Origin of the sequence: Promicromonospora sp. AC04 (assembly GCF_003058225.1) — a bacterium.
Classification (GTDB): Bacteria; Actinomycetota; Actinomycetes; order Actinomycetales; family Cellulomonadaceae; genus Promicromonospora.
On the sequence record NZ_QBUG01000003.1, the window covers coordinates 113,612 to 170,186 of the forward strand.

At 71.0% G+C, this 56,575-nt stretch carries 51 protein-coding genes and 1 riboswitch (2 of these 52 cut by a window edge); of the genes, 17 read left to right on the top strand and 34 right to left on the bottom strand.

The genetic code is table 11. The features are described from left to right. Positions 1–140 carry the 5' end (the start) of a class I SAM-dependent methyltransferase gene (locus tag C8K30_RS09645; RefSeq protein WP_108492693.1) on the bottom strand. It extends 730 nt beyond the left edge of the window, so the window shows 140 of its 870 coding nt (coding positions 1–140); its start codon is at positions 138–140; the stop codon falls past the left edge of the window. 170 nt (positions 141–310) lie between these two features. On the opposite strand from C8K30_RS09645, the gene C8K30_RS09650 reads away from it, so the two are divergent. The 4 genes from C8K30_RS09650 (at position 311) to C8K30_RS09665 (ending at position 3,904) form a co-directional block, all read left to right on the top strand. Continuing rightward, the gene (locus C8K30_RS09650; protein WP_233257087.1) at positions 311–1,366 is read left to right on the top strand and encodes an AraC family transcriptional regulator; all 1,056 of its coding nucleotides are present in this window, start codon (positions 311–313) and stop codon (positions 1,364–1,366) included. Positions 1,367–1,456: 90 nt separating this feature from the next. Beyond that, positions 1,457–2,254 carry an amino acid ABC transporter substrate-binding protein gene (locus C8K30_RS09655; RefSeq protein WP_108492695.1) on the top strand — a complete coding sequence of 266 codons (798 nt, stop codon included), beginning with the start codon at positions 1,457–1,459 and terminating at the stop codon, positions 2,252–2,254. Between the two features lie 44 nt (positions 2,255–2,298). After that, positions 2,299–2,958 (top strand): amino acid ABC transporter permease, encoded by a 660-nt coding sequence (locus C8K30_RS09660; protein ID WP_108492696.1) that lies wholly within the window; start codon positions 2,299–2,301, stop codon positions 2,956–2,958. Continuing rightward, positions 2,945–3,904: an amino acid ABC transporter ATP-binding protein gene (locus tag C8K30_RS09665; protein ID WP_108492697.1), complete on the top strand. Its 960-nt coding sequence runs from the start codon at positions 2,945–2,947 to the stop codon at positions 3,902–3,904. The genes C8K30_RS09660 and C8K30_RS09665 overlap by 14 nt, the downstream gene beginning before the upstream one ends. A 165-nt stretch (positions 3,905–4,069) precedes the next feature. Here the strand turns inward: C8K30_RS09665 and C8K30_RS09670 are convergent, their stop codons facing one another. Then, a complete protein-coding gene (locus tag C8K30_RS09670) occupies positions 4,070–5,260 on the bottom strand; it encodes an MFS transporter (RefSeq protein ID WP_108492698.1) in 1,191 nt (396 codons plus the stop codon). Positions 5,261–5,341: 81 nt separating this feature from the next. On the opposite strand from C8K30_RS09670, the gene C8K30_RS09675 reads away from it, so the two are divergent. Next, positions 5,342–5,656, top strand: coding sequence for a helix-turn-helix transcriptional regulator (locus C8K30_RS09675; RefSeq protein WP_108492699.1), 315 nt, complete (start codon positions 5,342–5,344; stop codon positions 5,654–5,656). Positions 5,657–5,671: 15 nt separating this feature from the next. On the opposite strand, the gene C8K30_RS09680 is transcribed toward C8K30_RS09675, so the two are convergent. The 6 genes from C8K30_RS09680 to C8K30_RS09705 all read right to left on the bottom strand — a co-directional run bounded on the left by C8K30_RS09680 (position 5,672) and on the right by C8K30_RS09705 (position 12,476). After that, positions 5,672–6,490, bottom strand: a complete 819-nt coding sequence (locus C8K30_RS09680) for an ABC transporter ATP-binding protein (protein ID WP_146197404.1) — start codon at positions 6,488–6,490, stop codon at positions 5,672–5,674. Continuing rightward, complete coding sequence (locus C8K30_RS09685; RefSeq protein ID WP_108492701.1) at positions 6,487–7,605, bottom strand: ABC transporter substrate-binding protein; 1,119 nt, start codon at positions 7,603–7,605, stop codon at positions 6,487–6,489. The genes C8K30_RS09680 and C8K30_RS09685 overlap by 4 nt, the downstream gene beginning before the upstream one ends. After that, positions 7,602–8,432 (bottom strand): ABC transporter permease, encoded by an 831-nt coding sequence (locus tag C8K30_RS09690; protein ID WP_233257088.1) that lies wholly within the window; start codon positions 8,430–8,432, stop codon positions 7,602–7,604. Before C8K30_RS09690 ends, C8K30_RS09685 begins: the two co-directional genes overlap by 4 nt. Continuing rightward, the gene (locus C8K30_RS09695; protein ID WP_108492703.1) at positions 8,429–8,722 is read right to left on the bottom strand and encodes a thiamine-binding protein; all 294 of its coding nucleotides are present in this window, start codon (positions 8,720–8,722) and stop codon (positions 8,429–8,431) included. The genes C8K30_RS09690 and C8K30_RS09695 overlap by 4 nt, the downstream gene beginning before the upstream one ends. A 94-nt stretch (positions 8,723–8,816) precedes the next feature. Further along, positions 8,817–8,939: riboswitch (TPP riboswitch) on the bottom strand. A 129-nt stretch (positions 8,940–9,068) separates the two neighbouring features. Further along, positions 9,069–10,049 carry a Gfo/Idh/MocA family protein gene (locus C8K30_RS09700; protein WP_108492704.1) on the bottom strand — a complete coding sequence of 327 codons (981 nt, stop codon included), beginning with the start codon at positions 10,047–10,049 and terminating at the stop codon, positions 9,069–9,071. Positions 10,050–10,169: 120 nt separating this feature from the next. Next, entirely contained in the window at positions 10,170–12,476 is a 2,307-nt protein-coding gene (locus tag C8K30_RS09705) for an immune inhibitor A domain-containing protein (protein WP_108492705.1), read from the bottom strand. Between the two features lie 254 nt (positions 12,477–12,730). On the opposite strand from C8K30_RS09705, the gene C8K30_RS09710 reads away from it, so the two are divergent. Next, positions 12,731–13,987: an MFS transporter gene (locus C8K30_RS09710; protein ID WP_108492706.1), complete on the top strand. Its 1,257-nt coding sequence runs from the start codon at positions 12,731–12,733 to the stop codon at positions 13,985–13,987. On the opposite strand, the gene C8K30_RS09715 is transcribed toward C8K30_RS09710, so the two are convergent. Next, entirely contained in the window at positions 13,956–14,516 is a 561-nt protein-coding gene (locus C8K30_RS09715; protein WP_108492707.1) for a septum formation family protein, read from the bottom strand. The two genes, C8K30_RS09710 and C8K30_RS09715, sit on opposite strands and share 32 nt — an antisense overlap. A gap of 286 nt (positions 14,517–14,802) precedes the next feature. Here C8K30_RS09715 and C8K30_RS09720 point away from each other — a divergent pair, with 286 nt between their 5' ends. Beyond that, positions 14,803–16,146, top strand: coding sequence for an endonuclease/exonuclease/phosphatase family protein (locus C8K30_RS09720; protein WP_108492708.1), 1,344 nt, complete (start codon positions 14,803–14,805; stop codon positions 16,144–16,146). A gap of 82 nt (positions 16,147–16,228) precedes the next feature. On the opposite strand, the gene C8K30_RS09725 is transcribed toward C8K30_RS09720, so the two are convergent. Genes C8K30_RS09725 through C8K30_RS09740 form a run of 4 tightly spaced genes read right to left on the bottom strand, consistent with a single transcriptional unit; the run spans position 16,229 to position 20,441 of the window. Continuing rightward, positions 16,229–16,993 (bottom strand): ABC transporter ATP-binding protein, encoded by a 765-nt coding sequence (locus tag C8K30_RS09725; RefSeq protein ID WP_108492709.1) that lies wholly within the window; start codon positions 16,991–16,993, stop codon positions 16,229–16,231. Beyond that, the gene (locus tag C8K30_RS09730) at positions 16,990–17,997 is read right to left on the bottom strand and encodes an ABC transporter ATP-binding protein (RefSeq protein WP_369939645.1); all 1,008 of its coding nucleotides are present in this window, start codon (positions 17,995–17,997) and stop codon (positions 16,990–16,992) included. The genes C8K30_RS09725 and C8K30_RS09730 overlap by 4 nt, the downstream gene beginning before the upstream one ends. Further along, entirely contained in the window at positions 17,987–18,976 is a 990-nt protein-coding gene (locus tag C8K30_RS09735; protein WP_108492710.1) for a branched-chain amino acid ABC transporter permease, read from the bottom strand. Before C8K30_RS09735 ends, C8K30_RS09730 begins: the two co-directional genes overlap by 11 nt. Before the next feature lie 13 nt (positions 18,977–18,989). Next, positions 18,990–20,441 (bottom strand): branched-chain amino acid ABC transporter permease, encoded by a 1,452-nt coding sequence (locus C8K30_RS09740; protein ID WP_108492711.1) that lies wholly within the window; start codon positions 20,439–20,441, stop codon positions 18,990–18,992. 255 nt (positions 20,442–20,696) lie between these two features. Between C8K30_RS09740 and C8K30_RS09745 the strand changes: the two genes are divergently transcribed. Beyond that, entirely contained in the window at positions 20,697–23,024 is a 2,328-nt protein-coding gene (locus C8K30_RS09745; protein ID WP_108492712.1) for a S9 family peptidase, read from the top strand. Between the two features lie 18 nt (positions 23,025–23,042). On the opposite strand, the gene C8K30_RS09750 is transcribed toward C8K30_RS09745, so the two are convergent. The 3 genes from C8K30_RS09750 to C8K30_RS09760 form a co-directional block, all read right to left on the bottom strand. After that, positions 23,043–24,341: a glycoside hydrolase family 3 N-terminal domain-containing protein gene (locus C8K30_RS09750; RefSeq protein WP_233257089.1), complete on the bottom strand. Its 1,299-nt coding sequence runs from the start codon at positions 24,339–24,341 to the stop codon at positions 23,043–23,045. A gap of 86 nt (positions 24,342–24,427) precedes the next feature. Continuing rightward, entirely contained in the window at positions 24,428–25,534 is a 1,107-nt protein-coding gene (locus tag C8K30_RS09755; RefSeq protein WP_108493049.1) for a low specificity L-threonine aldolase, read from the bottom strand. 177 nt (positions 25,535–25,711) lie between these two features. Further along, positions 25,712–25,915, bottom strand: coding sequence for a cold-shock protein (locus tag C8K30_RS09760; protein ID WP_036971009.1), 204 nt, complete (start codon positions 25,913–25,915; stop codon positions 25,712–25,714). A gap of 338 nt (positions 25,916–26,253) precedes the next feature. Here C8K30_RS09760 and C8K30_RS09765 point away from each other — a divergent pair, with 338 nt between their 5' ends. Together C8K30_RS09765 and C8K30_RS09770 are read left to right on the top strand one after the other, a co-directional pair. Next, a complete protein-coding gene (locus C8K30_RS09765; RefSeq protein WP_108492714.1) occupies positions 26,254–27,528 on the top strand; it encodes an ABC transporter substrate-binding protein in 1,275 nt (424 codons plus the stop codon). A 164-nt stretch (positions 27,529–27,692) separates the two neighbouring features. Further along, on the top strand, positions 27,693–28,424 hold the full coding sequence (locus C8K30_RS09770; RefSeq protein ID WP_108492715.1) for a hypothetical protein: 732 nt from the start codon (positions 27,693–27,695) through the stop codon (positions 28,422–28,424). A 116-nt stretch (positions 28,425–28,540) separates the two neighbouring features. On the opposite strand, the gene C8K30_RS09775 is transcribed toward C8K30_RS09770, so the two are convergent. Next, positions 28,541–32,605, bottom strand: coding sequence for a bifunctional RecB family nuclease/DEAD/DEAH box helicase (locus C8K30_RS09775; protein ID WP_108492716.1), 4,065 nt, complete (start codon positions 32,603–32,605; stop codon positions 28,541–28,543). A 254-nt stretch (positions 32,606–32,859) separates the two neighbouring features. Continuing rightward, complete coding sequence (locus C8K30_RS09780) at positions 32,860–33,123, bottom strand: hypothetical protein (protein WP_108492717.1); 264 nt, start codon at positions 33,121–33,123, stop codon at positions 32,860–32,862. Here C8K30_RS09780 and C8K30_RS31665 point away from each other — a divergent pair. Beyond that, on the top strand, positions 33,107–33,949 hold the full coding sequence (locus C8K30_RS31665; RefSeq protein WP_146197405.1) for an excalibur calcium-binding domain-containing protein: 843 nt from the start codon (positions 33,107–33,109) through the stop codon (positions 33,947–33,949). The genes C8K30_RS09780 and C8K30_RS31665 overlap by 17 nt on opposite strands. Before the next feature lie 154 nt (positions 33,950–34,103). Here C8K30_RS31665 and C8K30_RS09790 read toward each other — a convergent pair whose 3' ends face one another. The 14 genes from C8K30_RS09790 to C8K30_RS09855 form a co-directional block, all read right to left on the bottom strand. Further along, the gene (locus tag C8K30_RS09790; RefSeq protein ID WP_108492719.1) at positions 34,104–35,459 is read right to left on the bottom strand and encodes a hypothetical protein; all 1,356 of its coding nucleotides are present in this window, start codon (positions 35,457–35,459) and stop codon (positions 34,104–34,106) included. 2 nt (positions 35,460–35,461) lie between these two features. Next, positions 35,462–36,079 carry a SigE family RNA polymerase sigma factor gene (locus C8K30_RS09795; RefSeq protein ID WP_369939819.1) on the bottom strand — a complete coding sequence of 206 codons (618 nt, stop codon included), beginning with the start codon at positions 36,077–36,079 and terminating at the stop codon, positions 35,462–35,464. A gap of 357 nt (positions 36,080–36,436) precedes the next feature. Next, positions 36,437–37,696, bottom strand: a complete 1,260-nt coding sequence (locus C8K30_RS09800) for a hypothetical protein (RefSeq protein ID WP_108492720.1) — start codon at positions 37,694–37,696, stop codon at positions 36,437–36,439. After that, on the bottom strand, positions 37,693–38,268 hold the full coding sequence (locus C8K30_RS09805) for a SigE family RNA polymerase sigma factor (protein WP_108492721.1): 576 nt from the start codon (positions 38,266–38,268) through the stop codon (positions 37,693–37,695). The genes C8K30_RS09800 and C8K30_RS09805 overlap by 4 nt, the downstream gene beginning before the upstream one ends. Positions 38,269–38,683: 415 nt before the next feature. Further along, positions 38,684–39,499: an amino acid ABC transporter ATP-binding protein gene (locus C8K30_RS09810; protein WP_369939652.1), complete on the bottom strand. Its 816-nt coding sequence runs from the start codon at positions 39,497–39,499 to the stop codon at positions 38,684–38,686. Next, positions 39,496–40,485, bottom strand: a complete 990-nt coding sequence (locus C8K30_RS09815; protein ID WP_108492722.1) for an amino acid ABC transporter permease — start codon at positions 40,483–40,485, stop codon at positions 39,496–39,498. Before C8K30_RS09815 ends, C8K30_RS09810 begins: the two co-directional genes overlap by 4 nt. Further along, on the bottom strand, positions 40,485–41,411 hold the full coding sequence (locus tag C8K30_RS09820; RefSeq protein ID WP_108492723.1) for an ABC transporter substrate-binding protein: 927 nt from the start codon (positions 41,409–41,411) through the stop codon (positions 40,485–40,487). Before C8K30_RS09820 ends, C8K30_RS09815 begins: the two co-directional genes overlap by 1 nt. Before the next feature lie 135 nt (positions 41,412–41,546). Continuing rightward, complete coding sequence (locus tag C8K30_RS09825) at positions 41,547–41,726, bottom strand: methionine/alanine import family NSS transporter small subunit (RefSeq protein ID WP_108492724.1); 180 nt, start codon at positions 41,724–41,726, stop codon at positions 41,547–41,549. Beyond that, on the bottom strand, positions 41,723–43,285 hold the full coding sequence (locus C8K30_RS09830; RefSeq protein WP_108492725.1) for a sodium-dependent transporter: 1,563 nt from the start codon (positions 43,283–43,285) through the stop codon (positions 41,723–41,725). Before C8K30_RS09830 ends, C8K30_RS09825 begins: the two co-directional genes overlap by 4 nt. 83 nt (positions 43,286–43,368) lie before the next feature. After that, positions 43,369–44,625 (bottom strand): D-arabinono-1,4-lactone oxidase, encoded by a 1,257-nt coding sequence (locus C8K30_RS09835; protein ID WP_108492726.1) that lies wholly within the window; start codon positions 44,623–44,625, stop codon positions 43,369–43,371. Between the two features lie 64 nt (positions 44,626–44,689). Continuing rightward, positions 44,690–45,037 (bottom strand): STAS domain-containing protein, encoded by a 348-nt coding sequence (locus C8K30_RS09840; protein ID WP_108492727.1) that lies wholly within the window; start codon positions 45,035–45,037, stop codon positions 44,690–44,692. Between the two features lie 296 nt (positions 45,038–45,333). Further along, complete coding sequence (locus C8K30_RS09845; RefSeq protein ID WP_108492728.1) at positions 45,334–45,801, bottom strand: aminoacyl-tRNA deacylase; 468 nt, start codon at positions 45,799–45,801, stop codon at positions 45,334–45,336. 85 nt (positions 45,802–45,886) lie between these two features. Then, positions 45,887–46,210: a DUF2087 domain-containing protein gene (locus C8K30_RS09850; RefSeq protein ID WP_108492729.1), complete on the bottom strand. Its 324-nt coding sequence runs from the start codon at positions 46,208–46,210 to the stop codon at positions 45,887–45,889. A gap of 3 nt (positions 46,211–46,213) precedes the next feature. Next, positions 46,214–48,118, bottom strand: a complete 1,905-nt coding sequence (locus C8K30_RS09855; RefSeq protein WP_108492730.1) for a M15 family metallopeptidase — start codon at positions 48,116–48,118, stop codon at positions 46,214–46,216. A gap of 317 nt (positions 48,119–48,435) precedes the next feature. On the opposite strand from C8K30_RS09855, the gene C8K30_RS09860 reads away from it, so the two are divergent. The 3 genes from C8K30_RS09860 (at position 48,436) to C8K30_RS09870 (ending at position 50,444) form a co-directional block, all read left to right on the top strand. Further along, positions 48,436–48,714, top strand: coding sequence for a hypothetical protein (locus C8K30_RS09860; protein WP_108492731.1), 279 nt, complete (start codon positions 48,436–48,438; stop codon positions 48,712–48,714). A 189-nt stretch (positions 48,715–48,903) separates the two neighbouring features. Beyond that, entirely contained in the window at positions 48,904–49,509 is a 606-nt protein-coding gene (locus C8K30_RS09865) for a hypothetical protein (protein WP_108492732.1), read from the top strand. A 254-nt stretch (positions 49,510–49,763) separates the two neighbouring features. Then, a complete protein-coding gene (locus tag C8K30_RS09870) occupies positions 49,764–50,444 on the top strand; it encodes an HNH endonuclease family protein (protein WP_108492733.1) in 681 nt (226 codons plus the stop codon). A gap of 80 nt (positions 50,445–50,524) precedes the next feature. On the opposite strand, the gene C8K30_RS09875 is transcribed toward C8K30_RS09870, so the two are convergent. Both C8K30_RS09875 and C8K30_RS09880 read right to left on the bottom strand, forming a co-directional pair. After that, positions 50,525–51,169: a hypothetical protein gene (locus C8K30_RS09875; RefSeq protein WP_108492734.1), complete on the bottom strand. Its 645-nt coding sequence runs from the start codon at positions 51,167–51,169 to the stop codon at positions 50,525–50,527. After that, positions 51,166–51,630, bottom strand: coding sequence for a hypothetical protein (locus C8K30_RS09880; protein WP_108492735.1), 465 nt, complete (start codon positions 51,628–51,630; stop codon positions 51,166–51,168). The genes C8K30_RS09875 and C8K30_RS09880 overlap by 4 nt, the downstream gene beginning before the upstream one ends. Positions 51,631–51,909: 279 nt before the next feature. Between C8K30_RS09880 and C8K30_RS09885 the strand changes: the two genes are divergently transcribed. From C8K30_RS09885 to hrpA, 3 genes are all read left to right on the top strand, one after another. Beyond that, positions 51,910–53,484, top strand: a complete 1,575-nt coding sequence (locus C8K30_RS09885; protein WP_199230428.1) for a glycoside hydrolase family 76 protein — start codon at positions 51,910–51,912, stop codon at positions 53,482–53,484. Between the two features lie 158 nt (positions 53,485–53,642). Beyond that, complete coding sequence (locus C8K30_RS09890; protein WP_108492736.1) at positions 53,643–54,344, top strand: hypothetical protein; 702 nt, start codon at positions 53,643–53,645, stop codon at positions 54,342–54,344. A 71-nt stretch (positions 54,345–54,415) separates the two neighbouring features. Continuing rightward, positions 54,416–56,575 carry the start of an ATP-dependent RNA helicase HrpA gene (gene hrpA / locus C8K30_RS09895; protein WP_108492737.1) on the top strand. Its footprint extends 2,544 nt past the window's final position, so only the first 2,160 of its 4,704 coding nucleotides appear in the window; it begins with the start codon at positions 54,416–54,418; its stop codon lies beyond the right edge, outside the window.

Genomic DNA, 56,575 nt, shown 5'->3' on the forward strand with positions numbered 1-56,575 from the left:
TGCAGGGGCCGAACGCCGGAGAAGCGCGAGAACACGTCGTAGAACGGAAGCAGCCAGGGCTTGCCCATGCCCGGTAGGAACTCGCGTTCGCGTTCCTCCGGGGTGCGGTGATCGAGGATCCGCACGGTAGTGCTGTTCATCCGAGTGCCTTCCGTCAGTTGCTGCGCCGGTGGTCACGCCGGGCCTGCTGCGCAGGTCCCGCTGCCCTCCAGCATTGGACATCCTGTGGTCCGGTAACAGGATGGAACTCGGGGACGATCGCACGATCCTTGGTCGGCACCCGCGGCGGAACATCGGTAGCGTCGGGCGCGTGACGACGGAAAGGCAGGCGCGGGCGCCGCGATCCCCGGGCCGGGCCCGCTACCGGCTGCGCACGGTGCGCCCGGACGGCACGCCCGTCTACCGGTACCCGCTGCGCCTTGGCATGCCGCCGATCCAGGTCACCCGGATCGACTTCGAGGTGGACCACCCGCACCTGCCGCCGGACCACCGGCACGCGCACGACTTCCTCGTGCTCGTCTACATCGAGCGGGGCGGGGGCGCGGTAGCCCTCGACGGCCGGACGACGCCGCTGCGCGACGGCGACCTGCACGCCATCCCGCCGGGACAGGCGATCGGAGCCGCGACGCTCGCCGACCTCCAGCACTGCCGGGCGTGGAGCGTGGCCTTCACGCCCGACGCCGTCCCCTCGCTCGCCTCGGTCTCGCCCCTCGCCTGGGCGCACCACCCGCTCCTGGCGCTGTTCGCCACCGACTTCGCCACGGACGCAGCCGCCGACCAAGCCACGGACACCGCCAGCACCAGCACCAGCACCAGCACCAGCACCAGCAAACACACCGCCGGCTCCGCCCTCCCGACCCTGCCCGCCATCGCGAGCGCCAACGTCCCCGAGGCCGAGCGCCCCCGCTGGTCGGCATGGTTGACGGAGCTGACGGAGGAGCTGGCGGAGCCCGGCCGGGTAGGGGCGCGCGATGCGGCGTCCGCCCTGCTGACGCGGATCCTGATCGCGGCGGCGCGGCTGGCGCCGTCGGCCCCCGCGCCGCCCGACCCGCTCGTGACCCGCGTCTTCGACGAGATCGAGGCGACGTTCGGCGACCCGGTCTCGGCGGCCGACGTCGCTCAGGCGCTGGGCTACACGCCCGGCTATCTGACCACGGTGGTCCGCGAGCGCACGGGCCGCACTCTGCTCGAGTGGATCACCGAACGCCGCATGACCGAGGTGCGCCGGATGCTCCGCGACACCGACCTGCCGCTCGCCGTCGTCGCCGCGCGCACGGGCCTGCGGGACGCCACCTACCTGGTGCGGCGGTTCAAGGACCGGTACGGGATCACGCCGGACCGCTGGCGCCGGAACGAACGGGCCTGAGCGAGCGGGGTGAGTTTGGTGTTGCCATCGGCTACTTTTGGGGCACGCATCGGCAAGGCCGATATGTGTCACTCATCGAACGGAGCCTCCATGTCTCGCAACCGCGCCCTCATCACGGTCACCGCGGCCTCGGCCGCCCTCCTGGCCCTGACCGGCTGCGGCAGCTCCGGCGAGCCCGGCGGCCCGGGCGAGGAGCTCGGGCTGGTGTCCGGGGACACGCTCACGGTCGCCACCGAGGGCACCTACCGCCCGTTCAGCTACCACGACGAGTCGGACGAGCTGGTGGGGTACGACGTCGAGGTCGCCGAGGCCGTCGCCGAGAACCTCGGCGTGGAGATCGAGTTCCAGGAGACCCAGTGGGACGCGATCTTCGCGGGCCTCGACGCGGGTCGCTTCGACACCATCGCGAACCAGGTGACGATCACCCCGGAGCGCGAGGCCGACTACGTCTTCTCGACGCCGTACACCGTGTCGACCGGCGTGCTCGTGGTGGCTGCGGACAACAACGACATCGCCAGCTTCGCCGACCTCGACGGCAAGACCAGCGCCCAGTCGCTCACCAGCAACTGGAACGACCTCGCCAAGGAGAACGGCGCGACGGTCGAGGCCGTCGAGGGCTGGGCGCAGGCCGTGGCACTGCTGGAGCAGGGCCGCGTGGACGCCACGATCAACGACAGCCTGACCTACCTCGACTACGCGAACACCGAGGACGCCTCGGGCATCAAGGTCGCCGCGGAGACCGAGGAGGAGTCGCAGTCGGCATTCGTCGTGACGCCGGAGCGCGAGGCCCTCGCCGAGGCGATCGACGGCGCCCTGGAGGACCTGCGCGCCGACGGTACGCTCGCCGAGCTGGGCGAGAAGTACTTCGGCGAGGACGTCTCCGAGTGAGCGTCCGCGCGACACTTCTCCGCTGACCGCGGGGAGAGGGATACATGGACTGGCAGCTCGTCGCCGACTCGTTCTGGCCGCTCCTGCGCGGCGGCCTCACCGGCACCATCCCGCTCGCTCTTGTGTCGTTCGCGTTCGGGCTGGTGCTCGCGCTCGTCGTGGCGCTGCTGCGGCTGTCGCCGAACCCGGCGCTGTCGTGGATCGGCCGCGCGTACGTGTCGGCCATCCGCGGCACGCCGCTCCTGGTGCAGCTGTTCATCATCTTCTACGGCATGCCGAAGCTGGGGATCGTCTTCGAGCCGTGGCCCGCCGCCATCACCGCGTTCTCCCTGAACGTGGGCGGCTACGCGGCCGAGGTGATCCGCGCGGCGATCCTGTCCGTGCCCAAGGGGCAGTGGGAGGCGGGCTGGACGGTGGGCATGTCGCCGGCCCGGACGCTGGGCCGGATCATCCTGCCGCAGGCCGCGCGCGTGTCGGTGCCGCCGCTGTCGAACACGTTCATCTCGCTGGTCAAGGACACGTCGCTGGCCACGGTCATCCTGGTGACCGAGATGTTCCGCAAAGCGCAAGAGATCGCCGCGTTCTCCAACGAGTTCCTGCTGATCTACACCGAGGCGGCCCTGATCTACTGGATGTTCTGCACCGTGCTCGCCACCGGCCAGAACGCGATCGAGAAGAGGCTGGACCGCTATGTCGCGCACTGAGGACGTCTCGAACGGGGATCTCCCGAACGAGGACGCCCGGACCGCGGACCTGTTGATCGCCCGCGGCATCCAGAAGTCGTTCGGCGACAACCATGTGCTGCGCGGGGTGGACCTGAACGTGCGGCGCGGCGAGGTGATCGCCTTGATCGGCCCGTCGGGCAGCGGCAAGACGACGATGCTGCGCTCGCTCAACGGCCTGGAGACGCCGGACGCCGGGGTGCTGGAGCTCGACGGCGGGCCCGTGGTCGACTTCGCGGCACAGGCCGGTGTCGGGCACGAGGCGGGGAGCGACGCTGAGGTTGGCGCCGAGTCCGAGAACGGCGCCGGGTCCGAGGACGCCGCCGGGTCCGAGGACGCCGCCAGGACGACGGGCGCCCGGGGCTGGTCCCGCCGTCGGGCCGCCGCGCGCCTGGCCAAGGCGAACCGCGCCGCCCTGCGCGACCGGTCAGCGATGGTGTTCCAGCACCACAACCTGTTCCCGCACCGCACGGTGCTGGAGAACGTGATCGAGGGCCCGACCCAGGTCCAGCGGGTCCCGCGCGCGACGGCGATCGGCCGCGCCGAGGAGCTGCTGGCCCGCGTCGGCCTCGCCGACAAGCGCGATGCCTATCCGCACGAGCTGTCCGGCGGCCAGCAGCAGCGCGTCGGGATCGTGCGCGCGCTCGCGCTCCAGCCGGACCTGCTGCTGTTCGACGAGCCGACGTCGGCCCTCGACCCCGAGCTGGTGGGCGAGGTGCTGACCGTGATGAAGGAGCTCGCGGACGAGGGCTGGACCATGGTGGTGGTGACCCACGAGCTGCAGTTCGCGCGCCAGGTCGCGAACGAGGTGCTGTTCCTCGACGGCGGCGTGGTGGTCGAGCGCGGCGCCCCCGCGCAGCTGTTCAGCAACCCGGCCGAGGACCGCACCCGCCGCTTCCTCGACCGGATCCTGCACCCGCTCGACTAGCTGCGGCTTGTATCCCGCGCCGGGACCTGTCAGCCGGCGGCTGCAGACTTTGTCGTACCCCGATCTGCCGAGTGCAGACCTTGTTGCGGGTACGGGGTCACTATCCGCAACAAGGTCTGCACTCACTGATGACCGGAGGTAAAGAAGTCTGCAGTCGGATACCGGCTAGGCAGGCACCGCCAGCCGGTGCCGCACCACGTAGCCCAGGGCGAAGGCGCCCAGGGCGGCCGCCGTGGCGGCCGCACCGAGCAGGTCGAGCCAGCCGGCCCCGAACGGCAGCACGCTGGCGCCCAGGACCGGCGCGAGCGCGATGCCGACGTACATCGCCGTGGAGTACCAGGACAGGGCCACGCCCGCGGTGGCGGGGTCGACGTCGACCAGGCGGTGCTGGACGGGTACGAGGGCCGCCATGTTGACCACACCCCAGACCCCGAACACGATGGCGGTCGCGACGTACGAACCGCCCACCGCGAACAGCGCGACGAGGGCGAGCGTGTCCACGGCCAGGGCGACGACGGCGGTGGTCCGCGCGCCGAACCGGTCGGTGAGGTGGCCGCCGAGCCAGTTGCCGATCACCCCGCCGACGCCGTAGACCCCGAGCAGCACCGCGAGAGCGGTCCCGCTGCCGTCGGTCGCCTCGTGGGTCACCGCCGAGCTGAAGACGTAGACCACGTTGAACGCGACGGTGAGCAGCAGGGCCGCGAGCAGGGCCAGCCCGATCCGGCCGTCGCGCAGCACGGCGAAGCGTGCCGAGAGGCTGGGCACCGCGCCCGCCGGCATGCCCCGGGTGAGGAGGGCGATGGCGACGCCGAGCAAGGCGGCGAGCACCGCGATGGTCCCGAGGGCGAGCCGCCAGCTGCCGAGGGAGGCGAACGCGGTGCCGAGCGGGGAGCCGACGGCCATGGCCAGCGTGAACCCGAGGCCGACCACCGAGAGCGCCCGTCCGCGCTGCTCGGGAGGAACGATCGTGGGGGCCACGGCCATGGCGGCCGGCATGAGCGCCGCTCCGCCGACGGCGGCGAGGGCGCGGCCGATGTTGAACATCGTGATGTCGCTGGCGAGCGCCGCGACGGCGATCCCGACTGCGGTCAGCCCAAGCCCGGTCCCCATCAGGGCGGCGCGCGAGGTCCGGGCGAAGACGACGGAGACGACCGGGGAGAGGACGGCGACGATGATCGCGTACCAGGTGATCGCGTAGCTGACGGTGCTCGGCGTGACGCCGAGGCTGTCGGCGATCTGCGGGAGCACACCGGCGATGACGAACGCGTTGGTGGCGACGACGAACAGCGCCGCGGCGATCAGCGAGATCCTGAGGTAGGCGCCGCGCAGCGAGTAGGATTGTTCGATGAACGTCATACCGTTCAGCGTACTTAACCGTTCGATAGTTGTCGAACGGTTTCACGAACTCGTTCCGATCCCATTCAGCCGAGGTGAGCCATGGCCGACGACGACCCCTTCCCGATCCCGGACATGGCCGAGGTCGAGCTCGTCGACGTGCTCCGGGCCCTCGGTGACCCCGCACGCCTCCAGATCGTGCGCAAGGTGGCCGACGGCGAGCCGTGGCCCAAGACCGACGACACCTGGGGCCTGAACATCTCGAAGTCGACCCTGTCGCACCACTTCCGCACCCTGCGGGAGTCGGGGCTCACGCGCACGATCGTGCACGGGCGCACGCACGACATCCAGCTGCGGCGTGCGGAGCTCGACAAGAAGTTCCCCGGCCTGATCGACGCGATCCTGCGCGAGGGCTGACCCCGGCACTTCCCGTCAGTACTCGAGGGCTGCCAGCACCTCGTCCCGGGTCGGGTCCGCGGTGTCCAGCACCACCCGGCCCGGCCGGGCGCTGAGCACGACCACGCGGTCGGCCAGGGCGAGCGCTTCGTCGACGTCGTGCGTCACGAGCACCACGGCCCGCTGCCCGACGGCGGGGCCCGCGCTCGCTGCCGGCTCGCCCGGGAGGTCGCCCGCGGGCCCGACCCCGACGAGCCCCACCCCCGCCAGCCACTCGTTCATCCGCCGCCGCGTGATCGGGTCCAGCGCGCCGAACGGCTCGTCGAGCAGCAGCACGGGACGCCCGGCCAGGCAGGTCCGGAGCAGCGCGAGCCGCTGCCGCATGCCCCCCGACAGCTCGTGCGGCCAGGCGCGCTCGAAGCCCGACAGCCCGAACGTCTCGAACAGCTCGGCGGCGCGCGCCTCGGCGTCGGGCCGCGGGATCCGCGCGATCCGGGCGCCGAGCAGGGCGTTGGACCACGCCCGGCGCCACGGCAGCAGCCCGTCCCGCTGTGGCATCCACGCGGTGACGGGCCCGCCGCCCCCACCCCACGAAGCCGTTGCTCCGCTGCGGGACTTCGCGGGGACCCCGAGCGCGGCTCCGCCGTCGGGCAGCGTGGGCAGGGCGAGCGTGCCGGAGACCGCCGCGCCCGGCGGCAGCAAACCGCCGAGCGCGCGCAGCAGCGTCGACTTGCCGCACCCCGACGGCCCGACGACGGCGACGAACTCGCCGTCGGCCACCGCGAGGTCCACCCCGTCCAGCGCCGCGACGTCGCCGAACCGGACGCCCAGCCCACGCGCCTCGAGGACGCTCACGGCCGGCTCTCGCCCGGCTCGACCGAGCCCGCTCCGTCCGAGCCCGTCCCGTCCGAGGCCTGCTCCTCCGAGCCCTTCGCGTCCGAGTCCGGCAGGTACTCGTCGGTCCAGGCGGCGTCCGTGTCGAAGCCGGGCTCGGTCAGACCCTCCTCCTCGAGGAACGCGACGAACTCGTCCCACACCTCGGCCCGCTGCGTGCCCCAGTCACCCGACGCGTACTGCGGGCCCAGCCACCGCGCGCTCGCCGAGACCAGCTCCGGGTCGAGCTCGGGCGCGGCCGCCAGCAGCACCTGCGCCGCACGGTCGGGGTCGGCCGCGGCCTCCTCGTACCCGCGCGACAGTGCCGCCAGGAACCCGCGCGCGACGTCGGGGTCCTCGTCGAGCAGCTTCTGGGACGTCGCGACGAGCGGCGTGTACCAGTCGGGGATGCAGTCGAAGTGGTCGCGGAAGGCGATCGTGTCGACGTCGAGCCCGTCGACCTCGCCCAGCCGGATCGTGTCCCACGCGTCGAACACCCACGCGGTGTCGAACTGGTCCTCCGTGAGGCCGATGCGGAAGTCGTCGCTGACCAGGGGCGTGAACTCGACCTTCGCGGGGTCGCCGCCGTCGCACTCGACGAGCTTGCTGATCAGGGCCTTCTCGAGGTCGGACTCGTACGAGCCGTACCGCTTGCCCTCGAGGTCCTTGGGGCGGGTGATCCCGTCCTCGGACAGGCTGATCAGGGACGACGTGTTGTGCTCGATGACCGTGGCCACGGAGACGACGTCGGCCCCCGCGGCCCGCGCCGGGACCAGGCCCTCCGCGACGGAGTAGGCGAAGTCGGCCTGGCCGGCCGCGACGAGCTGCAGACCGGAGGTCTCGCCGGGCTCGACGATCTCGACGTCGAGCCCCTCCTCCTCGAACCAGCCCTCCGACTGGGCGAGGTAGAGGCCGGAGTGGTTGGTGTTGGGCGTCCAGTCGAGCACGACGGTCACCTCGCGCAGGCCGCCGTCGGACGCCGCCTCGGACGGGCCGGCCGCGCACCCGGCGAGGGCCAGGGGCACGATCGCGGCGAGGGCCAGGGCGGCTGCGCGGGACGAGCCGACACCGGAAGGGACGATGCAGGAGAGCTTCATGACTTTCCTTTCTGCCACGGCGTCGCGACGCGGGTCAGCGTCGCGACGAGGGCGAAGAACAGGCCGGACAGGAGGGCGATCAGGACGACGCCCACGAAGATCTGGTCCACGGCGTACGCCTTGCGGGACCGCTGCACGAACACACCGAGCCCGGACTGCCCGGCGAGGTACTCGGCCACCACGGCCGCGCCCACCGCGTACGTCGCGGCGACCCGGAGCCCCGCGAGCGCCCCCGGGATCGACGCCGGCAGCCGCACCAGCAGGAACTGGTCCAGGCGCGTGCCGCCCAGGCCGGCCACCATGTCGGAGTGCTCGGCGTCGACCGCGCGCATGGCGCCCACCGCCGAGACGAGCACGGGGAAGAAGACGGTGAGCGAGACCAGGATCACCTTGGGCAGCAGGCCGAAGCCGGCCCACAGGATCATCAGCGGCGCGAGCACCACCACGGGGACCGTCTGCGTGAGCACGACCAGGGGATACACGGCGTCGCCGGTCACGCGAGAGGCCGTGACCAGGATGCTCAGCACCAGGCCGGCGACCGTGCCGAGCGCGAGCCCGGCCACGGCCTCCGTGAGCGTCGTCGCCACGTGCGGACCGAGCAGGGGCGCCACTTCGACGGCGGTCCGCGCCACCTGCGACGGCGCGGGCAGCACGAACTCGGGCACGCCCGCCAGGCGCACCCACGCCTCCCAGACCGCGAGCAGCACGACGACGGTGGCGAGCGGGGCCACGATGCGCCCCGCCCGCCCCCGTCCGACGACGGGCCGCGATCCGGCCGCGGGCAACCGTCGGACGGCGGCCCGCCCGCGGCGAACGACCTGGCTCACGCCCGGAACTTGGTGACGAGGTCCGCGATGGTGGGGCCGGCGTCGTCGGCGCCCTGGCTGACCTTGATGTTGGACTGGACGCCGTCGGCGCCCGCGGCGAGCGTCGCCTCGTGGACGGCGCGCAGCAGCGCCCACACCTCGTCGGGGCTGCCCTGGACGAACGTCCCCATGGCGCCCACCTCGTAGGTGAGCCCGGACGCCTGGATGACGGCGATGGCGGCGTCGACGTACGCGTACTTGGCGTCGGGCGTGCCGCTGGGGCGGGGAGAGACCTGGATCTCGGCGAGCATGTGCGACCTCCGTGCACGGGCAGGCCAGAGGTCGCCGATCCTGACTTCAGGGCGCGCGGCCACGTCCCCCTCGGGGACGGCCTCGACCGAACGCCCGTGCCGTCAGGCACGTCCTTCCGCTGGCATTACCCAGTTCAAGTGATCGGGTCGACGGCGTCGGGCAAGAGCCCAGGCCATCCTCTCAGCCCGGCTACCCCGAGCTCCCCGCGTTGGCGCACACACCGTACATCCCCTCGCCGCCCCAACGGAACGCCGAAGACCCGTCGAGATCTGGTGCTGACGTCGAGATCTGGTGGCGCACGACCAGATCTCGACACCAGCACCAGATCTCACCGGGTCTTGGGGGTCACTCTCCCGGGTACTTGAGGCCGATCTGCTCGCGGATCGTGTCCAGGGTGGCCATGATTGCTACCGTCTCCGCGCGCGGGAGGAGCGGGCTGTCCAGCTCGCCGGCCGCGACCAGGCGCTCCGCCTCGGCGGCCTGGAACTGCATGCCGCGGCCCGTCACCTCGGCGGTGAAGGTCTCGGTCTCGGTCCCCGCGGCGTCGTAGACGTGGACCGTCGTCGGGCTGTACCAGACGGCGTCGATCTCGATGCGGCCCTCAGTGCCGAGGATCGAGGCCCGGTTGGGGCCCCTCGTGTCCGACGCCGAGATGGTCGTGGCGACCCGTGCGCCGTCGTACCCGAAGATCGTGGCGATCGTGGCGTCCGCGCCCGTCTCCTTGAACGTCGCGTGCGACTGCACGGTGAGCGGCTCGCCGAACAGGTCCCACGCGAACGAGACCGGGTAGATGCCCAGGTCGAGCAGGGAGCCGCCGCCCAGGGCCAGGTCGTTGATGCGGTGCGCGGGGTCGTCGGGCAGGTCCTGGGTGTGGTCCACCAGCAGGGTCCGCACCTCGCCGAGCGCGCCCGAGGCGATGATCTCCCGCACGCGCGCCATGTGCGGCAGGTACCGGGTCCACATGGCCTCGAGGGCCACGAGCCCCTTGGCCTCGGCCAGGTCCGTGACCTCGCGAGCCTCGGCAGCGTTGACCGTGAACGGCTTCTCGATCAGCACGTGCTTGCCGGCCTCAAGCGCGAGCTTCGCGGCCTCGGCGTGCATCGGGTGGGGCGTGGCGACGTAGACGATGTCGACCTCGGGGTCGTTCACGAGGTTCTCGTAGGAGCCGTGCGCCGTCCGGATCCCGAAGCGCTGCGCGAACTCCTGCGCCTTCTCCAGGGATCGGGACCCCACCGCCTGCACGGTGAAGCCGTTGTCGTTCAGGTCAGATGTGAAGGCCGCGGCGATCCCGCCGGCCGCGAGGATGCCCCAGCGCAGGTGTGTCATGCGTTCGAGCGTAGTAGCGCCCCCGCCGAAGTAGAACCGTGGCGAGACAGAGCTGTGGCGCAGCCCCTGGTCAGAGGCTGCGCCACAGTTCCGTCTACTTCCGCACGATGGCGGGAGAGATCAGTTGACCTGGATGGTCATGTGACCCGTCCGGGCGTCCTGCGTGAGCACCTTGATGACGGTGCCGGTGCCGCCGACCTTCACCGAGTTACCCCGGTTCGCATCGTCGTAGTAGGCCAGCGGGTTGGTGTCGTCGAACGTCGACACGGGCTGCTTGCTGCCCGCGAGCAGCCTGGTCAGCGTTGTCGCCGAGGTCTCGCGGTGCAGCGAGATCCGATCGGTCTTCTGCAGGCCGAAGGTGGCGTCGTAGGACTGGATCCGGTTGCGGGCGATCGTGCCGTCCGACCACTTCAGGGTCTTGGGGTGGGCGTCGATCGGCAGCGCCTGGCCGCCACCCGGGTGCTGCGACACGTTGTTGTCGCCGAACCGGCTGTTCACGTACCAGATCAGCAGGCCGTCCTGGTACGGGAAGTGCTCCACCCTGTTGCTGTTGGTGAAGCCCCAGCCGAAGTTGTACGGGCCCTCCTTGAGGGTCGCGTCGTACCCGCCGTACACGCGGTTCTCCGCCACGTAGTAGTGGGTGTACGTGACCTCGTAGGTGCCGTCGGCGGCAACCGTCTGGAAGCCGTCGGCGGTCCAGTCGGCCGAGTCCTCGAAGTCCTCGGTCAGGGCGGTGCCCACGGCGACGTCGTCGACCAGGAAGCCCTTCTCGTTGGTGCCGCCGTCGCTCGAGTAGCGGAAGCGGACCGACGCCGTCTCACCGGCGTACGCCGCGAGGTCGGCCGTCAGGTCGACCCAAGCGCCATCAGAACTGCCGGTGATGCCGGCACCCGGGTTGGTGCCGTTCGGGTCGTCGTTCGTGGAGAGGTTGGTGGGCACGGCGGTCCAGGTCGCGCCGTCGTCCGTGGAGACCTCCACGAACGCGTAGTCGTAGTCTGCCTCGATGTCGTACCAGGTCTTGGCAGTCAGAGAACTGGCGGCCGGCACGGTGAACGACGGCGACGTGATCGTGTTGTTCAAGTCGTTGCCGGTGTTGGAGTAGACGAACTGGCCGTCGAACGGCGTTACCTCCACATCGACGTTCGCGACGCCGTCCGGCAGCGTCACGATCGCCGCCTGCTCACGCGTGGTGGCGTGGTACGACGGGCCGAGCTTGATGCGCTCGGTGTCGCCCGGCTCCACGACCTGGTAGTCGAGCCAGCCCAGGAAGAGCTTCTCGGTCGCGCCCATGTGGTTCGGCGTGGTGCCGATAGTCCCGTCGCCGTGGCCCATCCACGAGCCGGAGCTCATGAGGTTCCAGAACCCGGTACCGTTCTCGCCACCAGCGGTGTCGTAGTAGTCCGGCAGGCCGAGGTCGTGGCCGAACTCGTGCGCGAACACGCCGAGGCCGCCGTTCTCGGGCTCGGTGGTGTAGTCGCGGATCCAGATGTCGGAGTCACCGATCTTGATGCCGCCGAGCTTCTCGAAGTCGGCCGGGCCGTCCGAGCCGAGGCCGCCCTGGTTGACCGCCCAGCGGTGCGACCAGATCGCCGACTCGGGTGCGCCGGCCTCCTCGCCCTCGCCGGCGTGGATCGCCTGGAAGTGGTCGATGTAGCCGTCCGGCTCGGCGGTGATGCCGTCGCCGTCCATGTCGTAGCGGTCCCAGACGTCGAACGACTGGAGGTACGCGTCGATCTCCTCGGCGGTCTTGCCCGCGGCGACCTGCTGCTCGTACCAGGCGTCCGCGCTGTCCTGGACGAACCGCGTCATGTCCGTACCGGACTCCGTGGTTCCGTAGGAGGCCGTGCTGTACGGCACGGTGACCCAGTCGGACACGTCGCCCTGCAGGTCGAACCGGCCCGACGACATCTCGTCGTAGATGCCGGCGAACGACTCGCCGTCCTGGTCCTCCAGGCCGGTGAAGAACATCTCCTTGTAGTGCTCGCTCGAGAAGTCGGGCTCCCAGTACGTGGAGTTGTCGCTCCGCACCGGCTCCGGGATCTGATTGTGCGTCGGGCCCGCGGCGGCGTCCGGGAAGCGCTCGTCGGCCTGGTCGCCGAACTCCACCAGGATGCTGAACAGCTGCGCCGTCTCCTCGACGCCGTACTCCACGTACTCGCGCGGAGAGATCTCCACGACCTTGGACGCGTGCTCGCCCGAACCGCGGGTCTCGACCTTCGCCTCACCCGTGGCGACCATGTCCACGGCGAGCTGCCGCTTCTCGGTCTGCTTCTCTGCGAGGGCGTCGGGGCGGTTGTCCTCCTTGGCAGGTGCCGCCTGCTGCGGCACCTCCTCGGCAGGGGGTGCTGCCGAGGCGGTGATCGGTACGACGGCGGCAGAGAGCAGCAGAGCAGCTCCCGCACCGACAGCACAGATGCGTGGGTTCATTTTTCCTCCGTGAAGAGTGCGGCGTCCGGGACGAGGAGGTGATTCGGGTCGCCGGACCTGCGGGACACCTTTGTCCGAGTAGGAGGAAACCAGGGAATTATTACGACAATGTTGCCTACGACACATTTTGGTTCACGACGTATGCCGGAAATGCATGCATCGAATCGGTCCGACGCCGCGTACGTTTGTCGCTGTCCGCCGGGCCAGTTCGTCGTCCGGGTAAGCCCACGCCCGCCGACCAGCCGGAGAGCAGCATGACCGCGAGCAGACCTGCCGCAGCGGAGAACTTCGCCGCGGCCCCCGTGAACCAGCGACGCGCGACCCTCGCGCTCATCGCGCTCTCCGTGAGCGCCTTCACGTTTGTCACCGCGGAGAACCTGCCGGGCGGCCTGCTCACCCTCATCGCCCCGGACCTGGGCCGCAGCACCTCCGAGATCGGGTTCCTGGTCACGGCCTACGCCGCCGTCGTCGTCCTCGCGTCGCTGCCGCTCTCGCGCCTCACGCGCCGGTTCCCGCGCCGCTACGTCCTGGGGGCGACCACCGCCGTCTGCGCGATCGGCTCGCTGTGGTCGGCCTTCGCCGTCGGGTACGCGGACCTCATGGCCGCGCGCATGTTCACCGCGCTGGGGCAGGCCCTGTTCTGGTCGGCCGTCACGCCGGCGGCCGCGAGCCTGTTCGCGCCGGCGGTGCGGGGCAAGATGATCGCGCGCCTGACCATCGGCAACTCGCTCGGGCCCGTGCTCGGCGTCCCGCTCGGCACCTGGGTGGGCCAGCAGACGAGCTGGCGCACCGCGTTCCTGCTGTTCTCCGCGGTCAGCCTGGCCGTGTGCCTCTTGATGGTGGCCGCGATGCCGGACGTCACCCCGGAGCAGGGTGGCACCGCCCGCGGCACGGACCCCAGCATGCGGCGGTTCGTGGTGCTGATGGTGGTGACGGTTCTGCTCGTGACCGGCGGATTCATGATGATCACGTTCGTCACGCAGTTCCTGCTGGAGACGGCGGGGTTTCCCGACGAGTACCTCAGCGTGCTGCTGCTCGCGCAGGGTGTGGTGGGCGTCGTCGCGACGATAGTGATCGGGCAGGTGCTCGACAAGCAGCCGTGGCGCGCGGTGCTCGTCTCCCTGGGCCTGCTGACCGGGGCGCTCGTGCTGCTCTGGGGGCTGGGACACGTCCCGGCGGTCGCCCTGGTCGGGCTGGCCCTGTTCGGCGTCGGGTTCAGCGCGATCCCGCCGGCGCTGTCGTTCCTGACCATGCAGGTCGCCCCGGGCGCCACCGAGTCGGCGGCCGCGATATCGAGCTCCATCTTCAATATCGGGATCGCCGGCGGGGCGGCGCTCGGGGCGTGGGTGGTCGCCGCGGACGGCGTCGGCACGGTGCCCCTGTTCGGGGCGGTGTTCGTGCTGGCCGCGCTGGCAGTCCTCGCAACGGACCTGCTGGTCGCCGCGCGGCGAGCTACCGCGCGGCGAGGACCTGCACGAGCTACTCCGCGACGCCCTGCAGGCTGCCCGTGACCGGCTCCTCCGCGCTGATGATGCACTGCAGCGTGCGGTCGTTGAGCTGGTCCCAGGTCTCCTGCGTCGGGTAGAAGCCGGTGTAGCCGTACACCGACTCGTCGTAGGAGAGGCCCACGAACTTCTCGAACTCGGCGTAGCACCACTCGTCGAACTTCGTCGACATGGCCTCATCACCCGGGTACGCCGGGTCGTCCATGATCAGCTCGGCGTAGACCTCGCCTGTGTGCTCCTCGGCGCAGGGCACCACGGGCACCGACTCGACCTCGAAGTCCTCGCCCTCAGCGGACTCGCCGTAGCCGTCGAGTGCCACCAGGTCGATGCAGTCGCCCTTCAGGATCTCGAAGGCGTCGGCCTCGGCGGAGGCGGTGATCTCGCCACCCGGCTCGTCACGCGGGGCCTCGCCGCTGGACATGATCTCGTCGAGGATCGCACCGCAGCCGGTGAGCATGGTCAGCGAGACGGTCACGGCGGCCGCGGCGGCCAGCAGCCGGGCCGGACGACCGGCGGAGCGGAGAGTGCTGTTCATCAAATCTTCCTTTGGTTCGGCACGACGGCGAATGCCGTCGTCGCGGCCACCTCGACCGCCCGGGAAAACTACCGTCTCGAACGTCCGTGCTGGTCACCGTCGTGCAACGATCCGATCACGACCCCGCACCGGGCCTGGACAGGCCTCGGTGCAAGGCTGTTCATACGCTGTTCACCCACGCGAACCAGCGTCGCCCTACCGTGGCTGACGCGGACAGGCCGCGCACGACACCAACCCGCGGCACCCGCGCAGACCCAAGGCACGACCCCCCGAAGAAGGAGCAGTCATGCGAGCCAGTACCCCCTCGCGCCTGACAGGCGCTGCCGCGGCAGCGGCCCTGCTGGCCGGGGCCTTCCTCGCCTCGGCCGGCACGGCGGCGGCCGGCACGGCGCCCGCGGGCGCGACGTCCGCAGGCACCGTGCCCGCGGGCACGGCACAGGCAGACACGCCGTCGGCAGGCACGGACCGGTCCGACGGCGGACACCGGACCCTCCGCGCCGCGACCTACAACCTGTCGCTCAACCGCGCGGTGGAGGGCGAGCTGGTCTCCGACCTGTCCACGGGCGACGACGCCCAGGCCGCGACCGTCGCCGAGGTGATCCAGCACGCCAACCCGGACATCGTGCTGCTCAACGAGTTCGACTACTCCGGCGACGCCGACCCGTACGCCGCCGCGGACCTGTTCCGCGAGAACTACCTCGAGGTGCCGCAGGGCACGGGGCAGCCGGTCGAGTACCCGTACGCCTTCGTGGCGCCGTCGAACACGGGGATCCCGAGCGGGTTCGACCTGAACAACAACGGGACCGCCGGGGGTGGCGACGACGCCCTGGGCTTCGGCCTGTTCCCGGGGCAGTACGGCATGGTCGTGCTGTCGAAGTACCCGATCCAGCGCGACAAGGTCCGCACGTTCCAGGACTTCAAGTGGCAGGACATGCCGGGCGCGCTCCTGCCGGACGACCCGGCCACCGACGCCCCCGCCGACTGGTACTCGGCCGAGGAGCTCGCGGTCCTGCCGCTGTCGAGCAAGTCCCACTGGGACGTGCCGGTGCGCGTCGGCCGCGAGACGATCCACGTGCTGGCTGCGCACCCGACCCCGCCGTCGTTCGACGGCGCCGAGGACCGCAACGGGCTGCGCAACCACGACGAGATCCGGTTCTGGGCGGACTACGTGCGCGGCGGCTGGCACTCCTGGTACCAGTACGACGACGAGGGCCGCCGTGGCGGCCTGCGCCCCGGCTCCTCGTTCGTGATCGTGGGCGACTACAACGCCGACCCGGTCGACGGCGACTCGGCCACGGGCAGCGACAGGGTCGTGGCGATCGACCAGCTCCTGGACAACCCCCGGATCGCCGACCCCCGCCCGACGTCGGCGGGCGCACCCGAGGCGGCGGCACTCCAGGCCGGCGCGAACCTGACCCACGAGGGCGACCCCGCCTTCGACACCGCGGACTTCGCCGACACGACGCCGGGCAACCTCCGCGTCGACTACGTGCTCCCGTCGCGCGACCTGCGCGTTCGCGACGCCGGCGTCTTCTGGCCGGCCGCGGCCGACCCGCTGTCCCGGCTCACGGGCGTGTACCCGTTCCCGAGCAGCGACCACCGCCTGACCTGGACCGACCTGAAGTTCTGACCACCGGGCACGAGGAACGGGACGGGGGATGGTGCGGCCGGCCGCACCATCCCCCGTCCCGTTCCGGGGACGAGCAAGACGATCAGGAAGCCTTGTCGACGTCCTCCGCCAACGTGCCGAGGTACAGCGAGATCACCTTCGGATCCGACTGCAGCTCCTTGCCCGTCCCGGTGTACGCGTCCTTGCCCTGGTCGAGCACGTAGCCGCGGTCGCAGATCTGCAGGCAGCGCCGGGCGTTCTGCTCCACCATGACCACCGACACGCCCGCCTTGTTGATCATCCGGGTACGCAGGAACGTCTCGTCCTGACGCACCGGCGACAGCCCGGCGGACGGCTCGTCGAGGAGCAGCACCGACGGGTTCATCATCAGCGCGCGGGCCATGGCGACCATCTGGCGCTCACCGCCCGACATGGCGCCCGCACGCTGCGCGCGCCGCTCCCCGAGGGTGGGGAACAGGTCGGCGATGAACTCGAACCGCTCGTCGAACGACTTGGGCCGCAGGTACACGCCCATCCGCATGTTCTCCTCGACGGTGAGCGAGGGGAACACGTTGTTGTTCTGCGGCACGAACCCGACACCCTGGGACACGAGGCTGTTCGCCTTGTGGTTGGTGATGTCCTCGCCGCCCATGGTGACGCTGCCCGAGCGGACGTGCACCAGGCCGAACAGGGCCTTGAGCAGCGTCGACTTGCCGGCGCCGTTGGGGCCGATGATGCCGACGAGCTCGCCCTTGGCGACCTCGAGGTTGCACCCGTTCAGGATGTTCACGCCGGGCACGTACCCGGCCACGATGTCGGTCGCCTTGAGCAGGATCTCCCGCTCGGCGGTCTTGGCGGTGTCGGTCATCGCTTCTCCTCCTCGGCCTCGAGCCGGGCCAGCACCGCGGGGTCGAGCAGGGAGTCGTCCCCGAGGTCGGTGTCGTGGTGGGCACCCAGGTAGGCGTCGATCACCGCCTGGTCCTGCATCACGGACTTGGGCGGGCCCTCGGCCACGATCTTGCCCTCGGCCATCACCACCACCCAGTCGGAGATGTGCCGCACCGCGTGCATGTCGTGCTCCACGAACAGGACGGTCATGCCGTCGTCGCGCAGCGCCTGGATGTGGTGCAGCAGGGACTGCACCAGGGCGGGGTTCACGCCGGCCATGGGCTCGTCGAGCATGATCATGGTCGGGTCCGTCATCAGGGCCCGCGCCATCTCCAGGAGCTTGCGCTGGCCGCCGGACAGGGAGCCGGCGAAGTCGTCCTTCTTGGTGTCGAGCTTGAACCGCCCGAGGAGTTCCAGGGCCTTCTCGGTGTTCCGCTTCTCCGTGCCCGCCCAGAGCGGCCGCACCAGGGAGCCGAACAGGTTCTCGCCCGGGTTGTCCATCGCGGCGAGCAGCATGTTCTGCATGACCGTGAGGCGCGAGAGCGCCTTGGTGAGCTGGAACGTGCGGACCATGCCGTTGCGCGCGACCTTGGCGGCGCCCATGCCGTGCAGGGACTTGCCCTCGAACGACCACGAACCCTGGTTGGGCTTGTCGAACCCGGTGAGCAGGTTGAAGAACGTCGTCTTCCCCGCACCGTTCGGCCCGATGAGGGCCGTGATGACGCCGCGCTGGACCTCCAGGTGCCCGACGTCGACGGCGGTCATGCCGCCGAAGTGGCGCTGCACGCCGTCGACCAGCATGATCGGGTCCGGCTTGCTGACGCCGACCGTCGGCTCGACCTTGGCCAGGACGTGCTCGGCCGCCTTGGCGGCAGCGGAGTCGCTGCGCTCGACGGCGTCGAGCGCCTCCACGGTGCTCGCGGGCTCGGTCACCTCGGTCACCTCGTTCTCCGTCGTCTCGACGGGCTTCGTCTCATCGGACATCGAAGGCGAGCTCCTTCTTGTTCCCCAGTATTCCCTGTGGGCGGAAGATGACGAGGAGCATCAGCGCGACGCCCACGAGCAGACCACCGATCTGCTCCACCATCGTGCTGGACACGACGCCGTCCAGCCCCTCCCGCATACCCGCGCGGACCAGCATGTAGACCGCGTAGAAGAGCATGGACCCCAGCACCGGACCGAACAGGGTGGCGGCACCACCGAGCAGCAGCACGGTCCACACGAAGAACGTGAGCGAGCGGCCCATCGAGTCGGGGGCGATCGATCGGGGCAGCACGTAGAGCATGCCCGCGAGCGAACCGCACATGCCGCCGAGCACCAGCGCCTGCATCTTGTAGGAGAAGACGTTCTTGCCGAGGGCGCGGACGGCGTCCTCGTCCTCCCGGATGCCCTTGAGCACGCGGCCCCACGGGCTGCGCGTGAGGAGCCAGACGAACAGCACCGCGATGAGCACCACGCCCCACGCGAACAGGCGGGTCCACCACGAGTCGGAGCCCGTGAACACGTACTCGAGCGGTCCGAACGAACCGCGCTCCGGCGCCGCCGGCAGGAACGACAGCTCCTGGAACGTCGCCTTGAAGGAGCCACCCGTGAGTCCCGCCGCGCCGCCGGTCCATTCCTGGAACACCGTGGCGCGGCCGAGCATTCGGATGATCTCCGCGGCCGAGATGGTCACGATCGCGAGGTAGTCACCCCGCAGCTGCAGCGTGGGCAGGCCGAGGATGAACGCGAAGAGCGCACCGGTGGCCATCGAGATGACCAGGGCCAGCCAGAACGGTGCGCCGGACATCGTGGCGATGCCGAAGCCGTAGGCGCCCAGCAGCATGAAGCCTGCCTGCCCCATGTTGAGGAGGCCGGTGAACCCGAAGTGCAGGTTGAGGCCGATCGCGGCCAGCGCGATGGCGGCCGTCGTCGGAGCGATGAGCTCGGCGAGCGCCTGGGTGAGGATGCGGCTCAGTTCCATGATGGTTCTCCTTTCAGCCGATCCGCTCGGCGCGGCCGAGCAGGCCCTGGGGCCGCAGCAGCAGCACGAGGATGAGGATCACGAGGGCCGATGCGTACCGGAGGTCGCTCGGCATCCCGGGGATGAGGGTGGACATCTCGACGACGAGGCCGATCACGAGGGAGCCGAGCAGGGCGCCGAACGCGGTGCCCAGGCCACCGAGGGTGACGGCCGCGAACATCAGCAGCAGCAGGAGCATGCCGAGCGACCAGTTGAACGAGCCGAACGAGATCGCCAGCAGCATGCCCGCCAGGCCCGCGAACCCCGCGGACATGATCCAGACGATGCGGATGATGCGGTCGGGGTTGATTCCCGTGGCCGACGCGAGCGCCGGGTTGTCCGACACGGCGCGCGTGGCGCGCCCGATCCGGGTGCGGGTGAGGAACCACGCGATGAAGAGGATCACCACGACGGCCACCACCATCGAGAGCCACGACACCGTGCTCAGCGTGATGCCTGCGATCTCCAAGGGCTTCGGATTCTCCGGCAGGACGCGGAGCGACCGGCCGCCGATGACCATCTGGATGGCGTACTGCAGCGCGAGCGCCAGACCGATGGTCACGATCATCATCTGCGTGACGGGGGTGCCGCGCCTGCGCAGCGGAGCCCAGATGCCGACGTCCTGCAGCCAGCCGGTCGCCGCGCAGACGATGATCACCAGGATCACCGTGAGCCAGACCGGCAGGTTCAGCCAGTTGATGCCGATGAAGCCGAACATCGCCCCGAGCGTCACCTGCTCACCGTGCGAGAAGCTCGACAGCCCGGTCGTGCCGTAGATGAGGCTGATGCCCACCGAGGCGAGCGCGAGCAGCAGGCCGAAGCGGATGCCGGAGCCGAACTGCTGCCAGATCTGAGCGAAGGACGGTCCCCCTCGGGTGGTGGTGTCAGCACCGCCGAGACCCTCGCCGACGGGCGCGGTCCCGTCCGACGCGGCGTCGGTCGGCTCACTGCCCTCGGTCTCGCCGTCGGCGGGCGCCGAGGTGGCGCCGTCGGTGGGTTCGGCGTCCTCGGGGGGCGTGGTACCCAGGTTGAACGCGGCGCGGGCGGCGATGCCCCTCTGCGCGGTCACCTGGCGCTCGGTGGCATCGGGGAAGAGCCCGTCGGGGACGGTCGCCTCGTCGAGGGTCAGCGTGTAGGCGCCGACCTGCGGCACTTCCACGGACGCCGGGCCCTGATCGGTGGTGGTCACATCTACTTCGAACCCCGCGCCAGCTATGGTCACGCCGACGTCCGGGACGGGGTTGTTGTCCTCGTCCAGGACTATCGCCACGACACAGGCGGTCGAGGCGTCGGGGGTGCACTCGGCGTCGGGCGCAGAGGCAGCCATGGCTGGCGCCGCGGCGATCACGGCTGGGAAGGCCACAGCCGCGAGCGTGGCCAGCAGCCTCCGCGCGGCCGTCGCGAGGTTCGGTCGGTCGGCTGTCATCTGCCGGGTCCTCCGTCGGTTCTGGTGTGTAGTGCTCCGAGGTCTCGGTGCCGCGCGACGCCAGGATGATTCAGTCCTGCTTAACCAGGCCTGCATCAAACTGATGGCATCGGCGTGCCGAGAGTGTAGCCGGGCCATGTGTCAGTGATTACACGCACTGGTCACACTCGAGTCACGGAACACAGGTTCGGTGCGGGTTCGCGGCGTATGTCGCCAAAGCCCCCTCCAACCGGACGGCAGGATTAGGCTGGCGCGGTGTCCGACGACGCCCTGACCTCCCCCACGCCCGCACCGGAAACCGATCGACCGGCCGGCTCCGTACGTGTCGCGCCCGCGCCCCAGGCGCCCGTTACCGCGCGCCGCCCTGTCGAGCGCACCTTCCACGGCGACACCTTCATCGACGACTACGAGTGGCTCCGCGCGAAGGAGGACCCCGAGGTCGTCGCGCACCTGGAGGCGCAGAACGCCTGGACCCTGGCCCGCCAGGAGCACCTCGCGCCGCTGCGGCAGACCCTGTTCGACGAGATCAAGGGGCGCACCCTCGAGACCGACCTCTCGGTCCCCGCTCGCGACGGCGCCTGGTGGTACTACGCCCGCACGGTCGAGGGCCAGCAGTACCCGATCCACGCGCGCTACCCCGTCTCCGGTCCGGACGACTGGACGCCCCGCGTCCTCGAACCCGGCGAGCCGGTGCCGGGCGAGCAGGTGCTGCTGGACCAGAACGCTCAGGCCGAGGGCCACGACTTCTTCGCGCTGGGCTCGCTCGACGTGTCCGACGACGGCGCCCGCCTGCTCTACGCGACCGACACCGCGGGCGACGAGCGCTACACGCTGCGCGTCCGCGACCTGGCCACGGGTGAGGACCTCGCGGACGAGGTACGGGACACCGCGCCCGGTGCCATGTTCGCACCCGACGGCGAGCACATCTTCTACCTGACGGTCGACGACGCCTGGCGGCCGTGGCGCGTCTGGCGGCACCGGCTCGGCACGCCCGGGTCCGACGACGCGCTGGTGTTCGAGGAGCCCGACGAGCGGTACTGGGTCGGCGTCGGCCTGTCCCGGTCGAAGAAGTACCTGCAGATCGAGCTCGGCTCCAAGGTGACCAGCGAGTCGTGGCTGCTGGAGTCCGACGACCCGACCGGCGAGTTCCGCGTCGTGTGGCCCCGCCGCGAGGGTGTCGAGTACTCGGTGGAGCACGCGGTGCTGCCGGACTCGCTGGGTGCGGCCGGCGACACCCTCCTGATCCTGCACAACAAGGACGCCCTGAACTTCGAGCTCGTCGCGTCCCCCGTACCGGCGCGCGGCGAGACGGTCGCCCCGGAGGCGGCAGCCGTCGTCGTGCCGCACGACCCGGAGGTGCGGCTGGAGGGCGTGAGCGCGAGCGAGCGCTACCTGGTGCTCTACTACCGCCGCGGGGCGATCTCCCGCTCGGCTGTCCTGCCCCTCTCGCCGCGCGCCGGATGGGACTTCCAGGAGATCTCGTTCGGCCAGCCGCTGGAGTCCGTCGGCGCGGGGGTGGGCGTGTGGGAGCAGCCCAACCTCAAGGTGGGCTACACGTCGTTCGTCACCCCGTCGTCGCTCTACCTGTACGACGTCGCCTCGGGCGAGCGCACCCTGCTCAAGCAGCAGCCGGTGCTGGGCGGGTACGACGCCGGCGACTACGACCAGCGCCGGGAGTGGGCGGTCGCGGAGGACGGGACGCGCGTGCCGATCTCCCTGGTCTGGCGCAAGGACAAGGTGCGGTTCGGGGACTCGTCGGACTCGTCGGGCTCGGCCGGCGGGGCAGGCTCGACGGACTCGTCGGGCTCGGCCGGCGGGGCAGGCTCGACGGACGAGCCGGGCTCGTCCGGAGACGCGCCCTCGGGGCCCGCTCCCCTCCTCCTGTACGGGTACGGCGCGTACGAGACCTCGATCGACCCCTACTTCTCGGTGCCGCGCCTGAGCCTGCTGGACCGCGGGGTCGTCTTCGCCATCGCGCACGTGCGCGGCGGCGGCGAGATGGGCCGCGCCTGGTACGACAACGGCAAGCTGGGCGCCAAGCGCAACACGTTCACCGACTTCGTGGCCTGCGGCCGGCACCTCGTCGCCGCGGGCTGGACGGCACCGGACCGCATGGTGGCCGACGGCGGCAGCGCCGGCGGGCTGCTCGTCGGCGCGGCCACCAACCTGGCGCCCGAGCTGTTCGTGGGCGTGCTGGCCGGGGTGCCGTTCGTGGACGCGCTGACGTCCATGCTCGACCCGACGCTCCCCCTGACCGTCACCGAGTGGGACGAGTGGGGCGACCCCCTGCACGACCCCGAGGTGTACGCGTACATGCGCTCCTACACGCCGTACGAGAACGTGGCCGACGACGCCACGCACTACCCGCGCGTGCTCGCCACCACGAGCTTCAACGACACCCGCGTGCTGTACGTGGAGCCGGCGAAGTGGGTGGCCCGGCTACAGGCCGCGGGCGCGCCCGCGATGCTGAAGATCGAGATGTCGGCCGGGCACGGCGGCGTCTCCGGGCGCTACTCCGCGTGGGAGCAGATCGCGTTCGAGCACGCGTGGACCCTGGACGTGCTGGGCGTGGCCGACAACTGATCCGCGGCCTCCGCGACGTCAGAGGTCGGCCTTGGCGGCGGCCACGCGGGCCGCCGCCGCGTCCACCTTCGCGGCGAATCCCGGATCGCTCCGCGCCGTCCTGATCAGCGCGTTCACCATGGCCGGGGCGACTGTCGGCCGCGCGGACGCGAGCACCACGTCCACCCCGGCATCGACGGCGCGGACAGCCCGCGCGCCGGCGGGCACGCTCTCGACCTGCACCGCAGCGGACAGGTCGTCGGAGATGATCACGCCGTCGAACCCGAGCTCACGGACCAGGCCCACCGCCGTGGGGCTGAACACGGCCGGCGCGTCCGGGTCGATCTTCGTGTAGATCGCGGACGACATCATGACCAGGCCGGAGCCCGCCTCGATGCCGGAGTCGAACACCGCAACGGACGGGTCGTCGGGGCCGGTGACCGTGTCGGTCACCCCGGCCGTGGTGTCCGTGTTCGCGGTGACCCGCCCCAGGCCGGGGAAGTGCTTGATCGACGTCTGCACTCCCGCGTCGCGCTGGCCCTGCGCGAACGCGTTGCCGTGCGTGATCACCGACTCCGTCGTGTACCCGTAGTTGCGCCCGAACGCACCGATCGGCGCGTTGGACGACGCCGTCCCGGGCGGCACGAGGTCCAGCACCGGCGCGAGGTTGAGGTTCACGCCGGCGGCGGCGAGCTGGGCGCCCCAGGTGCGGGACCTGGCCCGCAGGTCGGGCGCCGACATCTTCGCCTGGTCGAGCGCGCTCGGCATGTCGCTGAACCCGGGCCCGCGCAGCACCTGCACCTCGCCGCCCTCCTGGTCGGTCGCCACGAACAGGGGTTCCCTGCCCTGCGCCGCGGCGGAGACAGCAGCGTCCACCAGGTTCTTCACCGGCTGCCGGCCCGCCCTGGTGCGGCCGTGCAGGAACACGCCGCCGATCCGCTGGTTCCGCACCATGTTGAACGTCGGCTGGAACGGTCCGGCCACGGGCAGGCCCACCATCACGATCTGGCCCACCTTCTCCTCCAGCGTCCAGCCGGCCACGAGCGACAGGTCCGGGGTTCCGGGCGTCGGCTCGGGCGTCGGCTCCGGCGTGGGCGCAGCGGTGGGGCTCGCGGTGGGCTCCCCCGGCGACGCGCCACCCGACGGCGCACCCGGGCCGGACGGCGCAGCGCTCGGCGACGGCGAGCTGGGCCGCCCGCTCGGCTGGGTGTTCGACTGAACGGGTCCGGGCAGGGCGGTCGGCGCGGGCTCCGCCGTCGGACCGGCGCAGCCCGCGGCCAGGACCGTCACCGCGACAGCTGCCGCGGTGAGGAGCCCGAGCGGGCGAAAGCGGTTCATGGCCATCAGTCTCACCCCAGCGCGGGGCACACGTGCAATCGGGGCGCCGGCCGGAACGGATCCCTTAGCAGATCCCGGGGTCCGGGTCAGAGAGCCTCGGCGAGCGCCTGGACGAACCCGTCGACGTCCGCCTCCGTGGTGTCCCAGGCGCACATCCAGCGGACCTCGACGCGGTCGGCCGTCTCGCCCGGGGCCCAGTCGTAGAACCGTGCGTGGGTGCGCGCGCGATCGGCCGCCGCGCGGGGCAGCGTCGCGAACACGACGTTCGCCTCGGTCGGGCTCGTGACCCGGACTCCCGACGGCCGGTCGAGCAGCCCCGCCGCTTCGATCCCGGCCCGCAGGCGCGCGCCCATCGTGTTGGAGTGTGCGGCGTTGCGCAGCCACAGCGGCGCGCCGTCGCCGCTGCCGGACGTCGGTGTACCGGGCGCGCCGAGCAGGGCCAGGAGCTGCGCCGACACGAACCGCGTCTTCGACGCGAGCTGCATGGTGGCCTTACGGAGGTACGGCACGGCCTCGCTCAGGCTTGGTGCCGCGCCGGCCGCGCCGTCGGACAGCACCACCACCGCCTCGCCCAGCATGCCGCCGTTCTTCGCCGCGCCGAAGGACAGGATGTCCACACCGACGTCGGTGGTGATCTCGCGCAGGCCGACGTCAAGCGTGGCCGCCGCGTTCGCGAGGCGCGACCCGTCCACGTGCACGCGCAGGCCCGCCGCGTGGGCGGTGTCCGCGAGCAGCTTCAGGTCGGCCACGGAGTAGACCGTGCCGAGCTCGGTCACCTGCGTGAGGCTCAGGACCGCAGGCTGCGCGCGGTGCACGTCGCCGATGTCGCCGGCGAAGCGGTCGACGGACTCGGGCCCGATCCGGCCCGCCACGCTCGGGACGGCGAGGATCTTGAGGCCGCCCACGCGCTCGGGCGCGCCGTTCTCGTCCGTGTGGATGTGCGCGACGTCGCTGGCGATCACCCCACCCCAGCGCGGGGCCGCGGCCATGAGGCTGATGACGTTCGCACCCGTGCCGTTCAGCACGGGGAAGATGCGCGCGTGCTCGCCGAACACCTCGGTGGTGCGTTCCTGCAGGCGGGCGGACACGGGGTCGTCGCCGTACGAGACGGCGGCGCCGTCGTTCGCCGCGACGATCGCGGCCATGACCTCGGGGTGGACGGGGGCGTAGTTGTCGGAGGCGAAGTGCTGCACCAGCCCATTGTCCCGCTCGGCCCTCATCGGATGAACCACGGAGGCGAACCGGCGGCCCACCCCTCGGGATCCGGGCAGAACGAAGGCCCGGTCACCTCGAAAGGTGACCGGGCCGACGTCGTACAACCGGGCAGGCTCAGACGTTCTCAGGCGAGCCTGCAGTGTCGGCTGTCAAGATCAGATCGGGCGGATGTTCTCCGCCTGGAGGCCCTTGGGGCCCTGCTTCACGTCGAACTCGACGCGCTGGTTCTCCTCCAGCGAGCGGTAGCCGCTCGACTGGATCGCGCTGAAGTGGGCGAACACGTCCTGCCCACCGTCCTCGGGTGCGATGAACCCGAAGCCCTTCTCGGCGTTGAACCACTTGACGGTTCCGAATGCCATGTACTGCTCCTTGCAAGATGCGACGACCCCGGCCTTCGGGATCGCAGTAATCACGGTGTCGTCGTCATCTCTTGGAAGAACGATCGAGGCACTGCAACACGGCAAGCGTACCTGCCCCGGTCCAGGAAAGCCCGACCAAATCTTCGTGACGTGTGTCAGACAGGTGCCCGGATGAACTTTTCTTGGGTCTAGAGTGAGCAGGGTCACGTCCTCGTAACAATATGGGCCTGGATGGCGGATCGATACACGAGCGTCACATGGGGTGACTACGTTCAGCGACCACGACGGGGCAAAGTGCCGCCGTCAGATCCACTCCCGCTTGAAGGGGAACAGCAGAAATGATCCGACGTTCCACGGCTTCGCGCGGTCTCGCGCTGGCGGCAGTCCTCAGCGTGGGCCTGGCAGCCTGCTCCACCTCGGGAGATGGCGGAGAAGGTGGCGGCTCCGCCGAGCCGCTCACCATCGGCACCATCCTCCCCGTTACCGGTTCCCTCGCCTACCTCGGCCCGCCCGAGTTCGCCGGCGTCGGACTTGCGGTCGACGAGATCAATGCTGCCGGGGGTGTGCTCGGCAACGAAGTGGCGCTCGAGACCGGTGACTCCGGCGACTCGACCGACATGAGCGTCTCGACGAACACCGCCACCGACCTCATCAGCAACGGCGTTGACGTCGCGATCGGTGCCGCGTCCTCGTCCGTGTCCCAGAACGTGGTGGACCAGTTCACCGAGGCCGGGGTTCTCCAGATCTCGCCCGCGAACACCTCCACCGAGCTGTCGGGCGTGAGCGACCTGTTCGCGCGCACCGCCCCGCCGGACACCGTGCAGGGTGCGGCGCTCGGCTCGCTCATCCTCGACGGCGGGCACCAGAAGGTCGCCTTCCTCGTGCAGAACGAGACCTATGGCACCGGCCTGCGCGACGTCGTGCAGTCGACGATCGAGGCAGCGGGTGCCGAGGTCGTCTACGGCGGGACCGACGACGGTGACGAGTTCGCCCCGGGCGAGACCAACTTCTCGTCCATCGTGACCGACGTGCTGGCGGCCAAGCCGGACGCGATCGCCATCATCGCGTTCGAGGAGACGACGGCGGCCGTGTCCGAGCTCGTCTCGCAGGGCTGGGACTTCAACGGGACCACGTACTTCTGCGACGGCAACACCGCCGACTACTCGGAGGACTTCGACCCGGGCACCCTCGAGGGTGTCATCGGCACCATCCCCGGCGCCGACCCGGAGCAGACCTTCAAGGACGACGCGAACGCCTGGTACGAGGAGAACGAGGGCGAGGCGCTGACCGACTACGCCTACGCCGCCGAGTCGTACGACGCCGTGATCCTCGCCGCGCTCGCCGCGGTGAAGGCCGAGTCGACCACCGGTACCGACATCGCCGCGGAGCTCCGCGCGGTTTCCGGCTCGAACGGTGGCACCGAGGTGTCCAGCTTCGAGGAGGGCGTCGCGGCGCTCGAGGCCGGTGAGGAGATCCACTACACGGGTGTCTCGGGCATCGGTCCGATCAACGAGGACAACGACCCGTCGTCCGCGTTCGTCGGCGTGTACGAGTACGACGGCGACAACAAGAACATCTGGACCCGCGTGATCGAGGGTTCGGTCGAGGGCTGACGCTCCCGACAGACACGACGAAGGCCCGGTCACCTCACGAGGCGGCCGGGCCTTCGTCATGTCTCGTTCGCATCCGCGGGGGACGATGAGTGGGAACCCAGGGCGACGGCGCTCCGTTGACCCGGGTGGACCGTCAGGACCGAACCTCACGAAGGACTGAGATCATGGGCTTCCTCGACCGACTGCTCGGCCGCGAGCCGCGCGAGCAGACCCCCGGTATGTATCAGGGCGGCCGCACGCCACAGCCGCAGTACCAGCAGGCGCCGGGCCGGACCCCCGACTACGGCACGGCACCCGTCTACGGGTCCGCCGCGAGCACGGGCCGCAGCGAGGACGAGGTGGCGATCGAGCGCTACCGCTACCTGCTGCGCACCGCGCCGCCGGACCGGGTCGAGGAGGCGCACGCGGAGGCGTTCGCCCAGCTCACGCCCGAGCAGCGGAGCCAGGTCCTGGCCCAGCTGAGCGAGACCGTGCCGGCCAACGAGCGCGCGACGTCGGACGACCCGCGCGACCTGGCCCGCATGGCCACCCGGGCCGAGATGCGCAACCCCGGCACCCTCGAGCGGAACTTCGGCCAGAGCCGTGGTCCGGGCTTCGGCTCGATGCTCGGCGCGAGCATGCTCGGCACGATCGGTGGCATGGTCATCGGCTCGGCCGTCGCGGACATGATGTTCGGCAGCTCCTTCGGGGACCCGGCGCAGGACTTCGCCGGCGAGGAGGGCGGCGGCGAGTCCGGCGGCGGCGAGGAAGCGGGCGCGGAGGCCGGTGCCGAGCCGACCGAGGCTTCCGGCGCCGACGGCGGAGACGCCGGGGCGGATGCCGGAGGCGGCTTCTTCGGTGGCGACTTCGGGGGCGGCGACTTCGGCGGGGGCGACTTCGGGGGCGGCGACTTCTAGCCCCTCCGCGAACAGCACCGTGGCGCGGCTGTCGCCGGTCGAGCGGGTATCGCCCAGGTCTCGACCGGCGACAGCCGCGCCATCCTTCGCACCGGCACCCGGCAGGAGCCGGTGCGTCAGGTGCCGATGAGACGCAGGAATCCGCCGAGCTCCATGAGGTGCCGCACACCGTCGGCCTCCAGGTCACCGGGCAGGTAGTCGGTGAGCCGGGGTGACGAGATCACGACGGCCCGCCACTGCGCGCGCGACACCGCCACGTTGATCCGGTTGCGCGACAGCAGGAATCCCATGCCCCGGGAGACGTTCTCGGGCGACGAGGCGGCGAGCGTCAGGATCGCCACCGGCGCCTCCCGGCCCTGGAACATGTCGACGGTGCCGACGGGCACCCCACCGAGGCCGGCCGCGCGCAGCGCCTGGCGCACCAGGTGGACCTGCGCGTTGTAGGCGGCGACCACCACCACGTCGTCGGGCCCCAGGGGGCGGGACGGGCGGCCACTGCCTGGCTCCCACCCCCGCCCGATCATGTTCTGCACCTGTCGCACCACCTCGTCCGCCTCCTCGGGGGACGACGTCGAGCGCCCCTCGTGGGCGACCGGGACGTGCACCACGCCGGGTGTCACGCCGTCGAGCCACCGCGCCGTCGTGACCGGGTGGGCCGAGAGCCGGCCGGCGTACGAGAGCTGGGACACGGCGGCGCAGACCTCGGGGTGCATCCGCCACGACTCGGGCAGCAGGTAGCCGAGCCCGTCGGGCAGCACGGAGCTGCCGGCCGCGAGCCACGCGAGCGCCGATTCGTCCACCGGTTCGGGGTGCCTTCCCTGGCTGACCTGCGGAAGCTGTTGCGGGTCACCGAGCAGGAGGAGCCGCTGGGCGGCCCGGCCGACGGCGATCGTGTCGGCGAGCGAGAACTGCCCGGCCTCGTCGATGACCAGCAGGTCGAGACCTTCGTCGGGCCAGCGCTCGTGCGCGAAGTCCCACGCGGTACCGCCCACCACGCAGCCCCCGGTGCTGCTGGCGGCGAACTGCGCGAGCTTCTCGCTGTTCACCTCCTGCCACGGCTGGGCGGTGTTCTTCTCGATACCCTTCGCCCGCTGCTTCTTCGCGACCAGCTCGACGGGCACACCCGCCTTGTCGACGACGGCGCTCAGCATGTTCTCGACCGCCGAGTGCGACTGAGCCACCACGCCTACCCGCCAGCCGGCGCTCACGAGCCTGGCGACGACGTGCGACCCGACGTGCGTCTTGCCGGTGCCGGGCGGGCCCTGCACCGCGAGGTAGGAATGGTCGAGCCGCTCGACGGCGGCATGTACCGCTGCCTCGAGATCGAGCCCGCCGCTGACTCCAGGGTTGTCCGCTGCGCCGTCCCCACCGCTGTCTCCTGAGCTGTCTCCTGCGCTGTCTCCTGCGCTGTCCTCAACGCTGTCCTCAACGCTGTCCTCAACGCTGTGACCACCATTGTCTCCAGCGGTGTGCCCGCCACTGTCTCCAGCGCGATGTCCGATGCCGAGCTCCGGCAGCTCCCCGCCGTCGACCAGTCGTGGCGGCCTGCGGCGCAGCAGGTCGACGGCGGCGCCGTCGGGCACCGTCCGGTCCGCGTCCCACAGGGCGAGGGCGGCGCGGGCGGCATCCTCGACCGCGCGTTCCTGTGCGTCGTGCGCGGGGCCGCGCTGCGGTGCGAGCGCGACGGGCGCCTGGTCGTGGGGTTCCGCTCCCCCGGAGAGCCGCTCCCGCAGAACCACGACGTCGCGACCCCGCGAAGCGCCGTCCGTGTCACCGTCGGACTCCTCAATGACGTTCAGGATCACGCCACCGGAGTGTTCGCCGCGCACGGCCCGCACCTCGAGCTCGCCCACGACCGGCGGCACCGGCTGGTCGTACAGCACATGCACCGCGTCTCCGACGCCGAGGTCGGACCCGTCGATCCGCGACCCGTCGAGCATGCGACCCACCAGCTCGACCTCCCGCGAGGGAAGCCGGTCGCGCCCCACGACGCCCCACTCCCGCAGCACTCTCGAACGTTCCACGTGGAACGTCGACCTCCGACCGGGCCACTCGTCCAGCGGCAGCTCCAGGCGCGCGAAGTGCTCCTGCCAGAAGGGCTTCTCCTCCCGCTGGTAGTACCCGACGGCGGCGCCCAGCAGCGCGAGCGCCTGCACCTCGAGCGACCGCTCCCCCCGGTTCTCCCCGACCCGCGAGGAGATCTCGGCGGCCAGCGCCAACCGCCGCTCCCGCCCCGCCCGCCGAGCCAAAGCCCGAGGACTCTCCTCACCCCCCTCGAACCCAACCTCGCCGTCCCCCACCCCGCCGTTCCCAGCCTCGCCGTCCCCCACCCCGCCGTTCCCAGCCTCGCCGTCCCCCGCCCCACCGCTCCCCACCCCGCCGTTCTCCGCCTCGCCGCTCCCCGCCGCACCACTCCCCGCGGCCGCCCCAGCCACCCTGCCCGACCCAGCAGCAACAGCAGCAACAGCAGCAACCGACCCGACAGACGAACGCGCAAACCGCAACCAGTCCAGCAGCCGCAACGTAGACCGGCAGTCGTACTCGTTGTAGTCCAGGATCCGCTGCTTGAGCTCCGCCGCCCGCTCCTCCCCGTCGGCCGCGAGCTTCGCGTACTCCGCGTACTCCGTGACCGACGCCGTCGCGCTGGTGACACCCTCACGCGCCGGGTCGTCCTGCATGTAGAGCGGTTCGAGCTTCTTGATCGACTTCGACCGGTTGGAGATGCGCAGGCACGACCGGACCACCGCGTAGAGGTCGACCAGCACCCCGTCGCGCAGCAGCTGGTCCACCTCGTCCTCGTAGACGCCGTGCCGCGCCGCGATGGAGAGCAGGTGGGTCTTCTCGTAGGCGGCGTAGTGGTAGACGTGCAGGTCGGGATACGTCTTCAGGCGTGCGTTGAGGTAGTCCACGAACCGGACGAGCGCATCGCGCTCGCTCGCCAGGTCGTCGGCCCAGAGCCCGTGGAAGGGCGGTGTCCCGTCGCCCGGGCCGGGGCGCTCGACCCAGCCGAAGAGGTAGTCGAGGCCCATGGCGGGCGCCTGGTCGTCACCGGGCAGCCGCGCCTCCTCCCACAGGGGGTCACCCTCGAAGTCGAAGAACACGTCACCGGGGCTCGGCTGCGGGAGCCGGTCGATGGCCTCGGTCGCGACGAGCTGCCAGCGCAGCCGCGCGTCGGGGCCGTCCGGGTCGACGCCGTCGGGCAGGTGGTCGAGCGCGACCGAGCCGTCGCCGTCGTCAAGCCCGAGCTGGAGGCGCGCCTGGGCGCGCAGCCCGTCGAAGCGGCCGGCGGCCATGCCGACGGGCGGCTCCTCGGCGGCCGCCAGCCCGTCGATCGTCATGATGCCCGACGCCGAGAGCTTCGCCCGCTGCGCCCCGTACACCCCGCCGACCAGCAGTACGTCGCGGCTCAGCTTGGCCGCGTCGGCGCAGTCCGGGCAGTCCCGCAGCCGGCCGCAGGCCAGGTACCGCTCGTCGCTCCAGCTCACCGGGGCGTCGTCCGCGACGTGGGTGGCCAGGACCTCGGTGAGGCGCTGACGCCGCTTGCGGAAGACGGGCAGCAGGTCGGCGAGCCGGTGCGACGTGGTCTCCCCCGTGCCGAGCACGAGGTGCACCTCGTCGGTCGGGTCGATCCGCGCCGCCATCAGCTGGTCCGCGTACGCGGCGAGCTGGAGCAGGGCGCGGACCTTGGTGCGGCGCGCCAGCTTGGAGTCGTGCACGGCATACCGCGGCACGACGCCGTCCGGGCCGCCGAGGTGCGCCATCTCGCCGAGCGGGTCGCGCACCAGGAAGTCGGCCCGGCCGTGGAACCGGCCGTCGAAGAACGAGGCCTGGTAGACGACGTCGGCCCCCTGCTCCAGGGCGGCGAGCGTGCGGGAGTGCGCGTCGGTCAGCTCGTCGCGAGACATCCGGCGCGCGGGCGCGACCTCGAGCACGCCGCCGGGGCGTCCGCCGTCGGCCGGGCCGTAGGCACGGAGGTGACCGTCGAGGACGCGGTGTTCGTGGTCCTCGCCCAGGGCCGCGGTGCGCGCGAGCATCTCGTCCTCCTCTCGCGCGCGGCGAGGGCTGCGGCCGAGGAGCTCGTCGAGGCGGCGCAACAGGCGGAACTCGCACTCGCCCGCGATCACGAGGTCGCTGGCCGAGTGCACGAGTGTGCTGGCGTCTTCACGCTCCAGGAGGAACATGTCCCCAGGTCTACCAGTGACCTCCGACACGAGCGCGCTACTGTCGCCCTTTTAGGCGGTAGATATGTCCGGTTCGACTCCGGGTTCTGGCGCCAACCCGCCTGGATGGCCGATAGTGGGGCCGACCGTATCGAAGGAGCAACCATGCCCGTGCGCTTCAACCCGCCTCCGGGTTGGCAGGTGCCCCCGGGATTCCGACCCGACTCCGCCTGGGCTCCCGACCCGTCGTGGCCGCCGGCCCCGCCCGGTTGGGACTACTGGGTCGACCGACCGGACACTCCCCAGCCCGACGCCGGACCCCACGGCGTCGCACCCCCCGCACCCTCAGCACCCCCCGCACCGCCGGCTCCCGTCACACCGCCGGCGCCCGCCGACAGGACGGACGCGGGAGCGGACACGCGGACCGTCGCGATCCAGGTGATCGACGGTCCGGGCGTCCGCCCGGCCCCCGCGCCACCGGGCCCGCCCGGCATATCGCCTGCCGACGCGATGGGCTCGACCATGACCATGGCGCCCATCAGCGCTCCCCCGGCTCCGGGCGCGCCCCGGCCCGGCTCCGGCCCGCAGCCCGTCTACCCGCCGCCGGTGATGGCACCTCCGCCCCCGCCCCCGGGCACGGCGGCCAAGGGCCCGACCACCGGCGTGCTCGCCGCCCTCAAGGGGCTCGGTGGCCGGAAGGCGACGGCGCCCGGCGGCCCGCCGCCGCTGGCGACCGGTCCCGGAGCCCCCGGTCCCGGTCCGCTGAGCATCGACGACGCGAACCGCTCCCGCCCCGGCGGGCCGATGCCTGCCGGACCGATGCAGGTCGCACCCTTGGCTGCGGGGCCGCGCCCCGGCGCGCCCGCGCGCCAGGGTTCGCGTGCGCCAGGTGCCGGGCTCATGATCGCCATCGCCGTGGCCGGCCTCGCACTCGGCGTGATCGTGGGTGTGGTGATCACGGCCGGCCAGCAGGCCGACGCGAACCAGGCGATCACCGACGCCCAGAACATCCAGTCGCAGATCGACGAGCAGCGTGCCGAGATCGAGGCCGACCGCGCTCAGATCGACAAGCAGCGCGACGAGGTGGCCAAGCGCGAACAGGCCCTGGCCGACCGCGAGGCTCAGGTCCAGGAGCAGGAGACCGCGCTCGAGCAGCAGCAGGAGCAGCAAGAGCAGGAGCAGCAGGAAGAGCAGGAGGACGACGGCAACGGGAACGGGAACGGCGGGAACCCTGGCACCGTCTTCTACTGGAACTGCGACGCAGTGCGCGCCGCCGGCGCTGCCCCGCTCCCCAACACGGAGCCGGGCTACCTGCCGCACCTCGACGGGAACGGCAACGGCATCGCCTGCGAGGACGGCGAGTAGCCCGAATCGCTCGGCGCGTCCCTCGCCCTGTTCGGCGTAGGAGGCGTCGTCACAAGATAGAACGGGCCGAGGCAGATCCCCAGACTCTGCCTCGGCCCGCTCGTGTGTTCCCGGTCCACGCCATCTCCCCAGACGAGACGTGGACCGGGAAGTCTCACAACCCCAGGAGATCCTCCAGGAGTTCACCGAGGCCGAGGGGATCCTCGTTGTCCTCGGGAGCTTCGGTCGGCTCCTTGCTCGGAGCCGGGTCGGGCGACACCTCGCCGCCGGGCAGGACGTCGCCCGTCGATGCGAGCTGCAGCGCCTCGCTCATGTCGATCAGACAGAGCCGCCAGACGTTGGAGTCCACGCCGTTCGGCGCCCGCCAGAACGCCTTGCCGGTGAGCTGCGGCGGCGCCGTCCAGCTCGTTCCGGTGCGCTGCGCGACGCAGGTCTCCATCGCGGGGACCTCGTTCGCCGCCGCGTCCTCGGCCAGCATCGAAGCGAGCTCCGCGACCATCGGCGCGGGCGTCGCGGCCTGCGGCGTGTCCACGGCGTTGCCCGCGACGTCATGGATGACCGCACACTCGGGCGAGGTGCTGCGGCACCAGGAGGCGCTCCACGTGCCCTGCTTCGAGTAGACGAACCCGCGCGGCTCCGCCGTCGAGCGGTCCACCTGCAGGACCCGCATCCACACGCTGCCGTCGCCGAGCACGTCGAACGGCGTGACCTTGAGCGACGCGCCCGCTTCGGGCGCACCCGCCACGCCGGCACCGTCGGTGCCGGTCCCCGGTGACGCGGACGCCCCCTGCGCGTCCGCGGCACCATTGGTCTGCGGGTCGTCGAAGACCAGGAACTGGTCCCCCTCCGTCGCCCCGGAGGAGAATCCGAACACGAGTGCCGGGCCGCCGTCGGACGGCAGGACCATCGCGTCGGACGTGACGCCTCGCCAGAGCAGGGTTCCTCCGAGGTTCCCTGCGCGGAGGTTCTGGAGGGCGGTGTCCCCGCCCGCCAGGACCTCCAGGTCTGTGGCGCTGTGCCGGCCGTCGATCTTCGCCAGGGTCACCACCGCGAGATAGCGGTCGCCACCCCCTGCATCGAGACCGAGGTCGAGCACAGCCGTGTCCCCGTCGACGCGGTAGGCCGCGGGCTTCGCCACGGTGCTCACGCCGGGCGCGAGGTTCGCGACCTGCGCCTCCGGGTCCGGCGTCGGGATCGCGGTGGGCGACGGCGGCGCGGGCTCGACCGGGACGGTGTCCAGCGGCTGCGCCGACTCGATGGGCGCGACCTCAACCGGAGAGCTGCTCCAGAGTCCCGGGATACCGGGCAGCGCGCCCGCCGCTCCGGCGCCGACCGTGGCGAGCGCCAGCGTGGATGCCAGCGTGACGCTCGCACGCCGCGTGGCGTGCTTGCGGCGGCTCGACCGCAGGACGCTGTCCAGGTCCAGCGTCGATGGCGGTACCGCCGCGTGCGCCGACTCACGGACCCGGGCGACGAACTCGTCGTCGGGGGCGCCTTGGGAGAGGTTCATGTTCATCGATTTCCGCCCAGTGAATCGAGATCGAGGATCGCGCGCAGGTGGGCGAGGCCGCGCGAGGCCGTGGACTTCACGGTGCCGAGAGGAATGCCGAGCTCGTTCGAGACCTCGGACTCCGACAGGTCGAGGAGATGACGCAGCACCACTACCCGGCGCTGCTTCAGGGGAAGGCGCAGGAGGGCGCGCACGACGGCGTCGCGATCGTCCACGGTGCGCGTGGGCATCCGGGCCGACTGGCGGGAGACGCGGACGTCGTCCTGCGGCAGCTCCTCGGGGCCGGTCAGGACCTCGCGCCGCGTACGGCGCCAGGCATCGATCCGCAGGTTCGCCAGCACACGCCGCGCGTACACCAGCGGGTCGCCCTGTCTGGCCTTGTGCCAGTGCCGGTAGCACCGCTCGAAAGTCTGCTGGGTGAGCTCCTCCGCGCGGTGAGCGTCACCGCTCAGCAGGAAGGCCATCCGGTGCAGTGGATCCTTTGCCTCTCGCATGAACGCCGTGAACTCTTCGTTCTTCGAAGCCTGTGCGTTCCTGCGCGCGTGAGTGGCCGTGGGCCGGTCTGTACGCACGGGGAGCGAGGGTACGTCATCGATGTCCGCCGCCCCACCTCGGACCACTGTGAGCGGCCGGGTCGCGGGGGCGGGTGTCGTGGTGGATGGGGAGTCTGGGGTGTTCTGCTCGGTGGTCACGGTCTCCAGGTCGTCCGCAGAGCTGGAGTCGGCGCGCACGACGCGCAGAATCACGGGCTTGGTAACCCGGAACTCTGGCGCTTGTGCGCGCGGACTCGTGACTGTCACGAACGGAACACGGGCCGACCGGGACGAAGGTTCCATCTGGATCCGCAGAAGTTTTTCGGAACCGTGTGATCCGGGCCACCAGGCCGCTGAGCTGTCGGACGAGGCAGCACGTGTCAGGCGTACAGGTCACCTTCGCTGACCTGTACGCCTGACACGTGCGAGGGGGTGGCGGTCCGGTCAGGAGATGCTGACCGAGCCCAGGATCCGCAGGGCGGTCCGCTCGCCCTCCGGGGTGTTCGGGAGCGTGGCGTTGATGCCCCAGGACCCGGACATGTCCTCGTCCCAGACCCAGAACTGGACGTCGAGCGGCGTCGCGCCGTTGTGCCAGGGCTCCGACTCGCGGATCGTGACCTGGACGCGCCCCGCGCCCTCGATCTGGAAGGTGAGCGCGTCGTCGGGTGCGGTAGTGGTCGCGCCGTAGCCGTCGTACTCCCGGAGCGCCGTGATGTTGGTGTCGACACCGTCCTGGACCCCGTCCGGGACCATCCAGGTCTCGACGTCCGTGAGCGCCGCATCCACCGGATCAGCAGACATGCCGGCAGGCACCGAGTACCGCATGCCGTTCAGCTCGTGCACCTCCCAGTCGGCGGGCGTCTCGCGGTCCACCTCGACCACCGGTAGGTCTCCACTGCCCTGCAGCCCTTCGATGCCCTCGCGCACCTCGATGGGGGACGACGTGAACGCGAGGGACTCGGCGAAACCCTGGACCACCTGGTCCGAGCGGGCCGCATCCGTCACGAACTCGAGGTGGGCGCTGTACCAGAGGCCGCCAGTGTGATGGACCACGAGATCGGCCCATCCGGTCTGGCTGTCCGGGTCCGTGCCGGTCGTCAGCACCGCTCTGTCGGCTCCCTGCACGTCCAGGTCCACGCGCTCGCTCTCCCCGTTCCGAGGCCACTCCCCCGGCTTCTTCAAGCTGGCCAGCATGAACATCGAGTCGGCCATGGAGCCGACCATGCCCTCGTTGCCCGGGTCGCCCTCGATCTCGATCTCCTGCCCCGGTCCCGACCACTCCACCGAGTCCTCGTCGTACGGAATCGCCTTCCAGGTCCCGGGCATCGCGTACGCCAGCCCGCGGAACTCCGCCGGCTGCCAGCCCGCGGGGAGCTTGGCAGGCTGCGGGACGGTCTCCTCGGGCGTCGGTTCCACGCTGGCCACGGGGCTCGGCGCCGCGGACACCTCGCTCGAACCGGGGAGCAGCGCCCTGTCCGACGCGGCGTCGTAGGTCAGCGCGAGCGCACCGGCGGCGGCCACGACGACTCCGGCCGCACCGCCGGCCACCACCAGCGCCGTCCGACGCCGCCGCACCGTCCGCACCGCCCTGGTCGCCATCGCCACCGAGTCGAGGGACTTCGGCGGCTCGATCGTCGAGCCGGCCGCGCGCAGGCCGGCCACCAGCGCCGCGTCCTGCTTCGCGTAGATGTCGTGCACGTTCATGATCGGCTCCCCTCGCCGTCGGGCACCATGAGGGTGCGCAGGCGCGCCAAGGCGCGTGAGGCCGTGGACTTGACGGTGCCGGCGGAGATGCCGAGCTCTGCGGCCGTCTCGGCCTCGGATCGGTCGAGCAGGTAGCGCAGCACCACCACGCGGCGCTGCTTGACGGAGAGCACCATGAGCGCGCGGACCATGCGGTCCCGCTCGCCCAGCCCGCTGTCCGACGCCGGAGCGCTCGCCTCGCGCAGGCTGCTCACCGGGTCGTCGGTGAGCGTCTCGCGGCGGGTGCGGCGCCACGTGTCGATCCGTGCCGTCGCCAGGACCCGGCGCGCGTAGGCGAACGGGTCGCCGTCGCCCACCTTCTTCCAGGCCTTGAACGTGCGCTCGAGAGCGAGCTGCACCAGGTCCTTAGCACGGTGCTCGTCGCCGCACAGCAGGTAGGCGATCCGGTACAGCGCCGGGGTGCTGACCTGTGCGAAGGCAGTGAACTCCGCGACCGGGTCCAGACCGCTCCGGACGACCGGGAACTCGCCGGTGCTCATCTCCGGCTCCAGGCTCACCGCGACCTCGCTCATCCGGTGCACCGCCCGGAGCTGTGACCGGTGACCTGCACCGGCGCTGGTTGGCGGCGCCAGGTGCGCCGCATCGTCTGCGTCATGCACCTTAGACGCAGACCGGGACCGCCGGGGTTCCGCTCTTTTCGAACGGATTCCTCCGAGATACTGACGGCGCGGGCCGACGTCGGGACTCCGCAAGGCCGGTCCGTACTCCGAGGCTGGGCACAGCCGTCACTGCGGGCGCCTTGGCGCCGCACCGGGCCCGCGGCCCCACCGGTGGCCCTGCGGCCGCACAAGGGGCGCTCGGGGCCCTCCACGGCGGCGATCTCCGCTTCGAGGTCTGCCGCCCCGCCGGCCCGGCCGAGGTAGCCGTCTGGCGAGGCACTCACCCGGGGTGACTACCTCGCCAGACGCCCTACCTCGGCAGGACGAGTCAGAGCACGTGCGCCAGGAAGTCCCTGGTGCGCTGCTCCTGCGGGTTGTCGAGGACCGCAGACGGCGGCCCGCTCTCGACGATCACGCCGTCGTCCATGAACACGACGTGGTCGGCGACCTCACGGGCGAACCCGATCTCGTGCGTCACCACGATCATCGTCATGCCGGACTTCGCCAGGTCCTGCATCACCGACAGCACCTCGCCCACGAGCTCGGGGTCGAGCGCCGACGTCGGCTCGTCGAACAGCATGAGCTCCGGGTCCATCGCGAGCGCCCGGGCGATGGCGACCCGCTGCTGCTGGCCGCCGGAGAGCTGCGCCGGGTAGTGGTCCATCCGGTCGGTGAGCCCCACGCGCTCGATCAGCTCGAGCGCGCGCTGCTTCGCCGCCTTCTTCGACAGCCCCCGCACCTGCACGGGCGCTTCCATGATGTTCTCGAGCGCCGTCATGTGCGGGAACAGGTGGAACCGCTGGAACACCATGCCGATCCGCGAGCGCTGCCGCGCGACCACCTTGGGGTGCAGCCGGTGCAGCGTCCCCTTGGCGTCCTTGCGGTAGCCCATGAGGTCGCCGCCGACGACGACGGAGCCGCCGGTGATCTCCTCGAGCTCGTTGATGCAGCGCAGCAGCGTGGACTTGCCCGACCCGGACGGGCCGAGGATCACCGTGACCTCGCCGCGCGCGACGTCGAGGTCCACCCCCTTCAGGACGTGCACGGCGTCGTGCCCGTGGCCGAACACCTTGTGCACGGCACGCACGGAGACCATGTCCGTGGAGCCGGCCGCGCCGGCCGGGGAGTCCGCGACGACGCTCATGGCGTCACCTCCTTGGTGATGTCCACGTTGACGGTCCCGGCGGCCGCGATGGCCGCCTGCTTACCGCCGGCCGGCCCCTTGCCCCGGCCCCGGCGCCGGGTCGTCGTGCCGAACCCGCGCCCGTAGTACTGCTCCAGGTAGTGCTGGCCCACCATCAGGATCGAGGTGATGAGCAGGTACCAGAGCGCCGCGATGACGAGCAGCGGGACCGGCAGGAAGTTGCGGTTGCCGATCGCGCTGGTCGCGTACATGAGCTCGTACGTGAACGGCAGCGCGACCACGAGGGACGTGGTCTTCAGCATCGAGATGGTCTCGTTGCCGGTCGGCGGCACGATGACGCGCATGGCCTGCGGCAGCACCACGCGGCGCATGATCTTGCCGTCCTTCATGCCGAGGGCCTTCGCGGCCTCGGTCTGGCCGGGGTCCACGGAGGTCAGGCCGGCGCGCACGATCTCGGCGAGGTACGCCGCCTCGTTGAGCGCGAGGCCGATCAGCGCGAGCCAGAACGCCGTGAAGACGTCGTCGGTCCGGAAGGAGAAGAACTCCGGCCCGAACGGGATGCCCAGCGACAGCCGCGGGTAGAGCACCGACAGCAGCCCCCAGAAGATGAGCTGCGTGTAGATGGGCGTGCCGCGGAAGAACCAGATGTAGGCCCAGCTCACCCAGCGCATGACCGGGTTGTCCGACCGGCGCATCACCGCGAGCGTCACGGCCAGGACGATGGCGACCACCATCGACCCGAACGTGAGGATCAGGGTCCACATGACGCCGCGAATCACCACTATGTCGCGCAGGTACAGCCACACGACGTCCCAGCGGAAGGCGTCGTTGGTGATCAGGGCGTTGGCCGCCATGGCGGCCAGGACCAGCACGATCACGGCCGCGACGATGCGGCCGGGCCGCGGCACGGGCCGGGCCTGGATCCGGTTGGGTACCGGATCCTTGCCCGACGCCGAAGCGTGCGTCTGTGCCGTCACGTCGCTCATCAGCTTGCCGGGTTGAGCTCAGCCTCGTCCAGCACGCCCTCGCCGCTGCCCCAGACGTCGAAGACCTGCACGAGCGTGCCGTCGTCCATGAGCTTCTGGACGGCGGCCTGCACCGCGTCGGTCAGCTCCTGGTCGTCCTGCGAGACGACGATGCCGAGCGGCGCCGCGTCCCGCACGTCGCCGACGGTCTCGATCTGACCGTCGGTCTGCTCGACGGCGTAGCCGACGACCGTCGAGTCGGCGTACATGGCCTGCGCCTTGCCGCCAACGAGGTTGGTCGTGGCGTCGGCCTGCGAGTCGTAGCGCAGGATGTCGATCGGCTCGTCGCCGTCCGTCTCGCAGTCCTCGGAGAGCGCCGTGAGCTCGTCGTCCTGGATGGTCCCGGTCTGCACGGTGATGCTGACGCCGCACAGCTGCTCCGGGTCGAAGTCGTCCGGGTTGCCGGTCGCGACGGCGAACTGCGAGCCCACGAGGAAGTAGCTGATCATGTTCGCCTCGGCGATGCGCTCCGGCGTGATCGTGAAGGAGGAGATGCCGACGTCGTACTTGGAGCCGACGGCGGGGATGATGCCGTCGAACGGCGAGGACTGCACCTCGGTCTCCAGGCCCAGCACCGCACCGATGGCCTTCGCCATGTCGACGTCGAAGCCGATCGGCGTCTGGCCGTCGGTGTCGATGTACTCGGCCGGCGCGTAGGTGGTGTCGGACCCTACGTTGAGGGTGCCGCGCTCGGCGATCTCGGCGGGGAGCATCGCGGCGATCTCGTCGTCGACCTCGATGGTCGAGAGGTCGAACGACGCCGCGGCGCTGGCGTCGTCGGAGGCGGTACCGCCTGCGGTCTGCTGCGACGCGTCGGTGCAGGCAGTCAGAACGAGGGCAGCAGCGGTGAGTGCCGCCGCGGCGGTGAGGGCGGGAAGCCTGCGCATCAGGGGTCTCCTGGTAGGTCGGGTCATTTGTGACATTGTGATGTAAGACGTGTTACGCGAATGTTTCGCCCGTTCCGATATCGGTTGGCTTGGGCAAAGAATCGCGGCGAGCCGGTCAAGTGCCTGCCGGGCCGGTCAGGTGTCGTGCTCGACCGGCTCGTCGGGCCGATCCCCGGCACCGTCCTCGTGCTGTTCCCAGCCGTCCGGCCAGTCCGTCCGGTCGGGCCGGCGCACGATCACGACGATGCTCGCCGCGAGGCCGCCCCACAGCACGACGAGCGAGATGACCATCAGGGCGATGGCTGCGCTGCTCATGACCTACCTCCGAACCTGGGCCACGTGTCGTGGACATCGGGCTCGACCCGCCACCGCATCCGGGTGAGCACGAACGCCGCGACGACCAGCAGGACCACGGTGCCCCATCCCATGACGACGAGATACCACCCCGCATACCCCTCGTAGCCGTCCTGGACCAGGCTGACGATCCGCGAGACCAGCATCGCCGCGAGCACCACGGGACCGAGGACCACCACGCAGAAGGTCCACCAGCGGCCCACCGGAATCGTGGACACCGCGTTCAGGTGGAACCGCATCTCCTCGGTGCGGCGCAGCACCCACCCCAGCAGCACGCACATCGCGATGGCGGAGACGACGATGCCGATGTTGTTCGCCCACTGGTCGACGGTGTCGAGCGCGACCAGGCCGGTGGTGGTGGAGAACGCCAGCACGGAGAGCACAGCGGAGACCACGCCGATGCGGACGGAGGCCTGCCTGCGGGACCAGCCGAACTTCTCCTGGAACGCCGCGGAGACCACCTGCACGATGGAGAGCAGCGACATGAACCCCGCCATGACGAGCGACCCGAAGAACAGCGCCCCGAAGAGCGGCCCCGCCGGCATCTCGGAGACCAGGGCCGGGAACGTCATGAACGCGAGCGTCGGCCCGCTGATGCCGTCGAGCTCGGCCACCCCCACCCCCTCCTGGTGCGCGAGGAAGCCGAGCCCGGCGAACACGCCGATGCCGGCGAACACCTCGAAGGCGGAGTTGGAGAACGCCACGACCAGGCCGGGCGACGTCAGGTTGGCGCGACGCCTGCGGTAGGAGGCGTACGTGATCATGATCCCGAACCCGACCGACAGCGTGAAGAAGGTCTGGCTGTAGGCGGCGATCCACACGTTCGGGTCGGCCATCACCGCCCAGTCGGGCGTGAACAGCGCGTTCAGCCCGTCGGCCGCGCCCGGCAGGAACAGGGCCCGCACCACGAGTGTCCCGAACGCGAGGAGCAGCAGGGGCATGAACACGAGGTTGATCTTCTCCAGGCCCTTGGCCACCCCTGCGGCCAGCACCGCGATCGTCGCGATCCACACGATCGCCAGCGGGATCAGCACCGCGGGCACGAAGTCCAGCGTGAACCACGGGTCCGCACCGCCGACGTCGGCCAGCTGGAGGTACTCACCGGTGAAGAAGCTCACCGTGTCGTCACCCCAGCGCAGGTCGAAGGAGTACCCGAAGAAGCTGAGCGCCCACGCGATGATCACCGCGTAGTAGACGGCGATGACGAAGCAGATGGCCACCTGGAACCAGCCGAGGCTCTCCAGCCAGCGCTTGATCCGCCGGAAGGCGAGGGGCGCGCCCCCGCGGAACCGGTGCCCGACCGCGTAGTCAAGGAACAGGATCGGGATGCCCGCCGTGAGCAGCGCCACCAGGTAGGGCACGATGAACGCGCCCCCGCCGTTCTCGTAGGCCACCCCGGGAAACCGCCAGATGTTTCCCAGCCCGACGGCGGACCCGACCGCGGACAGGATGAACCCCAGCTGTCCGCTGAACTCCTCGCGCTTCTCGGGCTCCGCGGTCCTGCTCTGCGCGTCGCTCATCCCTCGATCCTCCGAGAAAATCACCCCGGGGCCAAACCGGGTGCACGGGGCGAGGTTCGCGGGCCTGCTTCACGGCGCAGGGTTCACGGGGCGAGCAGCGCCTCCACGTAGCCGCCGCGGAACTTGCCCGTCGGGTCGAGGCGCGCGGCGAGCTCGGCGAAGTCGCCGAACCGCGGGTACAGGCCCGGGAGGTCGGCCACCGGGACCGTGAACAGCTTGCCCCAGTGCGGGCGCGCGCCGAGCGGCAGCAGTGCCGCCTCCAGCTCGGGCAGCACGGCCCGCACGGCCGGCCAGTCCTGCCGCCACGTGAAGTGGAACGCGAGGCTGTCCCCGGGCGCGGTGCTGAGCCACAGGTCGTCGCCGGCGACCGTGCGGATCTCGGACGTGAGCAGGAGCGGGCCGAGCCGGTCCCCGAGGGCCCGCAGGGCGCGGACGGCGTCGGCCCCCGCGGCGCGCGGCAGGAGGTACTCCGACTGCAGCTCCTCGCCCAAGGACGGCGTGAAGTCCAGGCGGAAGTGCGGCAGCCGCTCGAACCACGGCCCGGGCACCCCGCCCTGCTCGGTGCACGCCGCGGCGTCGACGTCGGGCAGGGGGTGCATCGGCCGGGTCGCCGGAGCCGCGCCCAGCTCGACCGGGAGCGCGGGTGCGGCGCCCGCGCCGTCGTCCACCCGGGACTTGCACCAGACCAGCCGGACGTCGGGCTCGAACCAGCTCGTGAAGATGCTGACGGAGTACGCGCTACCCAGCACCGCGTCGAGGTTGTCGAACAGCGCGTCCCACGGCAGGCCGGTGAAGACGTCCTGGCGCACGTCGAACGCCGGCACGGTGGCGAGCTCCACGCGGGTCACGACGCCGAGGGCGCCGAGCGCCACCACGGACCCGGGAAAGTCGGCATCGCCGCGGCGCAGGGTCAGCACCGCACCGGAGGCGGTCATCAGCTCCAGCCCGACGACGTCGCCCGCCAGCGAGCGCGTCCCGTCACCGGAGCCATGGGTACCCGTGGCGACGGCGCCCGCCACCGAGATGTGCGGCAGGGAGGCCATGGCGGTGAGGGCTCGGCCCCGCGCGTGCAGGTCCGCGGCGACCTCGCCGTAGCGCAGGCCTGCCCGGACCGAGGCCACGCCGGTGGCGGGGTCGACCTCGAGGGCCGGCCTGCCGTCGTCGAGCAGGTCGAGCTGTACGTGCACGCCCTTCGTGTCAGCGACGTCGCAGAACGAGTGGCGCGATCCCAGGGCCCGGACGCGGGGCTCGCCGGCGACGATGCCGGCAAGCTCCGCGAGGGTCCGGGGGCGCTCGATGCGCGCGGAGGAGTACGTGAGGTTCGCTGCCCAGTTCTTCACCGGACAAGGGTGCCACTCCTGCGCCCGATCGGACGCGATCGATCAAACCGGGTTCAGCCGTGGCTCAGGCGCTGGCCGAGGCGTTGCGGACGACCGGGATCCGTTGGCTGATACCGACCATGTCCAGGACCTCCATCACCACGGCGGACGGCTCACGAAGCAGCACGGGGGAACCCGTCTCCTCGCCGAGCACGAACACCTGAAGGATGAAGGCCACCCCGGAGGAGTCGATGAACGTGACGTCCCGAGCGTCGACGATGACAGGCTCGGGGTCCGGTCGTGCTGCGAGCGTGGCCATGGCCGCGCTCGCGTTCTCGCGCAGCAGCGCGTCGATGTCACCCCAGAGGGTCAGCACCGTGCCCTCGTAGGTGTTCCGGCAGGCGATACCGGATCCCAGGGGTCCGGGAACCATGTCCTGCGCTGAGTCTGACGGGAGAGGGTCCATGGGGTCATTCGCTCCGTCCTGCATTGGTCGGGCCTCGACTTCGTTAGCACTGACTTCCACACACTGACTTGGACGTCGACTTGGACACTTCTTGGTGCTGTCTGACCGCTCCTTGCCCCTGCGGGGCAAGAATTGCCTAGGGCGAGTGTTCACCCGACACCCGGCTTACGTCCACCCCCATGGCGTTACGGTCGCGTTGCACGATGGAGAACTGCCGGTCTCCGCGTCCTTGCGGGCCTGCTCGGCGCCTGCCCGAGGCGGACTCAGGCAGGGTCGGTCACGTCCGCAACCGTGGCATCGAGCGCCGTCGTCAGGTCGACGGCATCGACCGTGGCACCCACACCATGTGCGCCCCCGCCGATCGACACAGGCCCCGGCTCACCGAGCCGGGAGTCCGCGACGACGGGCCACCTGTGGAACGACCCGAACGGAGTGATGGTTCCCCGCTCATAGCCCGTGACCTCGAAAGCCACATCCTTGTTCGGCATCGACAGCCGCGAGACGCCGAGCAGCGCACGCAGCTTCGGCCACGAGATCTGCCGGTCACCGGGAACTAGCACGAACAGGAAGTCTCCGTCGGCCCGGCGCACGACGATCGTCTTGATCACCCTCGCCGGCTCGACCCCGCGTGCGGCGGCGGCCTCGGCGAGGCTGGCCACCTGGCCGTGCCGGGTGATCTCGAACGGGATGCCCGCCGCCTCGAGCGCCGCGACGGCTCGTTCTTCGGTCATGACATTTCCTATCCTGAAAACACGAGTCTTCGTTGTCTCGCAATACGGTCAAGAATCTCTTGCGAGCGGCTCCGGCTCCTCCGGCTCAGGCGTCGTACTCGGTGCGTTCGGTGCGCCAGTACTCGGCGCCGTCGCGTGTGCGCTGCACCAGGCCGTGGTCCACCATCGCACGCCGGACGCCGGCGGGGTCGTGGACCAGCTCCCGCAGCCGGTCCGTCAGCTCGCGCTCGGTCACCGGCTCCAGGAGCGTGGGCAGCGCCTGCACCGCCAGGTACCGCGTCACCGCGATCTTGTCGCGCCATCGTCGCGGCATCGCCTCCAGGCGCCCGGAGCGCAGGAAGCGCCGGGGATCACCCAGCCCTGCGCCCGGCGTCTCCGCCTGCCCCCTCGGCGTCGACTCAGCCGCCATCCGTCAGCTCAGCCCTCGTCCGCGGGGACGCCGGCCGCCCGAGACTGCGCTCGTCGAACTGGAGAGGATCCCGAGCAGGCCGGACGACGAAGCGTCAGCCGTGCCCTCCGGGTCCCCTTCCGCGACCGCACAGGGATCCTCGGCGGTTGTTCCGCTGTCGGCGCCGTCGTCCGCGGCGGTCTCGTCAGCGGCGGTCTCGTCAGCGGCGTCGGAGCTCGTTGCCGGCGACTCGCCCGGAACGGGCTCGGTCTCCGGGCACTCCTCGGGCGATTCCTCCGACGGGTCCGGGTCGGTGCTCGGTTCCTCCGTCGGCTCCGACGGGCTCGGCGACGGGTCCGTCGGGCTCGGCGACGGCGACGGGTCGGTCGGGCTCGGCGAAGGCGACGGGTCCGGCGGGCTCGGCGACGGCGTGGGCTTCGTCGTGGGCGTCGTCGGCTTCGGCGTCGGATCGCTCGGTGTCGGCTTCGGCGTCGGCTTCGACGGCTTCTCCGACGGCGGGTTGTCGCTCGGCTCGTCCGACGGCTTCGTGGCGGGCTTGCGCGGGTCGTCCGACTTGTCGTCGCTCGGCTTGGGGTCGAGCGACGGCTTGTAGCGCGGGCTCGTGGAGTCGCTCGGGGTCCAGGTGCCGACGTCGGACGGGTCGATGGCGCGGTTCGGGATGGACCCGGCCGCGAAGAACTCGAAGTGCCACGGCTCGGGCTTCGCGCCGCCGAGCTGGGCCCACGACGGGTTGTCCCAGCCGTAGTCGGGGCCGTGCAGGCGCAGCCAGACGTACTCGGGAGAGCTGCCGCCCGCGATCGGGTTGCCCAGGTCCACGGCGAGGCCCCAGCCGTGGTTCGACGTGCCCGGGATCGCCGCGAGGTGCGGCTTGATCCCGGCCAGAGCCACCTGCGCCTCGTAGGACCGGTAGGAGTCGGTCATCGGGATCGGGTAGCCGAACTCCTCCTCGAACAGCGCGCTGAGCGCCGTCAGCCGCTCGGCCGCGTCGCAGCGCAGCATGTGACCCGGCGCGAACTCCAGCGGGCACAGCACGTCGGCGGGGATGCGGCCGTTCGCGTAGCCGAGGGTGGAGCCGCCGAACATGGTGACGACGTCGAGCAGGTTCTCGCGCAGCGAGAACCCCTCGCGCTCGTTGGTGCCCTCGACCTCGACCAGCGCGTTCGGCACCGATGGGTCCAGCATGTTCGCCAGCCGAACTGCCGCCATCACCACCTGGTCGTAGGTGATGTAGCCCGCGTGCGCGTCCTCGGAGTGCGGCTCGGTCGCGGAGGTGTGCTCGTCCGCCACCTGCACGGCGGGCGGGGTGTCCTCCTCCGGCGCCGGCGTCTCGGTGCCGTCCTGCTTGTTCGTGCCCTCGTCCTGGTTCGTGCCCTCGTCAGCGCCGTCGTTCTCGGCACCGTCTTCTCCGGCGCCGTCCTTCTCGGAGCTGCCCTTATCTGCGCCCGACGCCGGGGCGTCGGCATCCTTCTCGGGCGCGCGCGCTGCGGGCGCGTTCTCAACGCGGAGGCCCTCGTTGTTCTCGCCGAACGCCAGCTGCTGCATCTGGTACGTGGTGTAGAGCATGCCGAGCTCGGCAGCGGCCTGCGCGACCGTCGGGCTGAAGTCGGGGCCCTGCTCCCGCGCCTCCTGCTCGGCACGTTCGAGGACGGCGACGATCTGGCCCAGGCTCACGCCCTCGGGGGCGGTCTCGGTCTCACCGACAGAAACGCTCTCGAGCACACCGTAGAGCCGGATCGGAGGGTCGCCGTCGTTGCCGGACCCGGGCGAGGCCGGGACGCTCGCCGCGGCCGAGAACAGCACCCCTGCGGTGATCACCGTGGCGAGCGCACCGTGCCAGGCCGTGCGGAGGTACTTGCGCAGGCCGGGTCGGGGGACATGCGGAACAAGCGTCTTCGCTTGGTCGTCCACGCCTCGCCCCCTCGGTCGGTGCGCCGCCTCGCAGTGCACAGTGCGTACGTTTTGGATCCTTGCACAGGACTATCACGCTCAGGTGAACTCGAGCGGGGTAATTATCGGCGCCAGGGGTGAACCTCACCTCCAAGGGGAAGACGCCGGACGCCGGCGTCGGTGACGCCCACGATCGATAAGAGTAACGATTCGGGCGTACAACGCAATGAAGTCTTCCTGGTACATCTCGGGATGCTTCACACTGACCCGGGTCCGTACGGGCGCACTCGCGCCCGCAGCCGAGCGGCCGGAATCGTGGCCGTGAAAGGAAGTCCCTCATGACCGAGACTCCCAACGCACCTGCCGTCCAGAGCACAGTCCAGGACCCGCAGGCGAACACCATGGCCATCATCGGCTTCGTGCTCGCCTTCGTCGCGCCACCGATCGGGATCATCCTCTCGGCGATCGCGGTGTCGAAGGCCGGCAAGGCGGGCTTCGACAGCAAGCTTGCGAAGTGGGGCCTCGCCCTCTCGATCATCTTCACGGTGCTGTACCTGGTGTTCGTCGGGCTCGGTGTCGTCGCGGCGCTCTCGCTCCCGGCCAACGCCTCCATGTGATCTCGGGCCGCACCTGGGCGCCCACCGGCGCGCCCGGCAGCGTCGTCAACAGCGCAGAGGCTGTCGCTCCCTCGGAGCGGCGGCCTCTGCTGCGCTCATGGCTGATATCGGTCTATCCAAGACCATTCGGATACTCCACAATATGGCCTGACATTTCCTAAGACCTGCTACCAGGGGAGCACTACCACCATGACCACGCCCGACACCACGACCGCCGAGGCCACGATCGAAGAGAACGCGACCGCCACAGCCACCGAGGTCGTGGAGACCGAGCCTGCCGAGCCGGAGGCGACGTCCGAGGCGAAGGCTGAGTCCGAGGCGCCTGCCGCAACCGAGCCCGCTACCGAGGCCCCCGCCGTCGAGGTCTCCGAGCCCGAGGCCGCGCCCGCCCAGGCCGAGACCGCGAAGCTGGAGACGGCGGAGACGGAGACCGCCGCCGTCGAGACCACGCCCGAGGCTCCGGCCGCCGAGGCCGCGACGGCCGTCAGCACGACCGAGGTCGCCGCACCGGTCGCCGCCGCGACCGCCGTCGCCGCGCCGGCCGCTCCCGCTGCCGCCGCCGAGGAAGAGGACCCGCAGACCGCGGTCTTCAGCCTCGTGACCTTCTTCCTCGCCGCCCTGCCGGTCATCGGCGTCATCCTGAACGCCATCGCGGTCGCCCGGGCCGGCAAGGAGGGCTTCGACCTGTGGCTCGCCCGCTGGGGCCTCGCGCTCGCCATCATCGAGACCGTCGGCGCCCTGGCCCTGGTCGGCCTCGGCTACTACTTCGGCCTGCTGACCGCCGGCGCGGTCTGAGCCGACCGGCGGCCCCACCGAGGCCCGCCTCCGCCAAGCCTTCTCGCATGGTCTACCCCCAGACCCCATGCGAGATCGCTCGGCGGAGGCGGGCCTTTCGCTTGGACGACGACGGCAGCAGGGAGCCCATCCAGAGCGGACCATCGCGGCAGAATGGGTGAAATTTCGCTAACCGTCACATCATGGTCATTCGGGTGTCACCGGCCGCCTCGACGATGGACGCGCCCAGGTCAGTCTCGAGGAAGGTCTGTCCCATGTCGCAGCTCGTCGTTCAACGAGGTCCCCGGCGAGGGCTTCCAGCTCGCCACCTGATCGCATCCGTCGCGGCGCTGGCGCTCGTCGCGCTCCTCATGGTGGTGTACCCACAGCCCGCCGACGCCTACCCGCCGGACCTCCCGTCCAAGGCGCAGGTGCAGTCCGAGCTCAACGCGCTCACGGTGCGGGCGGAGGGCGCGTCCGCCCCGTACGACCGGGACCTGTTCCCGCACTGGATCAGCCAGGGCAACAGCTGCAACACCCGCGAGGTGGTGCTGCAGCGCGACGGCAGCAACGTGCAGGTCGGCAGCGACTGCTACCCGACGTCGGGCACCTGGTACAGCGAGTGGGACGGGCAGACGGCCACAGCGGCGTCGGACATCGACATCGACCACGTCGTCGCCCTGTCCGAGGCCTGGCACTCGGGCGCCAGCGAGTGGACGACGAGCCGCCGGCAGGACTTCGCGAACGACCTCACCGGCCCGCAGCTGATCGCCGTCACGGACAACGTGAACGTCTCGAAGAGCGACCACGACCCCGCCGAGTGGGTCCCACCGCTCGCCACCAAGTACTGCGCGTACTCCAAGATGTGGATCCACACGAAGTACCGCTGGGGCCTCACCCTGGACTCCGCGGAGAAGACTGCGGTGCAGGGGCTGCTGAACACCTGCACGTACTGACCGACAGCACCCCGAGCAGCAGCTCGGGGCACCAGGAAGCAGGGCGTCCGCCGGACGCCCTGCTTCCTCTGTCTCGTCCTCTACTTCGTCGCGCTCTTCCGCTGCCGCATGTGGTGCTGGACCTCCGCGGGGCGGCGCGTCGTCGATCCGCGCGTGGTCCCGGCGTCGGACAGCGCGGCGCGGAGCGCCTCCTCGGCGTCGAGCACGGCCTGGTAGGCGTCCTGGCAGACGGCGTACCCGGCGCAGGCGGCGTCGAGCACGGCGAGCGCGGCGGTGGACGCGGCGCTGACCTCCTCCGGCCCCGCGTGGCTGCTCACCGAGGGCAGCCCGGCGGCGTCCTGCTGAGCAGCGCGGAGGTCGGCGAGGCCGGAGGAGTGGCCTGACTGCCCGGACTCCAGGGCGGTCGCGTAGTCGTCGAGGGTGTCGGCCATGGCATCGAGGCCCTGCGCCTCGAGCACCACAGTGGCGTGGCCGCGCAGCGCGGTCTCCAGCGTGCGGAGGCCCTCCGCCGCGGCCCGGACGGCCTGGGCGTTCCCGCGGACCGCCGCGGGATTCCCGTCGGGCGGGCTGACGGCGGCCGCGTCCCAGCCGGACGCCGATGCGCGCAGGTCGTCGATCAGGATCTCGACGTACTCCGGCACATCGAGGTGCTCGAACCCATGGCGTTTGCGGCTCAGCTCGTTGATCCGGCTCTCGCACAGGTCGATGAGCTCGCTGAGGGTCACGCCGGCCCCTCGGTGACCGGTCCGGCCGTCCGGACCGGGCGGATCGGCAAGCCCGTGGCCGAGCGCTCGACGGCGGAGGTGCTGGTGGCCGAACGGTCGGTGGACGAGGCCGCCGACGCCTCGGTCTCGACCGGCTCCACCAGCGGATCGGGGTCGACCTGCGGATCCGGGTCTGCCGTCGGGTGCACCAGCTCGGGTGGCTCCATCACCGACAGAACGCGCTGGACCTTGGCGATCTCGCGGAGCGCGGCGGCCGGATCGGTCTCCCTCCCGGCTGCGCGCAGCACGTGCCCGACGGCGGCCCGCGCCGCCGTCGGGCCTCCGACCACGCCGTCGCCGAGCGCGATCACGTCGGCGAGCCCGGCGAGCCGCACGGTGATGGCGACCCGGCGCGTCGTCGGCCAGGCGACGCCGGCCGCGTTCAGGCGCTGCACGGAGCGCGCGATGGTCTCGGGGCTCATCGCCTGCCCTCCACCGCGTCGGCGTCGACCTTCAGCTGCTCAGCCATCCAGCTCCCTCTCCAGCATCCCTGCACGTCACAGAGATTTCGAAAGCGTAGGTCGCAAGCTTCCGGGTGAACATGGGGAGCGATCCCCATTGCACCGAGTCCGCCGGGAACGGTTGACGTCTCACCCCTGGACGGTGAGTCTGGTCGGGCCGCGGCCCGGTCGGCCGCGGGTGCACCGCTCCATCGCTCCACCCACCACAGACGGACGCCAGGACGAGCACAGGGAGAACCAATGACACCGCTGTCAGAGATGCCCTCCAACAACCAGCGCCGACGCTTCGGGAAGCGCACCGGACGGCCGGCCCTCAGTGCGGCCGCGGCCGTCGCCGTCGCCTGCCTGTTCGCGACGTCGCTCACCACCGCGCCCCCGGCGGGCGCCGTCGCACAGGCCGGCACCGCGGCCGCGCCCGATGCCGGGGCGCGGGCCGGCGCCGTCGCACAGGCCGAGATCTGCGACATCTACTGCGATGCCCGAGACCCCGCGGCCGCGACGAGCGACCGCGTGCCGGTGAGTGCCACGCTCTACGGCCGGACCATCCGGCTCCACGTCTCCGACACCGACGTCATGGGCTGGGGCTCGATCGACGGCGGCCAGCCGGGCGACGAGGTCTGGCTGGACCGGTCCTTCGACGGCGGACGGACGTGGGCGTCGGGCAGCAGGCTCGGCGCCACCACGATCCCCAGCGGCTCGACGGGCTGGCGCACGCAGATGTACAACGTCGACGACTGGAACAACACCGGCGTCGGCGCCCTGCGCGCCTGCGGCAAGGCGGGCGACCGCGCCGAGATCGCCTGCACCGGCTGGGCCCGCAACGACCGCAACGCCGGCAGCCGCTCGACGGCCGCGGCGACGTCGCTGATGATGCTGTGGGACCGCAACACCGGCCTGTTCGAGACGAACGGCTGGTGGACGGCGGCCAACGCTCTCACCGCCGTCATCGACAACGCCAGGATCAGCGGGATGGGCAGCTACCGATACGCGATCGCGCAGACCTACGACAAGAACGTCAACGCGCGCGAGGGCCAGTTCCGCAACGAGTACCTCGACGACACCGGCTGGTGGGGCCTCGCGTGGATCGCCGCCTACGACCTGACCGGCGACAGCCGGTACCTCAACACGGCACGCGCCGACGCCGACCACATGCGCGCCTACTGGACGAGCACGTGCGGTGGCGGCGTCCAGTGGAACACCGGCATCGCGTACAAGAACGCCATCACCAACGAGCTGTACATCCAGCTCAACGCGGCGCTGCACAACCGCATCCCCGGCGACACGACCTACCTGCAGCGAGCACAGGAGGGGTGGGACTGGTTCCGGGCCAGCGGCATGATCAACTCCGGCAACCTGATCAACGACGGGCTGAACGACTCGTGCGTCAACAACGGCCAGCCCACGTGGACCTACAACCAGGGCGTCGTCCTCGGCGCCCTGGCCGAGCTGCACCGGGCCACCGGCGACGCGGCGCTGCTCACCACCGCCCGGAACCTGGCGAACGCCTCGACGTCGTCCACGTACCTGAACCCGGGCGGAGTGCTGCGGGAGGTGAACGAGGGCGACGACTGCAACAGCGACGGCGCCTCCTTCAAGGGTGCGTACGTGCGTGGCCTGGGCAAGCTCAACGCGGCGCTGGGCGATCGTCCGTACAGCGCCTACCTCGACCGGCAGGCCGACGCCGCGTACGGCAACGACCGTGACTCGCTCGACATGTACGGCCCGCACTGGGCCGGGCCACTCGTCCGGCCCGCAACGGGTCACGGCTGCCAGCACGGCGCACTGGACCTGCTCAACGCGGCGCAGGCAAGCTGAACCGGCGACGTGTCAGACCCGCAGGTCGCTCGCGTGACCTGCGGGTCTGACTCCCTACCCGGCTGACGGCCCGGGCGGGCCGGTGAATCCATGACAGGTGCGCCAGGGCCCAATACGCTGCGACACCCCGGTCTCGTCTGAGAGGACTCACCGAACCCGTGTCCAGCACGAACGAATCAACGACCGTTGCCAAGGTCCTTGCCGGAGTCGCCGTCGTCCTGATCGCGATCGCACTGATCCCGACCGGCGGTGGTTCGGTCGAGCCCGGCTCCCGACCAAAGGTCGTCTGGCCCGCCGGAGAGCCGACCGGCCCACTGGAGGACGACCCCTGGGTCCAGGCCGTCCGCACGTCGTACCTCGAGCTCGACATCGCCGTCGCGACCAGAGACTTCGGCGCACCAGCCCTACGTGACACGGCCTGGAACATCCAGAGCGATACCAAGGACAGTCTTGAAGAGGCCGCTCTCGACAAGAAGTGGGTCTTCTCATCCGGCCCGCGCCCACTGATCCCGATCTATGTGAACGAGGCGCCGGACGGCAGGAGTGCCACCGTGATCGTCTGCCATGCCGCCGGCTGGTACGTCACCGCTGAGAACCCGGAACCACCCACAGATCCGATCGGAGTCCTGGACGAGATGTGGCTGACTCTCGAGGACGGCAACCGCACGGTCGATCAAGGGAGAGAAGTTGACGCGGACGTCGTGCTGAACCGCATGGGCGCTGAGGTCGCCGAGGCGGCCGAACCGCTCCTCGACCCTCGCGAGGAGAGCGACTGCCTGCTCGACGACGCACCCCGCGGATACTTCGACCCCGCCCCCGACGTAACCCTTGAGTACTCCCCCGACGACATCCTGTTCTGACCACGGAGCAAATGACCTTGCCGTTCCTGGGAGAATGAGGGGTTGTGAGTACCGAGCCTTCTTCCACCCCAGTGTCCGACGGCGATCGCGGCCGCCCGGGCGGAGGCCGGAACCGCCGTCGTGGGTCGGGGCGGCGTAAGGGCGAGCAGTCCGCCCAGCAGGGCCGGCGGCCGCGGCGCAGTGGGCCGCAGCGCGTGTCGACGGCGCAGCTGGAGGCAGCCGCCGCCAAGCGCACCGCCGTCGAGATGCCGCCCATCACCTACCCGGCGCAGCTGCCCGTCTCGGCCCGCCGCGCGGACATCGCCGCGGCGATCCGCGACAACCAGGTGGTGATCGTGGCCGGCGAGACCGGCTCCGGCAAGACGACGCAGATCCCGAAGATCGCGCTCGAGCTGGGCCGCGGCCGGCAGGGCCAGATCGGGCACACGCAGCCCCGGCGGCTGGCCGCGCGCACGGTCGCGGAGCGCATCGCCGAGGAGCTCGGCACACAGCTCGGCGGCGTGGTGGGCTACCAGGTCCGGTTCACCGACCAGTCCAGCGACGAGACGCTGGTCAAGGTCATGACCGACGGCATCCTGCTCGCCCAGATCCAGCGCGACCCCCAGCTGCTCGCCTACGACACGATAATCATCGACGAGGCGCACGAGCGGTCCCTCAACATCGACTTCCTGCTGGGCTACCTGTCGCGGCTCCTCCCCCAGCGGCCCGACCTGAAGCTGGTCATCACGTCGGCCACCATCGACTCCGAGCGGTTCGCCGCGCACTTCTCTCCGGCGGCCCTCGCCGAGCGGGGCGGCGCGCCCGCTTACGTCACCGACGTGCTCGCGGACCTCGCCCCGATCGTCGAGGTCTCCGGCCGGACGTACCCGGTCGAGATCCGCTACCGCCCGCTCTCCCCGGACGACGGCGAGGCGGGTGCGGAGGGCGACCAGGCGCCGTCGGGCAGCGGCGGCGGGCCCAAGAGGAAGGGCAAGGCGCGCGGCAGCGAGGAGAGGGACCTCGTCACGGGCATCATCGACGCCTGCGACGAGCTGCTGCGCGAGGGGAACGGCGACATCCTCGTGTTCCTCTCGGGCGAGCGCGAGATCCACGACGCCGCCGACGGCCTCGCCGGACACTTCAAGGAACGTGCCCGCGACCCGAAGCACCCGCAGCACATCGAGATCCTGCCGCTGTACGCCCGGCTGTCGAGCGCGGAGCAGCACCGGGTCTTCCAGCAGCACGCCTCGCGGCGCATCGTGCTCGCGACGAACGTCGCCGAGACGTCGCTGACCGTCCCGGGCATCCACTACGTCGTCGACCCCGGCACCGCGCGCATCAGCCGCTACTCCAAGCAGACCAAGGTGCAGCGGCTACCGATCGAGCCGGTGTCGCAGGCCTCCGCCAACCAGCGCAGCGGCCGGTCCGGCCGTGTCGCCGACGGCATAGCGATCCGCCTCTACTCCCAGGAGGACTTCGACGGGCGGTCCGAGTTCACCGAGCCCGAGATCCTGCGCACGTCCCTGGCGTCGGTGCTGCTGCAGATGATCTCGGTCGGCGTGGTCAGCACGCCCGACGACGTCGCCCGCTTCCCCTTCGTCGAGCCGCCGGACACGCGCGCGATCCGCGACGGCGTCCAGCTGCTGACGGAGCTCGGCGCGCTGGAGGAGGTCTCGACTGGCCCGACCAACGAGACCGTCACGCAGCTCACCGAGGTGGGCCGCACGCTCGCCCAGCTCCCGATGGACCCGCGCCTTGCGCGCATGGTCATCGAGGGCTCGCGGCACGGCGTCGCCCGCGAGGTCGCGATCGTCGCTGCCGCGCTCTCGATCCAGGACCCGCGCGAGCGCCCTGCCGAGCAGCGTGCGCAGGCGGACCAGCTGCACGCCCGGTTCGCCGACCCGCGCTCCGACTTCCTCACCTATCTCAACCTCTGGGAGTACGTGCGCGAGCAGCAGCACCTGCTGTCGAGCTCGGCGTTCCGCCGCCAGTGCAAGGCCGAGTACCTGAACTTCCTGCGCATCCGCGAGTGGCAGGACGTCGTGGCCCAGCTCCGCGAGATGTCGAAGCCCCTGGGCATCGAGATGTCCTTCCAGCCGCGTCATCGCCCCGCCGCCAAACCCCAGGTCTCGCTGAACGACGGCGACCGAACCGCGGAGGCGGAGGGCGGCGACCAAGAGCCGCCGTCGTACCGCCAGACCTGGGACGACGACACCATTCACAGGTCGCTGCTCGCCGGCCTCCTGTCGCAG

Excerpts from the sequence above, each read along its gene's own strand:
- C8K30_RS09695 (WP_108492703.1), bottom strand. The coding sequence starts at position 8,722 with ATGCTCGCCGAGATCCAGGTCTCTCCCCGCCCCAGCGGCACGCCCGAC.
- C8K30_RS09790 (WP_108492719.1), bottom strand. The coding sequence starts at position 35,459 with ATGAACCTCTCCCAAGGCGCCCCCGACGACGAGTTCGTCGCCCGGGTC.
- C8K30_RS09760 (WP_036971009.1), bottom strand. The coding sequence starts at position 25,915 with ATGGCATTCGGAACCGTCAAGTGGTTCAACGCCGAGAAGGGCTTCGGG.
- C8K30_RS09870 (WP_108492733.1), top strand. The coding sequence starts at position 49,764 with ATGTCGCAGCTCGTCGTTCAACGAGGTCCCCGGCGAGGGCTTCCAGCT.
- C8K30_RS09815 (WP_108492722.1), bottom strand. The coding sequence starts at position 40,485 with ATGAGCGACGTGACGGCACAGACGCACGCTTCGGCGTCGGGCAAGGAT.
- C8K30_RS09715 (WP_108492707.1), bottom strand. The coding sequence starts at position 14,516 with ATGAACAGCACTCTCCGCTCCGCCGGTCGTCCGGCCCGGCTGCTGGCC.
- C8K30_RS09685 (WP_108492701.1), bottom strand. The coding sequence starts at position 7,605 with ATGAAGCTCTCCTGCATCGTCCCTTCCGGTGTCGGCTCGTCCCGCGCA.
- C8K30_RS09670 (WP_108492698.1), bottom strand. The coding sequence starts at position 5,260 with ATGACGTTCATCGAACAATCCTACTCGCTGCGCGGCGCCTACCTCAGG.
- C8K30_RS09845 (WP_108492728.1), bottom strand. The coding sequence starts at position 45,801 with ATGACCGAAGAACGAGCCGTCGCGGCGCTCGAGGCGGCGGGCATCCCG.
- C8K30_RS09775 (WP_108492716.1), bottom strand. The coding sequence starts at position 32,605 with ATGTTCCTCCTGGAGCGTGAAGACGCCAGCACACTCGTGCACTCGGCC.
- C8K30_RS09660 (WP_108492696.1), top strand. The coding sequence starts at position 2,299 with ATGGACTGGCAGCTCGTCGCCGACTCGTTCTGGCCGCTCCTGCGCGGC.
- C8K30_RS09885 (WP_199230428.1), top strand. The coding sequence starts at position 51,910 with ATGACACCGCTGTCAGAGATGCCCTCCAACAACCAGCGCCGACGCTTC.
- C8K30_RS09675 (WP_108492699.1), top strand. The coding sequence starts at position 5,342 with ATGGCCGACGACGACCCCTTCCCGATCCCGGACATGGCCGAGGTCGAG.
- C8K30_RS09720 (WP_108492708.1), top strand. The coding sequence starts at position 14,803 with ATGCGAGCCAGTACCCCCTCGCGCCTGACAGGCGCTGCCGCGGCAGCG.
- C8K30_RS09725 (WP_108492709.1), bottom strand. The coding sequence starts at position 16,993 with ATGACCGACACCGCCAAGACCGCCGAGCGGGAGATCCTGCTCAAGGCG.
- C8K30_RS09860 (WP_108492731.1), top strand. The coding sequence starts at position 48,436 with ATGACCGAGACTCCCAACGCACCTGCCGTCCAGAGCACAGTCCAGGAC.
- C8K30_RS09710 (WP_108492706.1), top strand. The coding sequence starts at position 12,731 with ATGACCGCGAGCAGACCTGCCGCAGCGGAGAACTTCGCCGCGGCCCCC.
- C8K30_RS09700 (WP_108492704.1), bottom strand. The coding sequence starts at position 10,049 with ATGACACACCTGCGCTGGGGCATCCTCGCGGCCGGCGGGATCGCCGCG.
- C8K30_RS09800 (WP_108492720.1), bottom strand. The coding sequence starts at position 37,696 with ATGAACGTGCACGACATCTACGCGAAGCAGGACGCGGCGCTGGTGGCC.
- C8K30_RS09825 (WP_108492724.1), bottom strand. The coding sequence starts at position 41,726 with ATGAGCAGCGCAGCCATCGCCCTGATGGTCATCTCGCTCGTCGTGCTG.
- C8K30_RS09850 (WP_108492729.1), bottom strand. The coding sequence starts at position 46,210 with ATGGCGGCTGAGTCGACGCCGAGGGGGCAGGCGGAGACGCCGGGCGCA.
- C8K30_RS09770 (WP_108492715.1), top strand. The coding sequence starts at position 27,693 with ATGGGCTTCCTCGACCGACTGCTCGGCCGCGAGCCGCGCGAGCAGACC.
- C8K30_RS09820 (WP_108492723.1), bottom strand. The coding sequence starts at position 41,411 with ATGCGCAGGCTTCCCGCCCTCACCGCCGCGGCGGCACTCACCGCTGCT.
- C8K30_RS09750 (WP_233257089.1), bottom strand. The coding sequence starts at position 24,341 with ATGAACCGCTTTCGCCCGCTCGGGCTCCTCACCGCGGCAGCTGTCGCG.
- C8K30_RS09730 (WP_369939645.1), bottom strand. The coding sequence starts at position 17,997 with ATGTCCGATGAGACGAAGCCCGTCGAGACGACGGAGAACGAGGTGACC.
- C8K30_RS09740 (WP_108492711.1), bottom strand. The coding sequence starts at position 20,441 with ATGACAGCCGACCGACCGAACCTCGCGACGGCCGCGCGGAGGCTGCTG.
- C8K30_RS09735 (WP_108492710.1), bottom strand. The coding sequence starts at position 18,976 with ATGGAACTGAGCCGCATCCTCACCCAGGCGCTCGCCGAGCTCATCGCT.
- C8K30_RS09830 (WP_108492725.1), bottom strand. The coding sequence starts at position 43,285 with ATGAGCGACGCGCAGAGCAGGACCGCGGAGCCCGAGAAGCGCGAGGAG.
- C8K30_RS09865 (WP_108492732.1), top strand. The coding sequence starts at position 48,904 with ATGACCACGCCCGACACCACGACCGCCGAGGCCACGATCGAAGAGAAC.
- C8K30_RS09810 (WP_369939652.1), bottom strand. The coding sequence starts at position 39,499 with ATGAGCGTCGTCGCGGACTCCCCGGCCGGCGCGGCCGGCTCCACGGAC.
- C8K30_RS09780 (WP_108492717.1), bottom strand. The coding sequence starts at position 33,123 with ATGGGCGCCATGGTCATGGTCGAGCCCATCGCGTCGGCAGGCGATATG.
- C8K30_RS09705 (WP_108492705.1), bottom strand. The coding sequence starts at position 12,476 with ATGAACCCACGCATCTGTGCTGTCGGTGCGGGAGCTGCTCTGCTGCTC.
- C8K30_RS09655 (WP_108492695.1), top strand. The coding sequence starts at position 1,457 with ATGTCTCGCAACCGCGCCCTCATCACGGTCACCGCGGCCTCGGCCGCC.
- C8K30_RS09665 (WP_108492697.1), top strand. The coding sequence starts at position 2,945 with ATGTCGCGCACTGAGGACGTCTCGAACGGGGATCTCCCGAACGAGGAC.
- C8K30_RS09805 (WP_108492721.1), bottom strand. The coding sequence starts at position 38,268 with ATGAGCGAGGTCGCGGTGAGCCTGGAGCCGGAGATGAGCACCGGCGAG.
- C8K30_RS09880 (WP_108492735.1), bottom strand. The coding sequence starts at position 51,630 with ATGAGCCCCGAGACCATCGCGCGCTCCGTGCAGCGCCTGAACGCGGCC.
- C8K30_RS09765 (WP_108492714.1), top strand. The coding sequence starts at position 26,254 with ATGATCCGACGTTCCACGGCTTCGCGCGGTCTCGCGCTGGCGGCAGTC.
- C8K30_RS09840 (WP_108492727.1), bottom strand. The coding sequence starts at position 45,037 with ATGGTTCCCGGACCCCTGGGATCCGGTATCGCCTGCCGGAACACCTAC.
- C8K30_RS31665 (WP_146197405.1), top strand. The coding sequence starts at position 33,107 with ATGACCATGGCGCCCATCAGCGCTCCCCCGGCTCCGGGCGCGCCCCGG.